The sequence below is a fragment of the Flavobacterium rarum (SeqCode) genome (genome assembly GCF_965234445.1).
GTDB lineage: Bacteria > Bacteroidota > Bacteroidia > Flavobacteriales > Flavobacteriaceae > Flavobacterium > Flavobacterium rarum.
Genome location: NZ_OZ248483.1, coordinates 57,672 through 113,653, shown reverse-complemented (window position 1 = coordinate 113,653; position 55,982 = coordinate 57,672). Strand labels below are relative to the sequence as shown.

Here is a 55,982-nt window from a genome sequence, read left to right as displayed (position 1 = left end):
GACAAAGTCCTAATCTTAATATAAGTCCAATTACTTTGTTAAGGAGATGGTTTACTTTGTCAGTTTGGTTACTTTAAAATTAATTCTATTTTGCTTAAAAAAACATATTACAAATCTAAAGGTTAAGGGTTTCTCACTACGCTTTTTCAAAATATAACTCTCGCAAAGACGCGAAGACGCCAAGAAATCGACTCTTAACTTTGCGCCTTTGCGTCTTGGCGAGAAAAAACAAAGCTTAACTTAATGACATTGGGCTATAGCTATAATTTTAAAATCTTTATGAAAGTGCCTGCTCCAAATCGGCAATGACATCGGCCACGGTTTCTAATCCTACGGATACTCGCACCAAACCATCGGTAATACTTACCGCCAAACGTTCTTCTTGAGACAATTTACTGTGGGTTGTAGAGGCTGGATGCGTTACTATGGTTCTGGTATCTCCTAGGTTTGGGGACAAGGAACACAATTTTATTTTGTCCAAAAAGGCTCTTCCTGCTTCGAGTCCGCCTTTGATTTCGAAGGCCACGATGTTACCTCCTAATTTCATTTGCTTTTTGGCAATTTCGTATTGCGGATGTGATTTCAAAAAAGGATATTTCACTTTATTCACCTGAGGATGGCTTTCCAAAAACGTTGCCACTTTCAAGGCATTTTCACAATGTCTGTCTAAACGAATGGCCAATGTTTCTAAACTTTTTGATAATACCCAAGCATTAAATGGCGATAAGGAAGGACCTGTAAGTCGAGAAAATAAATAGATTTTCTGAATCAATTCGGCATCTCCAACGGTTATTCCGCCCAAAACTCTACCTTGACCATCTATCAATTTTGTAGCTGAATGCACTACCAAATGTGCACCCCATTTTATCGGTTGCTGTAAATAAGGTGTAGCAAAGCAGTTGTCAATTATCAAAATCAAATTATGTTTTTTGGCGATAGCTCCTAACAATTCCAAATCGATAATGTCTACTGCTGGATTGGTTGGAGATTCGGCAAAAAGAATCTTTGTGTTTGGTTTGATGAAACTTTCAATGGTTTCGGGCTTGTCAATATCAAAATACGATGTTTCAATTCCCCATTTCGGAAAATAATTGATAAACAACGAATGTGTCGCTCCAAAAACACTACTTGCCGAAACAATATGGTCTCCTGAGTTCAACAAAGCCGCCAAAGTTGAATACACGGCCGCCATTCCCGAGGCAAAGGCGAATCCCGACTCAGCACCTTCCATTTTACAAATTTTGTCTATAAATTCGTTGGTATTGGGATTGCTATAACGGCTGTAAATATTTCGGTCTTTCTCCTCAGCAAATGAAGCGCGCATATCTTCGGCATCTTCAAATACAAAACTAGATGTTAAGTATAAAGGCACTGAATGTTCCTGAAATTGCGTTCTTTCTAATTGGGTACGTATGGCTTGGGTTTCAAAACCAAATTCTTGTTCGTTCATATTTTAAGGTTAGAATTTAGAAGTTAGAAATTAGAAGTTGTTGGAATTGATCACTTACGCCAATTCAACTCCGTTCAAAACTACTTTATAATGTATGGTTGCAGTTGGTTCCAATGTTTTGGAAACTGAGCAGTATTTATCGAAAGACAATTGAGCCGCTTTGGTTGCTTTGTCTTCTTTAATAATTCCTTCCAATGAAAACACTATATAAATGTCTTTGAATGGTTTTGCTTCTCCAACTTGCACGCGTTCGCCTTCTACCTCAGCTTTGAAAGAAGTAATTTCCTGACGCTGTTTTTTTAGAATCGAAATCATATCAATCGCGCTACAACCTGCAACGCCCATTAATACCAATTCCATTGGGCTTGCGCCCATATCGTTTCCGCCAAATTCCGGACGGCTGTCTACGTTTACAATATGACCTCTTTCGTTTTTTAACTCAAAGTGGAAGTTATCGTTTACTCTGTTAAGTGTTATTTTCATTGTTATTTTTTTAAAAAAAATTGAATTAATTTGTACCAACTCTTTAGAGTACAATTAAGAAAAGTAATATTGAAATTATCCAAAATATAGCATTAAACCAACCATCTACGAATAAACTTCTATCCATTGTCCAAAAAGTATCCGACGTACTTCTTTCGTATTTCAAATAAAATAATTTACTCATTGTATAATACATTGTTTGAGAAATCAGTGGCATAAATAAAGAGTTAATAGCAGTGTTTTTCAAAAAACCATTTATAAAAAAAATTGAAGCGATTAGAAAAAAAACCACATTAACTATCAATAATCTAGAAAACCAAAACTTATCATCGAGTTTACTTTTATCAAATAAAAACACAATTGACACATTCATTCCAATTATAATGAAGATTAAATCCATAAAGTATAATGTTTACTTATTTCCTAATTTCTAAAATCTGAAATCTAAAATCCCTACCCTTTATCCGATAACCTCAAAATATCTCCAAAAACGCCTCTCGCCGTTACTGCCGATCCTGCTCCTGCTCCTTGGATCACGATTGGTCGGTCTCCATAAGATTCTGTATAAATTTCGAAAAACGAATCCGAACCTTTTAATCCGCCCAAAGCAGTTTCTTTTGGTACCGAAACCAGTTTCACTTCCAGATTTCCTTTGTCGTTTTGCAAATCACCAGATAATTCTCCAATGTATCGCAACACATGATTGGGTTCTTGATCTGCTTTAATTTTGGCATAAATAGGATCAAATTCGGTCAATTTATTCAAGAAATCAGAAACATCACCTTCACGTAAATGTTCTGGAATTAAATTCTGAATATTAATCTCTTCAAACTCGTTTTGCAAGTCCAATTCTCTCGCCAAGATCAATAATTTTCTACCAACGTCATTCCCACAAAGGTCTTCTCTTGGATCTGGCTCGGTGTAACCATTATCGATTGCTTCTTTTAATATCTCACTAAACGGAGCGTCTTTCGCAGAAAAATTATTGAATAAATAACTCAAAGTTCCTGAGAAAACTCCTTTAATCTTAGTGATATTTTCACCCGAAAGGTGCAATAATTTTATCGTATCAATCAATGGTAAACCAGCACCAACATTAGTCTCATAAAGGTAGGTTTTTTGATTGTCTTCCAACACTTGTCGCAATTGTTTATAAAATGCATAACTCAAGGTATTTGCTACTTTATTGGACGATATCAAGTCAAAACTATTCTCCGCCAATTTGATGTAATTTTCAACAAAAACAGCAGATGCCGAATTGTCAATCGCAATCAAATTCTCCAAGTGATGCTCGTTTGCAAAAGCAATAACATCATCAATCGTATACGAAGTTCCGTTGGTTTGAATTTCATTTCTCCAATTTGGCGAAACGCCGTCTTTATTCAAAAGCACACTTTTGGAATTGGCAATAGCAAAAACATTCAGTTTAATTCCTTTGCGTTTTTCGATAGCACCAGCCGATTCCAAAATTTGGTTAATCAACGTTCCTCCTACCAATCCGTGACCAAAAATCGCAATATTAATTTTCTTCGAAACTCCAAAAATCTCTCCGTGAATTACATTCAAAGCCTTGTTCAGTTCCGATTTTTTCACTACCAAACTCACGTTTTTACCCGTAACCGTGTTGTTGAAAAGGATCGGAACAATTTTGTTTTTGATTAAAGCGGTATATGGTTTGTGAAACGTACTCAAATCCTGCCCGATTATCGAAATCACCGAAACATTATCGGTAACCGTAATTTTGTTAACGTCTTTGGAGTAAAAATCATTTTCAAATTCTTTTTCCAATTCAATCATCGCGCGAGTTGCTTTATCAGCATCTACTACAAGCCCAATACCTCTTTCTGAAGAACCTTGCGAGATGATACTCACACTAATTTCGTTGTCTCCCATCACTTTAAAAATACGGGCATCAACTCCGGTTTTTCCTAGTAATCCTCTTCCTTCCAGATTTACCAAAGCCACATTTTCCAGAACCGAAAGTGTTTTAATTCCTTCTTTATCAGCTTTGCCAGTAATCAATGTTCCTTGATTTTCGTGATTGAACGTATTCAAGATTCGCAACGGAATATTTTTTTCAATCAACGGAATAATAGTTTTGGCATGCAAAATTGTGGCTCCAAAATTGGCTAGCTCATTGGCTTCGTTAAAAGACAAATGGTCAATTTTTTTGGCATCCAGAACCAAATCAGGATTCGCTGTATAAATTCCGTCAACGTGCGTATAATTTTGAAGCTCCTCTGCATCCAGATAATTCGCCAGCAATGAAGCTGTGTAGTTACTTCCGTTTCTTCCCAAAGTTGTCGCCTCGTTTTTGGTGTTAGAACCAATAAAACCAGTCACCACATTCACCGTTGTGCCGTTGTGCTCTTTAAAATACGCCACCACATTTTTCTTCGAAATCTGTTCAACTGGCTGTGCATCTCCATAATTCGAGTCGGTTTTTATCAACTCTCTAGTGTCGGCAAAGTTGGCGTTGATACCGTTTTGGATTAAAATAGCTGTCAACAATTTGGCCGAAAGCAACTCTCCTTTAGACAGCACTTCATCTTTTATTTTCACGCTATAATCCCCAATTAAGCTCACGCCTTCAAAAAGTTTTTCGAGCTTATTGAACTCTTCAGTCAAGTCCACATCTGCATAAACATCTTGTTGGTAGGTTTTAAAATCTTCAAAAAGTGGCTTGTAATTTCCATTTTTAGCCGCCAAAGCCAATATCTCTTCCAATTCATCTGTAGCGTTTCCACGCGCCGAAACCACTACAGCAATCTGTTCTCCGTTAGTTACTTTTCCAGCAATAATCGCCACCACCTTATTGATTCCGTCTCCATTTGACAAAGACTTTCCTCCAAATTTTAATATTTTCATTATCCTATTTTTTAAAGCCGAAATCTTGTTTCAACCATTTTTCTATTTCTATTTTCCTGCAAGGTTTTTTCTAACCTTGTAGGTATGTTTGTTAGATTCTAATACCTACACCGTCAAAAAAAGACCATGCAGCAAAATCTGTAAACCAATTATTATCAACTATTATACTCTTTTGGGCGTGCCCCCGTTAAGAAAAGGGGCTTACTTGTAGCACCGCTTACAAAGCCCCTTTCCTTAACGGGGTCGGGCTGTTGCTGCTACTTCGGTAGCTTAGCCCATCCCTCACGCGAGCGGTGACCCAGACCTTTTTCGTTTAACCAGAAGCTTTTATTTCCTAAAAAACCTTTTCTCAATCGAACCCTATTCCTGTATGGTCTTTTTCGGACCTTGTAGGTATTCTGGTTTTTATAGTCATACCTACAAGGTTAAAAAAAAACCTTGCAGGACAACCAAAAAATATTTTAACTAAAAAAAAACTTTTCTCAATCGAACTCTATTCCTGCAAGGTCTTTTTCAGACCTTGTAGGTATTCTTGTTTTTATAGTCATACCTACAAGGTTAAAAAAAACCTTGCAGGACAACCAAAAAATAGTCTAATTAAAAACCCCTTTCAGCAAATTATCAAGTTGTTTATATTCAATCAAAAAAGCATCGTGTCCGTGAATGGAATCAATCTCTTGAAACGTTACATTGGCTTTGTGTTTTTTTAATTCCTCATAAGTTTCTTTATTCTCCTTTACCGTAAAAAACAAATCCGAATTGATTCCAATAATATGAATATCCGCTTCTATTTTTGAGGCTACACTAATAAAAGACTCTCTATTTCTTGAAATATCTATCGTTTTCAGCAATTGATTCATCAACTTATATGCCGAAAGCTGAAACCTTTTTTGTAATTTCTTACCATGATGATTCAGCCAACTTTCGATATTAAAAACCGCTAATTCTGTGTTAGTTGTTCTGTCAAATTTTGCTTTAAAAGATTCTGGCGTTCGGTAACACAACATCGCGTGAATGCGAGCGTCTTCAATTGGCTTAACCGAATTATTCAAAATTTGTTCTTGCAAAAAACAATTGGCAATCAACCAATCTGTCGATTTCCAGTCGGTTGCAATCGGAATTAAATGTTTTGTGATTTGTGGTGATAATCCAGCAATTTCCCAAGCAATTCCGCCACCTACAGAACCTCCGATGATGGCAAATAATTGCGTAATTTGAAGTATTTTGAGTCCTTCTATAAAAAGTCTGGCTATATCTCTAGCCGTAAAATCCAAATAGTTTTCGATTACAGTATCGTCAAAACCATTCCCAGGAACATTAAAAGCAAGTATGGTATATTTATTGGTGTCTATCGTTCTGTTCTCGCCAATGAGTACATTCCACCAACCTTTTAAGCCCACCACTTGTGAATTTCCAGTTAATGCATGATTGACCAAAACAATAGGCGCAGTATGCAATACGGGACCAAAAAGCTGATAACTCAAATTAAGCGTAGCATAAAAAGCACCACTTTCGGTAGTGAAATTTTGTATGGTAATTGTGTTTGGTTTATTTTCCAATTTCAAATCTATTTTGATTTTTTGATTTGTACCTGGAAATATTATGAAGAAAGCTAGAAAAAACTAGATGATTTCTTGTGTTATCTGTCCACGTTTGGCGTGGTAGAATGCAGCACCTTCTTCGATAAATCGAAGGGTTGCTAAGGCTTCATTGGGTCTAATCCCTCTGCCTTTCTTTATAACATTTCAATACGTTTCTGAACTTAGCAAAGGTTTTGAAATAAAACAATTACTTAACAGTGCAAATTAACTACAATTTTATGAAACAAGCAAATAATAATTCAATTCATATTCGAAATAATAACTGCTCATCAATTAAAAAATTGCCACGAATTGAACCAATTCTCACGATTTTATTTCCATTAAAAAAAATAGTTCGTGTTTTTATACGCACAATTCATGGCAAATATTTTTTAACAACACATTTTCTGTTGCAGTCTTATTATTAGATAAAAAGAGTTTCGTTTTCTTTAGAGTACATATGAAACAACAAAGAAGTTTTGCCTTTTTTTGATTTCAAATCGAAATTTTTATCTACATGAAATCTCGTATGGTCCAACTCTTTCATTGGGTTAAACGGTTCTACTTTTATTGCTTTTAAAATTGCATTTTTTAGTAATTCTATTCTGCTTGTGATATATGTTATAGTTTTCATCTTTCTTTATTTTACAATTAATTTTTATTTTTATGGCTTGTAGGTTGAATACTGTAGGGCATTTTTCTTATTAACACAATTCGATTAGTTTCCTAAAAAATAAATTGTGTTTACTCTTATTTCAATTCGACAAAAATGGCAGACAAATCGGCTTTTAAATCTTCAATATCTTCCAAACCTACAGAAAGTCGAATCAAATCTTTGGTAACTCCCGTGGCGACCTGCTCTGCATCCGACAATTGCTGATGCGTTGTACTAGCGGGATGGATAATCAAGGATTTGGTGTCTCCAATATTAGCTAAAAGTGAAAATAACTTTGTTTCATCAGCCACTTTCTTCGCCGCTTCAAATCCTCCTTTTAAACCAAATGTCAGCAAACCGTTTTGTCCTTTTGGCAAATATTTCTGGGCTAAATCATAATACTTACTCGATTTCAAACCGGGATAATTGACCCAAGCTACCGCTTCTTGTTTTTCTAACCACTGAGCTATTGCCAATCCGTTTTCGGAGTGCTTCTGGACTCGAACTGGCAAGGTTTCCAATCCCTGTATAATCTGAAAAGCATTAAACGGACTCAAGGCTGCTCCATAATCCCGTAATCCTTCAATTCTTACTTTGGCAATAAACGCTGCATTTCCAAGTGCTTCATGATAAATCAACCCATGATAACTAGGGGAAGGCTCTGTAAACTCAGAAAATCTTCCACTGCTCCAATCAAAAGTTCCAGCATCAATAACAACTCCTCCTAATGAAGTTCCGTTTCCTGAAATGTATTTGGTCAGGGAGTGAATGACAATATTAGCTCCATGTTCAATAGGATTCAATAAATAAGGTGATGGAACTGTGTTATCTACAATAAATGGAACTTTAAAGGCTTTGGCTTCTTCCGAAATGGCTTTAAGGTCAAGAACGTCTAATTTTGGATTTCCTAAGCTTTCTGCAAAAAATATTTTAGTGTTTTCTTTGGCAGCTTTGGTAAAATTAGTAGGATCAGATGGGTCAACAAATGTGGTTGTGATCCCCAATCTTGGCAAAGTTGCACTCAATAAATTATAGGTTCCACCATACAAACTATTAGAAGCTACAATATGATCTCCCGTTTTTAGCAAAACCAACAACGAAGTAGCAAGTGCAGCAGTTCCTGAGGCAGTTACTACTGCACCAATCCCTCCTTCAAGAGTAGCCAAACGTTGCTCTAGAATATCATTTGTTGGATTATTTAATCGGGTATAAATAAATCCAGCTTCTGCAAGTCCAAATAAATTGGCGGCATGTTCCGAATTATTAAACACATAAGATGTCGTTTGATAAATAGGCACCGCTTGTGTTCCAGCGTGTTTTGTAACATCATGTCCTGCGTGCAATGCATTGGTTGCGAATTTATTTGAACTCATAATTTATTTTATTTAATTTTTTATTTAAAAAAACTTTTCTGTTTTTATTTCTATTTTGACTTTTCCATTTTGATAGCCGAAAAACAAAAAACCCTTTTAGATACATATCCAAAAGGGTTTTAAGTTATATGATAAACTTATACTTTTGGAATCAGCAACTACAAATACACATAATGGCATTGACACACATCATCGTCTTCGATTTGTAAATGGCAACCTGAATGTTTGAGTAATTTTGCTTCATGCTTTATTATTAATTGATATCGTATTGTTTAAAAAAAGAACTAAAAAAAAACCCCCCAATTTTTTGGGAGGTTTTTGCTATATTTTTTGAATTTAAAATTAAGCTATACACTCCGTGCAGGATTTTTCCTGAATGGTTTTAGACATATTGCACACATTAAATTTCATCTTTTTTGTTTTTGTTGTAGCAAATTTGCAAACTTTTTTCCATTTTTCCAAATGAAAATCGGTAAAATAACAATAAACTAACATTTCATTCATTCTCTAACATATTATTCTAAAGTTAATTCCTGTTTTCTATCAAAAAAAAAGTTAAGAACAATTTACAATTCAAAATGGTTTCATACATTTGCACCCGAATACAAGAGGAAAAATTTGAACTGATTGCAACCTCTTCATAATGAACTGGATTCATTATGGATACTGAAAATTTTCAGTAGAAAAAATGCTAAAGCAGAAACTCTCCTTTAGCCTTTCTAGCAATTATTTTTTTCTCGATTAATTTTAAAAAATTATAATTATTATGGCATATTTATTTACGTCAGAATCTGTAAGTGAGGGACACCCAGACAAAGTAGCAGATCAAATTTCGGATGCATTAATTGATAACTTTTTGGCATTTGATGCTGACTCAAAAGTAGCTTGTGAAACATTGGTTACAACTGGTCAAGTAATATTGGCGGGAGAGGTAAAATCAAACACTTACTTAGATGTTCAACAAATTGCACGCGAAGTGATTCGCAAAATTGGTTATACAAAAAGTGAATACATGTTTGAAGCCAACTCTTGTGGTATTCTTTCAGCAATTCACGAACAATCTGCAGATATTAACCAAGGAGTTGACAGAGCTAGCAAAGAAGAGCAAGGAGCTGGTGACCAAGGAATGATGTTTGGTTATGCAACAAATGAAACTGAAAATTACATGCCTTTGGCACTTGATTTATCTCATAAATTATTGCAAGAATTAGCGATTTTGAGACGTGAAGACAACGAAATAAAGTATTTACGTCCTGATGCAAAGTCTCAAGTTACTTTAGAATATAGTGATGACAACAAGCCAACACGTATTGATGCTATCGTAATTTCTACGCAACACGACGATTTTGACGAAGAAGCTACTATGCTTGCTAAAATCAAAAAAGACATTGTAGAAATATTAATTCCGAGAATAATTGCAAAAAATCCTGCTCATGCACACTTATTCAATGATAAAATTCAATATCATATTAATCCAACAGGGAAATTCGTAATTGGAGGACCTCACGGAGATACAGGATTGACGGGAAGAAAAATCATTGTAGATACTTACGGTGGAAAAGGAGCTCACGGTGGTGGTGCTTTCTCTGGAAAAGACCCAAGTAAAGTAGACAGAAGTGCAGCTTATGCTACTCGTCATATTGCCAAAAACCTGGTTGCAGCTGGTGTTGCCGATGAGATTTTGGTACAGGTTTCTTATGCAATTGGTGTTGCAAAACCAATGGGTATTTTTATTGATACTTACGGAACATCAAAAGTAAACTTAACAAATGGTGAAATTGCCAAAAAAGTAGAAGCTATTTTTGATATGCGTCCTTACTTCATCGAGCAACGTTTGAAATTAAGAAACCCAATCTATAGCGAAACTGCTGCTTACGGACACATGGGACGTACTCCAGAAACCGTAACCAAAACATTCTCTGCTCCTGGTGGTTTAACAAAAACGGTAACAGTTGATTTGTTTACTTGGGAAAAATTAGATTTCGTTGATCAAGTAAAAACTGCTTTTGGATTGTAAAAAAATCTAAAATTATTTAAATATAGAAACCGTCTTGTTTTATAAACGAGACGGTTTTGCTTTATTACTCAACTCTTCCTTTTAATTCCAGTTTAATAATCCCAGAAGTAGAATTACTAACGACTTCGATTTGTCTCGAAACTATTCCTTTGGTTTCAGGAATAAACTGAACATAAATTGATTTTTTCTGTCCCGGAAAATTTGATTTATCCAAAATAGTACCTTCATAAAAAACATCCTTATCACTCTGTAATTCTGATATTACAAAAGATTTGTCTGAAATGTTTTCTATTGCATAAACCTTTTTTATAGTGCCCCCCAATTTTGCAACGCCAAAATCAATTATTCTATTCTCAATTTTCGTTTTGGCATATTCACTAAAAGTGATCTCTTTTTTAATATTCATTGCTATAAAAACCACAAAAGCTGCCAAGCCTGCTAAAATATAAATAATTTTATTTTTCATTGTCTTTAATTTTAACTTCAACGTTTATTTTTAAATTAATATCTGAAAACTTACCACCAACTGTGGCAGGACATTTACCCCAACCCAATTGTTTGTCAATATTCCTTTCCCATGTTTGTATATCAATACCATTATTTGACCGAGCAAACCCCAAAAAAGGCGCAGGCATTATTTTTTCATCCCTAAAATTTTGTAATTTAGCTTTTGAACTTATATCTCGTGGCCCTATGTCGTATGGAATTCCAAGAGTATTGATTACTTCAACACCAATACAAAGTCCTTTAGTTGGAAAAGGAATACCATGTGAATTGACATCAACCGCTAAAGCATAATTTTTATTTTCTGGCAAAACAATGATTTCTTCTGTATTAATTTTGGCTCCCGGTTTTTTTTGAATTTCATCATACTCGTAAAAATTAATCTTAAAATGATTTAAAAAAAATTCTTTCTTAAATCTCTTTTCTACATTCAATATTACCGTTTTAACATATTGATCTTCAAAAAAAGGTGTCTTTACAAGTGTACAAACCTCATGTCCTGACTGTACTAGCCATGCAACAACAATTCCTTTTTTTAATCCTATTTTTTTAAAAGTATAATTCCCTTTAAAAGAATTAGACACCACTATTTCTTTTAATTCTTCGACTTGAGGCACTAAATACAAATCGACTGTATATATTTTCTTTTCTATAAAATTATTTAAATCAATTAATACACTTTGATAACCTATACAAGAAACTATTAGGAGGTCTTTATTATCTTTAATATTTATTAGATATTTACCCAATTCATCTGTAGATACGGTTTCTTTACTTTCAAGCATAGTAACAGTAACAGATTCAATTAGTTGATTACTATTACTATCTTTTATAACTCCTGAAATAGTTTGAGAATATATATAAGGATTTAGAAAACATAATAAAAGAATAGTGTGGGCTAATTTCATAATTTAAATTTATAAGAAATAGATCGGTTTATGCGACCTATTTCATTTTTATTCCTACTTTTTAAATTATTAACAAGATCTACCGGTAAGATGTGGAATACTTTCATATAATGTAATACCAAATATAGAATACGAAGTTACCGACATAACTTCTCCTGCGTAACAATACTCACTAACCTTTGCTTGAGAAGGTGTAGAAAAAAACATACTTGATCCCAAAACTGCAATAACTCCAAATAATTTAATTTTATTCATTTTAATGTATTTAATTTTTAACACCTACTCTTTCGTTTTTCGGCTAACACGATAAAATTGCAAACGACTGTAAGAATAATTCTACATCGTAAAACTATTAAAAAAAAATGAAATGGCAATGTCTTTTTTAAATAAATAAGTAATTTTTTAATATTTTAGTTTTATTTGTAAATAAAAATTGGTTTTTTAAAAGCGTCTTACCATGCGAATAACAACAATAATCATTGATTTGTTTACTTGGGAAAAATTAGATTTCGTTGATCAAGTAAAAACTGCTTTTGGATTGTAAAAAAATCTAAAATTATTTAAATAAAAAAACCGTCTTGTTTTATAAACGAGACGGTTTTTTTTATCCAAAATACAAGAAAGTTCTTTCTGATAAAATTAAATTATTACGTTTAACAAAAAAATATGCAATAGCTTTGATATTGACCTAAAATTTAATGTAATTTAGAAAAATATTTACTCCATTTATAGTATTAGAATTAAGAAATCGCTTTAGCGACAGCTGTAGCCAACACCCGTGAAGATCTAGCGAAAACATATTCTATTAAAAAACAAATATTTTCTACATATGAAAAAGAATAACACAAGACTCTTAACCATAGTATGCCTTTCAGTTGCCTTATTTTCATTCAATAGTAATTCTAATAAAAAAACAGATCCAGATCGAGATAAACTCCTTTTGGAGTTGTTGACTTTTGTGCTTCAAAAAGGACATTACAATCCAGCTACTATTGATGATGCTTTTTCTAAAGAAGTATACAAAGATTATATAACTGCTTTGGACCCTTCTAAACGTTTTTTCTTGCAGTCGGATATCAATGAGTTTTCAAAATTCGAATTGGAGTTGGATGATCAATTAAATAAAAAGGATTTAACTTTCTTCAATCTTACTTATGATCGATTAATGCTTCGTATGGAAGACAGTAAAAAAATATACAAAATTGTACTTAGCTCCCCTTTTGATTACAAAGTTGATGAAGATTTTAATGTTGATTACGACAAAGCACCTTATTCTAAAAACGCAGCAGAATTAAAAAATAAATGGAGGAAACAAATAAAATTATCAACACTTTCATCTTATTCTGACAAACTTAAAATAGAGGAGGATAAAAAACTAAAAGACCCCAATTATGTTGCAAAAACAGACTTGATCTTAGAAAAAGAAACAAGAGACAGCTCCCTGAAATCTTTGAATGAGTCGTTTGAATTTATGTATGAATTAAAAAGAGACGATTGGTTTACATTATATATTAACTCCATAACGTCTCAATTTGACCCACACACTTCTTATTTTGCACCCGAACAAAAAGAGCGATTTGATGTAAGTATGAGTGGCAAATTTGAAGGTATTGGCGCCCAATTGCAAAAGAAAAACGATTATATAGAAGTTTTAGAACTAATTTCTGGAGGACCTGCTTGGCGAGGAAAACAACTAGAAAAAGGGGATTTATTGTTAAAAGTTGGACAATCTAACGGTGTAGCAGTAGATATTATTGGCATGCGTTTGGCTGATGTTATAAAAAAAATAAAAGGACCAAAAGGTTCTGAAGTTCGTCTGACCGTGAAAAAAGCAGATGGAACAATACAAATCATTCCTATCATTAGAGATATAGTAGAGATTGAAGAAACGTATGTAAAATCCAGTATTGTTGAGAAAAATGGATTAAAATATGGAGTTATTTATTTACCTAAATTTTACAAAGATTTTGAAAATAAAGACGGAAAAGGAAAAGATTCTGGAAAAGACATTGCTATTGAAGTAGAGCGATTGAAAAAAGCAGAAGTAAGCGGTATTGTTTTGGACGTACGTGATGATGGTGGAGGCTCATTGGCTTCGGTAGTTGATATTGCAGGTTTGTTTATAGAAGAAGGTCCTATAGTCCAAGTAAAATCAGGCGACAAAAAAGAAATATTGTATGATACAGATAAAAAAATAGCATGGGATGGCCCTTTGGTTATAATGGTAAATGAATTTTCGGCTTCAGCATCAGAGATTTTAGCTGCTGCAATTCAAGATTACAAAAGAGGGATAATCGTTGGCAGCAAACAAACCTATGGTAAAGGAACGGTTCAAAAAGTACTTGACTTGAATGAATATGTGCATAATAGCACAGCTGGAGATTTGGGCGCATTAAAAATAACAACTCAAAAATTTTATAGAATTAATGGGGGAGCTACACAACTCGAGGGGGTTAGCAGCGATATTGTAATGCCCGATCGATATGAATATCTAAAAATGGGAGAACGTGATGAAGCTCATGCTATGGCCTGGGATAAAATTGACGCAGCTGCATATCCAATATGGAAAGACAATTTAAAATTTGATCAAGCTATATCTAATAGTAAGCAAAGAATTGAGCAAAATAATCTTTTTAAATTAATTGAAGAAAATGCAAAATGGATTGATAGCAGAAGCGAAATGAACACCTACAGTTTGAATATTGATAAATTTAAAATTGCACAAAATGAAATTGAAAACAGCTCTAAAAAATACAAACCTATAGCAGATTACAAGAACAATTTGATATTTATATCTTTACCTTATGAAATGGAAGGTATGGTCCTCGATCCTTCTTTAAAAGAAAAAAGAGAAAGATGGCATGAAAATTTATCAAAAGATATTTATGTAGAAGAAGCTTTAAATGTATTAAATGATCTTCAACCAAAATTAATTGTTAAACGTAACATTCCAGAATTTAAGAAAACTAAACTAGTTAAATCTTAATAATTTTCACTTTATAAAAAACAAAAGGAACACTTCATAAACTGAAAGTGTTCCTTTTTATTTATTCTAATAAATTAAAACAATGAAATTTATACAAAAAATTACTTTATTTACTTTTTCAATTGCCGTGTTTAACTCTTGTAAAGACAAACAATTAAAGGAAATAACTCCTGATAATATTCGGAAAACCGGCATTCCCAATGATTTTATGCATTCAGAAAAGACTAAAATCAGTACCCCTTTTGATTATTTACCTGTTTCAACAACCAATCAAATTGTAAAACACCAATATTACACATTGTCTTATAATGAAATATACGAACAAGCAGAATGGGTAGCATATGAACTTAAGATTCAAAAAAGAAAAAGAAATCATTTTAAAAGACCCTTTTTTATTGAAGATCCAAAAGTAACAACAAAATCGGCTGATTGGAAAAACTACAAAAATTCAGGATATGATAAAGGCCATCTTTGTCCAGCTGGCGATATGACATTTGACAAATCTGCATATGATGACACTTTTTTTACCTCAAATATTTCTCCACAGCTACACGAATTCAATGATGGTGTTTGGAACAGATTGGAAGAAAAAGTGCGGTATTGGTCTGAAAAATACAATGGTGTTTATGTTGTCACTGGTGGAGTATTGACAAATTTTTTACCAACTATAGGAAAAGAAAAAGTAGCCATTCCTGATCGTTTTTATAAAATAATTTTAAACAATACCAAAGGCAAATACAAAGTGATTGCATTCTTAGTACCAAATGCAAAAAGCGACAAACCTTTATACAGTTATACGGTTTCTGTAGATGATATTGAAAAAATTACAGGAATTGATTTCTTTCCCAATTTAGAAGACTCAATTGAAAATAAATTAGAAAAAAATAAGGATTATAAAGATTGGAGTTTTAACTAAAAGGCAAGTTTACCATTCGTTTACTTTATTGGCATCCATTTTTATAAAAATAAACAACAAAATCGTAAATCCCCACAAACCAGACCCCCCGTATGAAAAGAAAGGCAGAGGAACTCCAATGGTTGGAAATATCCCAATTACCATACCAATATTTACAAAAAAGTGTGTAAACAAAATTCCAGCTACACAATATCCGTATACTCTGCTGAATTTTGTTTTTTGTCTTTCAGCAAGATATATTATACGTAGAAATAACCCCGTAAATAATCCAATTACTATTACCGACCCAACAAAGCCCCATTCTTCGCCTACGGTAGTAAAAATATAATCTGTATGCTGTTCTGGTACAAATCCTCCTTTGGTTTGAGTACCCTCAAGAAAACCTTTACCAAACCAACCTCCCGAACCAATGGCAATCTCTGATTGATTGGTATTATACCCAATCCCTTTCATATCGACTTCTTTACCCAATAAAATATTAAATCGATCTCGGTGATGCTGTTTGAAAACATTCGTAAAAACATAATTTACAGAAAGAACAAAACCCGATATAATTGCAAAAAGAATGGAACTCAAAACAATGTTTCGATCTCCTAGTCTGGATTTGTAATGAACAAATACTATTACAAGTAAGGCAATTAAAATTACATATTGAGGTTCCAAAACCAAAGTTAATACAAATAATAAAATAGTAATAAATCCAGTCCAAACATACCAAGAAGGCAACCCTTCACGATACAATACTATTATAAAAATACTGTAAATTAATGCACTCCCCGGATCGGGTTGAGGCAAAATAAGCATAACAGGAAGAAAAACAATTGCCAATGCTTGTATCTGTCTATTGATATCTTTTAAATTAATTTGAGTGTCACTTAGGTATTTTGCCAATGCCAATGCAGTTGCTGCTTTTGCAAATTCTGATGGTTGCAATGTAAAACTACCAATTCCATACCAACATCTTTGACCTGCAATTGTTTTACCAAAAACAAATAAACCCGCTAATGATAATAATGAAATAACAAAAATGATACTGGCATATTTTTCGTAAAATTTACCGTCAATGTATAATAATACAAAAATTAAAGGAACTGTAAGAGCTATAAAAATTGCTTGCTTTTCATAAGTCCCTTCTATAGATGACAATGAAGAAGAATAAATATTCAACCAACCCATAAACACAAGTGCAATATAGATAATGATACATATCCAATCAATATTGTTTGATAAACTTTGATTTTTCATTTGATATGAATGTATTATTTTTTGGTTTTTGTCGTGTCTCTTTTTACAGCAGCTGCTTTAACTTTACTTTGTAAAATAGAATCTTTTATTCTCAATTCTTTTTTAACTTCATCAGAAAGTCCTCCAAGTTTTGCATAACGCCCTTGCAAACTGATATTTAAAACTCTTGTTTCTAAATCAGTTCTAGAAATTTTCTTTTTTAAATATTTTTCGATCATTAAACTGGCAATAGGTCCCGCAATTGTAGCTCCATACCCACCGTTTTCTACTAAAACTGCAATAGCAATTTTTGGGTTGTCTTTTGGAGCAAATGCAACAAAAATGGAGTGATCTTGCATTTTGGTTCTAACCCCATCAATTTTAGCAAAATTTTCTGCTGTTCCTGTCTTTCCACAAATATCTATTCCTTCAACTTTTAAGGCATAGGCTGTACCGTGGTTATAAACATCAAACAATCCTTGAATCATTGGAGGGAAATATTTTTTGTCAATTGTAGTTACATGTTTTGTCGTAAACTTGGTGTCAATTTTTTCACCTTTTATCTTTTTAATAATATGAGGAGTATAATAATATCCTTCATTTGCAACCGTCGACATCATATTCGCCAATTGAATTGGAGTCATTAGAACTTCCCCTTGACCAATTGCGTTTGAAATTATCGTTGTTCCTCTCCAGCCACCATTAGGGTATATTTTTTTGTATGTTTTGGAAGAAGGGATATTTCCTTTTTTACCAGTTGGTAAATCATAACCCATAAACTGACCCAATCCAAAACTCTTAATATGATTACTCCATACATCTACAGAATAAGCAGGTTTTGCATATTTGGCTATAGTTTTTAGATAAACATTTGAGAAATATGCATTACAAGATTTATAAATTCCAACATTTAGACTTCTTGGCCCGAAAATTCCACAATGACACCCTTGAAAACGCCCCCTTGCATAGGAAAATCCGTGACTACAACCAAAAGTAGTTTGTTCGTCTATTACTTCTTCCTGCAAGCCAACCAAACCAGTCATGATTTTAAAAGGAGACCCAGGAGGATATTCGGCCAGTAATCCTCTATCATAAAGAGGTTTTGCAATAGAATCGCGATATAATTTAGTATAATTTTTGGAACGCTGTCTTCCTACTAATATACCAGGATCATAAGATGGAGCGGTAACAAGTGCTAATATCTCCCCTGTTCTAGGTTCAATAGCTACAATTCCACCTCTTTTATTAATCATTAGCTCTTCACCATATTTTTGAATGGCTGCATCAATGGTTAAATTTATATCCTCTCCTTGAACGGCAATGGTATCGTATTTCCCTTCTTTAAAAGAACCTATTTCTCGGTTAAATTTATCTTTTTGAAAATATTTAACGCCTTTTACACCGCGAAGAATATCTTCATAGCTTTGTTCAACTCCTTGTTTACCTATTAAATCACCACTTTTGTAGTATGGATTTTTTGCTATTAATTTTTCATTTACTTGTGTAATAAAACCAAAAATATTGGCACCATAATTAACTTCATAGTCTCGTAATGAACGTTTCTGAAAATAAAAACCTTCAAATTTTCTGATTTTTTCTTGAAAAGCAGCAAATTCATTTTTATTCAATTGAGGCAAAAATACGGAGGGTAATCTTGGACTATAGACTTTGGCTTTTTCAATTTTTTTTATAAAGTCTTCCTTAGTTATATTCAATAATTGACAAAACTCTATAGTATCTGTGTTTTTTAATTCCCTTGGAATTACCATGATATCATAAGAAGGTTGATTGGCAACAAGCAATACACCATTTCTATCATATATATAACCCCGTTCTGGATAATCATATTTAATTTTAATAGCATTATTGTCCGACTTTAATTTGTAAGTGTCATCAATAATTTGCAAAAAGACTATTCGAATGATTAATAAAGAAGCGCCAATTATAATCAAAGCTGGCAACAATACTTTTCTCATCTTTTATTTGGCTTTATAAGATAAATTAGAATAATACAACTAATTATAGTAAATACTGTACTCAAAAGCGTTCTAAGTAATACATCTAAAAAGAAACTTATTTGAAAAGATTCTAATAGAAACAAAATGAAGTTATGAGTAATAACAGAGAGTAAAATAAAAGTAAATCGTTCTGGTGTTAGGACATCATTTAATTTTACGGTTTGATATTCATAACTTAGTCCAAATGAAAATTTAAAAAAGAAAGGTCTAAAATAAGCTAAAAGCACACAAGCTGTTGCATGTACACCTCCAGAATTACAAAACAAATCCATTATTAATCCAAGAAAAAAACTAGCAACAAGTAGACCAGATTTGTTTCCGTTTACCGGATACAAAATAATAAAAAGAATATAAGGAAATGCACTTATATAACCCCAAAAATTCATGTTATTAAAAACTAGAATTTGAACAGCCAATAACAATACAAATCGAAAAATGTTCACTAACAACGTGCTATTCATCTTTTCCTTGTTTTTCTAAATTTAAAATTTCTTCGCTGTTTCCTGATTTTAAAATATAAACATGACCTAAATTGGTCATATCGTTAAATAATTTTACTTTTATACTGTAATAATGAGTTTTGTCACCTGGGATATATATGTTTTCGATTGTACCAATACCAATATTTTCTGGAAATATTACAGATTGCCCACCTGTAACAATAGTATCTCCTTTTCGGATACTTGCTAATCTAGGTACATCAATCAATTGAACAAACCCAGCATTTTTTCCATCCCAATTCAAGGTTCCAAAATGATCCGAATTTTTAATCTTGGCATTGATTTGAGATTTTACATTCAAAATACTAATAACTGTTGAATAATTGGCAGATACATTGTCAGTAATACCCACTATACCCAAACTATTTACAACTCCCATATCCGGTTTAATCCCTGATTTTGCACCTGCATTTAGAGTTAAAAAGTTTTCATACACATTAAATGAGTTATGAATGACCTTGGCAATCACTATATCTTCAGGTAAAACACTTTTTAAGTTTTCTAATTTAGGAATCTTAGCAGTATCTTGGGTTTTGAAAAGCAAACTTTTTAAATTAGCATTTTCCATTGCCAATTCTTCATTTTGTTCTTTCAAATTAAGATATTCTTCCATAGAATTTATTCTTTCATAAACGCCTCCGCTCAAAAAATTGGCAGAACTTATGATTTTACTTCTATGAAAAGAATGGGATTGTATTGTAAGGGATAACGAAATACCCAAAAGCAGCAAAAACAGCAATCTATTACTGTTTTTTATAATAAAAGAAAATATTTGCTGCATTGTATAAAATTAAAATTTTATTAAAATCAAATTTAAAAATTCCAAATCCCAAATAATATACTAGTACAACTTGGAATTTGGTATGTTTTTATTATTTAATAAGGATGTTTTTGAATTTAGTAATATTCTTAAGAGCCATTCCTGTTCCTCTAACTACAGCTCTTAATGGATCTTCGGCAATATAAACTGGTAAATCTGTTTTTTGAGAAATTCTTTTGTCAAGCCCTCTCAACATCGATCCACCACCTGCAAGATAGATACCTGTGTTATAAATATCTGCTGCTAACTCTGGTGGAGTTTGAGATAATGTTTCCATTACTGCATCTTCAATTCTTTGAATCGATTTGTCCAATGCTTTAGCAATTTCTCTGTACGACACTTCAACCTGTTTTGGCTTCCCAGTCAACAAATCTCTTCCTTGAACTGACATGTCTTCTGGAGGAGTTTCCAAATCTTCTATCGCTGCACCTATCTGAATTTTTATTTTCTCTGCTGTACTTTCCCCAACAAAAAGATTGTGTTGTGTACGCATATAATAAACAATATCGTTGGTAAAAACGTCACCTGCAATTTTCACAGATTTATCACAAACGATTCCACCCAATGCAATTACAGCAATTTCGGTTGTTCCACCACCTATATCAACAATCATGTTACCTTTTGGTTGCATAATATCGATACCAATACCAATTGCAGCAGCCATAGGCTCATGAATCAAATACACTTCTTTACCATTTACTCTTTCACACGATTCTTTTACCGCTCTCATCTCCACTTCTGTAATACCAGAAGGGATACAAACAACCATCCTTAAGGCTGGTGTAAACATTCTTTTTTTCAATGCTGGTATGCTTTTGATAAACATACTTATCATTTTTTCTGAGGCATCAAAATCTGCAATTACACCATCTTTTAACGGTCTAATTGTTTTAATGTTTTCATGCGTCTTCCCTTGCATCATATTGGCTTCTTTACCAACTGCAATTATTTTGCCTGATATTCGATCACGCGCAACAATAGACGGACTGTCAATTACGACTTTGTCATTGTGAATGATTAAAGTGTTCGCTGTACCAAGGTCTATCGCGATATCCTCGGTCATGAAATCAAAAAATCCCATATGCCTTTTAAGGGTTAAAAAGTTATAAATAATTTACGCACAAAGTTAAACAAATTAATGTTTAAAATGACGTGTTCCTGTAAATACCATTGCAAGATTATTTTCATTGCAATAATTAATGCTCAATTCGTCTTTGATTGATCCTCCAGGTTGAATTACGGCTGTTATTCCAGCGTTCTTTGCAATTTCAACACAATCTGGGAAAGGGAAAAAAGCATCACTCGCCATAGAAGCTCCTTCTAAGCTAAATCCAAAAACTTTAGCTTTTTCGATGGCTTGTAATAATGCATCTACTCTTGAAGTTTGTCCTGTTCCTGAAGAAATCAATGTTCCATTCTTAGCAAATACAATGGTATTTGATTTGGTGTTTTTACACACTTTAGAAGCAAAAATTAAATCTTCAATTTCTTGCTCTGTAGGTGCTGATGTTGTAACGGTTTTTAAGTCTGCTTTAGTATCAGTGATATTGTTTCTTTCTTGAATCAACAATCCATTCAAACAGGTTCTTACCTGTTTTTGAGGCAATTCGACTTCGTTTTGGATTAATATAATTCTATTTTTCTTTTCTTGTAAAATAGCAATTGCTTCTGCATCATATGACGGAGCAATAACAACTTCACAAAACAACTTGTTAATTTCATTAGCAGTAGCCACATCAATTGTTGTATTAGCAATCAATACACCTCCAAAAGCAGAAGTAGGATCACAAGCTAAAGCTACATTATACGCCTCGCTAATTGTGCTTCTTGTTGCCAATCCACACGCATTATTGTGTTTCAAAATAGCGAATGTTGGCCCGTCAGTTTTAAATTCATTTATTAAATTTACCGCTGCATCAACATCCAATAAATTATTATATGACAATTCTTTACCGTGAACTTTGGTAAACATAGCCTCAAAATCGCCAAAGAAAAATCCTTTTTGATGTGGATTTTCTCCGTAACGCAATACTTGACCGTTTTCTATACTGGATTTATAAATCGTTTCATCCGTATTGAAATAATTAAAAATGGCTCCGTCATAATGAGAAGAAACATGAAAAGCTTTTGTAGCCAATACTTTTCTGTCTGCCAATGTCGTTGCTCCATTTTGAGTAGTAATCATATCCAAAAACAAACCGTATTGGTCCATAGACGAAACAATTACAGTGTCTTTAAAGTTTTTTGCTGCAGCACGAATCAATGAAATACCACCAATATCTATTTTTTCGATAATATCTTCTTCGCTTGCACCAGAAGCAACTGTTTTTTCAAATGGGTATAAATCAACAATTACCAAATCAAGTTGCGGGATATTGTATTCCTGCATTTGTTGCACATCGCTTTCGTTGTCCTGACGGTTTAAAATTCCTCCAAAAACCTTTGGATGTAATGTTTTTACACGCCCTCCTAAAATAGAAGGATAAGAAGTTACATCTTCAACAGGGAAAACGGGAATTCCTAAATTTTTAATGAATTCCTCGGTTCCTCCTGTAGAATAAAAAACCACATTTTGTTCGTGTAATTTTCTTACTATTGGTTCAAGACCTTCTTTTGAAAAGACCGAAATTAAAGCTGATTGGATTGTTTTTGTTGTGTTCATCGAGTAGTTATGATTATAAAATGCAAAAATAGTTTTTTTTGAGAATATAATTCAATAAAAAAATGTAACAATGTCTTAAAATAACATACCAATTGTTAAATGTATTCTTTTTTGGTTTTTGCAATAAAAATCTTGAATTTTACAGTAACAAAAAATTAAAAATATGTTTGTTTATCTACGATTATTAAAAGAGAGTTTTGGTTTTGCCATGAATGCTTTACGCAGTAATAAATTACGAACATTGCTTTCTTTATTGGGGGTTACTATAGGAATTTTTTCAATTATAGCTATACTTGCTGCTGTAGATTCTTTGGATAGAAAAATTACAAAAGATTTAAGTAGTTTGGATAAAAATACGATCTATTTACTAAAATTTTCCTTTGGTCCGTCGGATATTCCACAATGGAAAAGTCAGCAATTTCCAAATGTCAAGTACTCTGAGTATATTTATATGAAAAGCGTAATGACGCATACCGATCAATTAGGCTATCAAATATTTACCAAAAGTGAATCCATAAAATACGAATCCAATATTGCAAGTGATGTAAATATAGTGCCCGTTTCGTATGAATTTATTGATATTCAAGGATTAGAATTTGAAAAAGGTCGTTTTTACAATGAATCAGAAGCAAATTCTGGTGCACCTGTAATAGTCATTGGAAATGATATTTCAAAATTACTTTTTGAAGATTCGGAACCAATTGGAAAAAGCGTGAGATTGTATGGTCAAAGATTCACTGTAATCGGAGTTTTAAAAAAACAAGGTTCCAGCATTTTTGACAGTGATGATGCATCTGCATTTATTCCAGTTAATTTTGTTCGTAGGTTATACGGAGATAACAATCCAAACCTAACAAATGTTATTATTTTCAAACCAGAAAGTGGAGTGGATATGGAGGAATATAAAAGTGAAATATCACAAAAACTCAGGAATTTCAGAGGGTTGAAAGCAGGGGAAATAGATGATTTTTTCGTCAATGTCTTTGGAGGTTTCTTAAATTTCATAGACGAGATTATTGGTAATTTACGAATAGGTGGAATTTTTATAAGCTTCTTTTCCTTTTTGGTAGGAGGATTTGGAGTTGCCAATATTATGTTTGTATCTGTAAAAGAGCGAACCAATCTTATAGGTATTCAAAAATCATTAGGCGCAAAGAATAAATTTATATTGTTCCAATTTTTATTTGAAGCTATTATTCTATGTGTGATTGGCGGAACAATTGGGTTGACATTTGTTTGGTTATTATCAATGCTTTTGACTAATTTATTGGATTTCGAGTTTGTTTTAAGTTTTTGGAATATTATAATTGGAGCAGGATTATCCATTGTAGTTGGTATAATTTCTGGAATACTTCCTGCCATTTCAGCATCAAAATTAGATCCTGTTGAAGCTATAAGAACTGGAATGTAAATAAGAGTTGTTCCAAGTTGAAAAGTCTCTACTCTTTTTCAACTTCTAATGTTTACAGCAAAAAAAAATCCCGATTGCTCGGGATTTTCATTTATCTAAGTGTATTATTTTGAATCAAATCAATATATAAGTTTATCTTATCTTTCAATTCTTTTCTAGCTGTAATAAAGTCTAAGAAACCATGCTCAAGAAGAAACTCTGCAGTTTGAAACCCTTCTGGTAAATCTTTACCAGTTGTATCTCTTACCACACGTGGCCCAGCAAATCCGATTAAGGCGCCTGGCTCAGAAATATTAATATCTCCTAACATAGCATAAGATGCGGTTGTTCCACCAGTTGTTGGGTCTGTACAAAGCGAAATGTAAGGCAATTTTGCTTCAGCTAGTTGTGCTAGTTTTACAGAAGTTTTGGCCAATTGCATCAATGAATATGCAGCTTCCATCATTCTGGCTCCACCAGATTTGGAAATCATTACAAAAGGCAATCTGTTTTTGATAGCATGATCAATTCCTCTTGCAATTTTTTCCCCTACAACTGCCCCCATAGATCCGCCAATAAAAGCAAAATCCATACAGCAAATTACAAGTTCTTTCCCTTTGGATTTACCAACTGCAGTTCTTACCGCGTCTTTAAGTTGTGTTTTGTCCATAACCTCTTTCAATCGGTCTGCATATTTTTTGGTATCAACAAAATGCAAAGGATCTTTAGAAGTCATATTCTTGTCCAATTCAACAAATTCATTATTGTCGAACAAAATATCAAAATAGGCTGCACTTCCAATTCGCACATGGAAACCATCTTCGGGACTTACAAATAGATTACGAGCCAATTCATCAGCATCAATAATTTTTCCGGTAGGAGATTTGTACCAAAGTCCTTTTGGGATATCCATTTTGTCTTCGGTCGCCGTAGTGATTCCTTTTTCTTTTCTTTTAAACCAAGCCATTTATATTATTTTAGATCAAAGATTTTAGATTTTAGATTTCCTCGTGAAACCTAAAATCTAAAATTCAAAATTATAGAGTGTTCACATTGTTTAAGTCCGCAAATGCTTGCTCAAGTCTTGCATTGAAAGTAGATTCACCTTCACGCAACCATTTTCTTGGGTCATAGTATTTTTTGTTTGGAGAATCTGCACCTTCAGGGTTTCCAATTTGAGTTTTAAGATACTCAATATTGTTCACCATAAAATCACGAATTCCTTCAGTAAATGCAAATTGTAAATCAGTATCGATATTCATTTTTACTACACCATAGCTAATTCCTTCTCTGATTTCTTCCAATGTAGAACCTGACCCACCGTGGAAAACAAAATCAACAGGATTTGGTCCAGTTTTGAATTTTTCTTGAACGTAATCTTGAGAATTTTTTAAGATTTTTGGAGTCAATTTTACGTTTCCTGGTTTGTATACACCGTGAACATTTCCAAAAGAAGCTGCAATTGTAAATCTTGGACTTACTTTTGATAATTCTTCGTAAGCATACGATACTTCAGAAGGTTGAGTGTATAATTTAGAGCTATCCACATCAGAGTTGTCTACACCGTCTTCTTCACCACCAGTGATTCCAAGTTCGATTTCTAATGTCATTCCCATTTTGCTCATTCTTTCCAAATAACCTTTGCAGATTTCGATGTTTTCTTCGATTGGCTCTTCAGAAAGGTCAATCATGTGAGAAGAGAATAATGGTTTTCCAGTTGCTGCAAAATGCTCTTCAGAAGCATCAAGTAAACCGTCAATCCAAGGCAATAATTTTTTAGCGCAATGATCAGTATGAAGAATTACTGTTGCTCCATAAGCTTCAGCTAATGTATGAATGTGTTTTGCACCAGCAATACCACCAGCAATAGCGGCTTTTTCTCCAGCATTTGAAAGTCCTTTTCCAGCGTTAAATTGTGCTCCACCATTTGAAAATTGAATGATAACTGGCGCGTTTAATTTTGCAGCCGTTTCAAGAACTCCATTAATAGTATCTGATCCTATAACATTAACAGCAGGAAGTGCAAATCCTTTTTCTTTTGCATAATTGAAAATTTCTTGTACTTGATCGCCTGTAGCTACTCCGGGTTTAATATTGTGTGCCATTTTAATTTCTTTTAATTGTTTTTTTTTAGTTTTTAGATTATAGTTTGCAAAAATAAGAATTAATTAGCACTTAGAAAGGGTAATTGATACCAAAATTAAAAACAGAATTTGCAAAATTATATTGAGTAAACCATCTTTGGTTTATTTCCAAAGCGGGATTGTATGTTTTGAAACCCATATCGACTCTTATGGCAAAAAAACTTAAGTCATATCTTATACCAAATCCAGTTCCTAAAGCCATTTCTTTTAAATCCTCGATACTATTGAATCGAGCGGGTTCATAAGTAACCGCATCCATTACATTCCAAATATTTCCAGCATCTGCAAAAAGAGCTCCATTCCATTTACCTGCAATTAAAAAACGGTATTCGCCACTTATTGCAATTTTCATATTGGCTTCATTAAAATCATTGGAAAAAGAACTGCTTCCTGGACCTAAATTATAAGGCTGCCATGCTCTATTATCATTTGCACCTCCAGCATAATAACTTTTGGTAAAAGGAATAGAATTAGAATTTCCATAAGGTAATGCAATGCCAAAAAAAGTTCGAATTGCAAATACATTTGCTTTATTGACGTTCCAATGTTTAATAAAATCAAACTCTGTTTTAAAATATTCGGAATATTCTAAATTAAATATTTCATAATTCCCTTTAGAATTTTTGGTAATATTTCCAATTTTCGCAACTGCAGACAACAAAGTCCCAGCTGATTCTATTTTGGTTCTAAAAGTATAAAAGGAGTTGTCTTGTAAATCTTTTTTACTTGTTTTGGTATAATTAAAATTGGTTGCCAAAATAAAATCATTATCCGTAAGCCTGATTCTTTGTTGTTCAATATTTAGCACATTTTGATAATCCTGATCAACTGGCGTTAAGGAGGTAAAACCAAAAAGAACATCTTTCGTAAACCCTGTTGTTCCGCTTTCGATTATTAAATTACTGTTTGAATCTATGTAATCAGGGTTGGTATTGTATATTCGAGATAAACCATTTAAAGCATCATAAGAACTTCCATATACATTAAAATAATTTTCTGTATTCAAATTGCGCACAAACTGAAAGTTCAAAAGATCAAATCGAGTAGTCGTATTTTTTTTAGGGGTCCAATTATAAGAGAAAGATCCTGTGAAATTTTCTTTATCCAAACCAATATTAGTCTGTTTTGATAGACCCATACTCATTACTGTAGAAGGGATCATACTCTTGGGAATTATTTTTTCGGTTTTAATCGGGAAAATAATTCGTGGGAAATTCAACTTGGCATCTATACCATATTCCGAAACATTAAAGAAACTATTTTTTGAATTTGCAATGTCATTTGATGCACCAATATTCCCCCTAGCCGAAAGTTCTAAAGTTTCTGCTCCATTAAAAACGTTTCTTATAGTTTCGGTAATACTACCTGTAATTCCAAAATCTTCTATATTGGAATGGGTAAGGTCAAATGTATATCCAAAACTAAATTTCTTTCGAGGTGTTAAATATATTTTAGCAATTAGAGATTCTCTTAATGAGTCATTCTTGTCAATTTCATATTGTATTGTTGGGTAATTAAATATCTTTAAATTATTCAAATACCGAGATGTCAACACAGTCCTAGCATCATTAAAAACACCTCCTTTTGTTAAAAAAACAGCGTCTGTTATGGCATGTGGTGTGTATTTAATTTTTTCATAACCATATAAATTCATATTATTATAAAACACACTATCTTTTATGGGTGAATTGTGGTTTTCTGCTTTATAATCGGTATAAATTTTTACTTCACTGATTTTGTATAGTTTAAAAGGAGCCGTCTTTGTTGAATCATTTTCTAAATAAGAATAATTTCCCACATTTAAAATTGCAGTAGCTTTGTCTTTTTTGTTTATAGTATCAATATCAAATGTTACGTAATTGGATTGAAAACGAAAAGCTCCATTGTTTCTATATAATGTAGTAATCCTGTTTTTTTCGTTTTCAAAATCTTCAGTTTTATATTGTTTCCCTGGAATAATGAGCGATTTTGTAGTTTTATAAAGTGAATCCAGAACAGGAGTTTGAATTGCTATTTTTAATGTATCAACAAAATAAGGGTTCCCAGTGGTCAAATAGTATTTAAATTGAGCTCTTTTAAGCGCCAAAGAGTCTCGCTTATAAGTAGCTTTTACATTGAAGTAGCCGTTATTAAAATAGTAACTCTTAAGTCTTGTTAATGATTTTTTGGCTTTAAGTGTGTCTGCAATTACTGGTGACTCTCCAGTTTGTTTCAAAAAATTATGAATTCCTAGATACCAAAATGATTTTCGAAGCCCCTCCACTTGTTTTGCAGAAAACCACTTAACTTCTCTGTCATATTTCTTTTTATTGTTCAAATACTTTAAATTAAACGCAGAGTCCGGATTGGGATTGGCCAAATTGTAAATGTTTAACATCAATCTATTCCCTAGTATGGAACTGTTGGGCTGTTGGTACAATTGATCGTACATGGTTTGATTCTTGAGCAACTTGCCATTTTCAAAAATTTCATTTTTGACAAGTAGTTGTTTTCTAGCAGGCACTCTCTTTTCTGAATTACACCCATAGAAAAAAGCACTAATTAAGATAAATACTGCTATTTTTGCATAACTGTTTTTTTTTCCTAAAAGATGGACTTTCCTAAATTCAATAGGAAACCTCTTTTTGATTGTAAGGGAAGAAAAAAATCTATTCATGCGGGGATTCTTGTTGTGAAAAATATAAATCAAAAGTACATTTTTTTATGCTTAGTAAAAACCAAATAAAACTTATATCTAGTTTACATCAAAAAAAACATCGATTTGCAAATCAATTGTTTATTGCCGAAGGTGTAAAAGTAATTCAAGAATTAGTAAAATCAAATTTTGAACTGGATCATCTTTATACTACCAAGGACGATTTTAATGAAGTTATAATTCATAAAAAAAGCCTTATTCCTGAAAATGAATTAAACAAAATTAGTGCATTGACTACTGCTAATAGTTGTTTGGCTGTATTCAAAATTCCTTTAGAAAGTAAAATCATAGAATCAGGTTTAGTCTTGGCGCTTGATTCAATTAGAGATCCTGGTAATATGGGAACGATATTGAGGTTGTGCGATTGGTTTGGGATTCAACAATTGATATGTTCCAAAGAAACAGTTGACATTTACAATCCAAAAGTAGTTCAAGCCACGATGGGATCAATTGCACGTGTAAATGTAAATTATACTGATCTGAATGATTTTATAACCAAAACCAGCTTACCCGTTTTTGGAACTTTTATGGATGGAGAAAATATATACCAAACTACTTTACCCGAAGAAGGAATAATTGTCATGGGAAATGAAGCCAATGGTATTTCGGAAAGCATAGAAAAATTGATTACCAAAAAACTCACTATTCCTAGATTTGGCGACATTCAAATGACTGAAAGTCTGAATGTATCAACAGCAACTTCAATTATTTTAAGCGAGTTTAGACGTCAAAACCTTAACTGAAAAATGTGTATTAATGAAAAGTGAAATTAATCAAAAAACCCCTTGATTTCATTGATTCAATATTGCCGGTCCAAGGACTATTAGGGTCTTTGTCTCGAATTAATTCATCAGAAATTCCAAATTGTCCTCTTATCGAAGGTGAAAATATAAAATATTCTGAAAAAATATCAATTCCAAAACCTATTTCATAATTTGTAGTCCAGCTTTTTACTCTAAAACGTTCTTCGAGATTGTCGTCCAAAGATTTTGAATTAGAAGATAAATTTAAATTTGCAGATACACCTCCAAGCAAATAAGGACGTACATTTCCAGTTCTAAGAGAGGAAAACTTCAACAATAATGGAAAATTAATATAAGTACTGCTTATTTCTCTTATAGCATCACTCGAGCTATTAAAACCAATATTTGGCGGATAATGCAATGTTCTATTTGCATAATAAAGTCCAGGCTCAAAACGTAAGTTTATATATTCGTGTAAACGCAAATCAGTTACTAATCCGACATTGAAACCACCAGATTTGTCTGTCTGAATATCAGAAGAGTATCTTGGATCAGTTTCCATTACTTTGTAATTGATTTTAAAATCATAAGAGTTAAATCCTAAAAAAAATCCAAAATACACTCTTTTCTTTTGGTAATTTTCTAGGTTAACAATTGGATTTTTACTAAAAATTCCGTCCGAATTTTGAGCGCTTCCTTTAATGACAATGCATAATAGAATTAATACAATTTTTTTTTTCATACGGAGATAATATTTTTGTTTTATAGGATCCCGATTTCTATCGATAGGAATCGCCATTCTTCATTCCTATTGCTATATTAAAACTTTGCGATTTCATATTTACGCTAAATGCTACAGTACTATTTTTTTGAGGCCGAGTAAATAGTCGCAACTCCAAAGGTTTGAGGTATAGCTTCTACATTTATAAACCCCGTTTTTCTTAGAATATTGTTTAACGCTTCTCCATAAGGAAAAGAAGCCGCAGATTCAGACAAGTACCCATAGGCAACATTATCTTTCGAAAACAACTTTCCAATTAATGGCAAAATATTTTTACTATAAAACTGATATCCTTGCTTGTATGGGGTTTTGTCTGGAACAGACGTTTCTAATATAACAAAAATTCCTCCTGGCTTTAATACCCTCAATATTTCTGAAAGTCCAGTTTCTAAATGTTCAAAGTTTCGAACTCCAAATGCAACAGTAATGGCATCAAAATAATTATCATCAAAAGACATGTTTTCAGAATCACCCAAAACCATTTCAATTGTTTTTGAAAGTTTTTTGTGCTCTATTTTTTGCGTGCCAATTTCAAGCATTCCAGCAGAAATATCGAGACCTATTATTTTTTCAGCTTTGGTTTGTGCCATCAAAATAGCTAGATCCCCTGTTCCAGTAGCAATATCAAGAATGATTTTCGGGTTATTTCTAGCAACCAATTGCAGCACTTTTTTTCTCCATTTAACATCTATTCCAAATGAAATAACTCGGTTTAGATTGTCATAATTTCCAGAAATGTTGTCAAACATTGTTGCAACTTGCTCTTTTTTACTAAGTGTCGAATTTTTGTATGGTGTAATTTGCTTTGGCATTTTTTTTATTTGTACAAATATAACATAAACTTGAGGAACAATAAATACGTTTTTAAAATTCATAAAAAAAATTATATCTTGAATAAAAAAAAAACTAAAAGTCTTTGTTATGCTTTTTTATAAGGAAAAATTAATTTATTAAAAAACAGTTAAATACTACAAATTAACTGGTATGCCCTATGTTTGCTGAAAAATAATTAAATTTTGTAAAATGAAAAATAATTGAAATATCACTGTAAGTGGGTATTGTGGAAACTAATTTTAATACTGATGTTTGTACTTTAAGTTTTAAATATTTAATGAATGACTAGAAGGGAATCAATGACCCAAATCAAATGGATGTTTTTTGCGTTATTTATCTCATTTGTTCTTGTACTCTTTTTTGAAGGTACTACCAGTAATGGTAGTATTAGGTTAAAAACGCAAAATACGTTCTTAGGATTAAATTTGTTTTTGGAAATTTTAATTTTCTTTGCTTTTAGTACCTTTGTGGTATTTGGTACTAAAGGCTTTTTTGAGTTGTACTCTCAAAAATTATCAAATACTATCATCTTCATTTCTGGTGTAGTATTGATATTTGTGATTTGTATATTATGTTATCAAATTTTAGCACAGGAATAGGTCACTCTTCTAATCATCATTAAAAAAAAACATCCTTCGAAAAAGGATGTTTTTTTTTGTTTTATTTTTTTACAAAAGTTTGGTACGTAAAATCAAAAAGATGTTTATCATCTTTGGCATTGAACACCGACTCTATTTCTATCCATTCCGTTGTATTAATTTCCGGAAAAAAGGCGTCCGCTTCAAAACTGTGATGCACTCTTGTAAGTTCTAATTTATCGGTAAAAGAAAGTCCTAAGCTGTAAATCTCACCTCCTCCTATTATAAAAGAAGATTCGTTTTCTGGGCAAATAGCGATTGCTTCCACCATACTTTTAACAACAATACATCCTTCAGGATTGTAATTTTTTTGACGGGTAATTACAATATGAGTTCTATTTGGTAATGGTTTTGGAAAACTCTCAAATGTTTTTCTTCCCATTATAATATGATGTCCAGTAGTTAAGGCTTTGAATCGTTTAAAATCACTTGGAAGATGCCAAACAAGTTCATTGTTTTTTCCAAGGGCATTGTTTTCTGCAACTGCAGCAATCATAATTATCATGTTTCTGTGATTTTATTTTTTACTGTTTTCTTCAATTTTTGTCTCTAATTGGACTATCTTTTTTTGTTGTAAAGCAACAAGACGGTCAATCTGATCTCTTTCCCAATATTTATTCATAAAACGATCTGTTATGAATACTTTTATGAAATGTAATACAAAAAGAAACAACCATAACGTTATAATCCAAATACACCAATTGGTATCAATACCAATATCAAAAAAGCGATGCGCTGTAAATAAGAACAAACTGACCAACATAAAGAAAACAAAATGATAATACAGTCTTTTTTTTTGTTTTATTCGGTTTCTAGCATATTCGTATTGCTCGTGTAACTCTTTTTCCATCGTTGATTTTTTGCTTATAAAGATAAAATTATTTTTTTAATGATGCTCTCGAGATTATTGATTATTTATAATGAAAACGATTTCTTGAATTGAATTAAGAAAATAAATGATTCAATTTTTATATAATAACAAAAAAAGGGTTCTTTTTTTGTTATTATAGTAAAAATCCTTAGTTCTGAAAAAAATTAAAATTAATTCATTTACTTTGTTATAACTTTAAAAATGAAATAGTTATGTCAATCAAAAAACAATTTATAAAAACCAAGCCTGTTTGTAAAGTAACATTTAGTGTTGAAGCAAAAGAGGCTAATCAAGCATCCGTTATTGGAGATTTTAATAATTGGAGTATTGAAGAAGGAGCATTAAGCAAATTAAAAAATGGTACTTTCAAAGCCACTTTCGAGTTAAACAAAGACTCAACTTATGAATTTAAGTATGTTGTAGACGGGGAGTTTATAAATGAGCCCGAAGCAGATTCCTTCAAATGGAATGATTTTGCAGGTGCAGAAAATAGTGTTCTAGCCGTATAGTCGCAAAAAATAAAATCCGCTTTAGCGGATTTTATTTTTTTTAAACTGCTACGTTTCCTTTAATAAGGGCATGTGGTTCGTATCCTTCTAAAGTAAAATCTTCGAAATCAAATTCGAAGATGTTTTTTATAGCTGGATTCAAAATCATTTTTGGCAATGGTTTTGGCTCTCGAGTCAGTTGTAATTCGAGTTGCTCAAAATGATTGTTATAAATATGAGCGTCTCCAAAAGTGTGAATAAATTCACCAACTTCAAGATCGCAAACTTGAGCTATCATCATTGTAAGTAAGGCGTATGATGCTATATTAAAAGGAACCCCCAAGAAAATATCAGCACTTCTCTGGTATAATTGGCAGGAAAGTTTTCCTTTAGTTTCTCCTTTCGATTCATCTGGAGAAGCAACATAAAACTGAAAAAAAGCATGACAAGGAGGCAAAGCCGCTTTATTGTTGGCTACATTTTCTTCAAATGATTTTGTTGTGTCTGGAAGTACAGATGGATTCCAAGCAGAAACAAGCATTCTTCTGCTATTTGGATTTGATTTAAGTTCTGATATTAGCTCCGTTATTTGATCTATTTCTTCGCTATTCCAATTGCGCCATTGATGCCCATAAACAGGCCCAAGGTCACCTTTACTATCTGCCCAAGCATCCCAAATTTTAACGCCGTTTTCCTGCAGGTATTTAATATTAGTATCTCCCTTTAAAAACCAAAGCAACTCGTATATAATGGATTTTAGATGTAATTTTTTGGTGGTAACCATTGGAAAACCTTCACTTAGATCAAAACGCATTTGATAACCAAATACACTTTTGGTACCCGTTCCAGTACGATCTCCTTTTTGACAACCGTTTTCCATAACGTGTTGCACTAAATCTAGGTATTGTTTCATGTCTTTGAGAGGAAAAAAGCTATCTGCTCGTTTATGATTATTATTTATCTGATTTAATTTCAAAAAATAAAGACCGAAAATTAAATTAAAGTTCTCTTTTTGAAATTTCGTCTCGAATTTTTGCTGCTTTTTCGTAATCCTCGTGCTCTACAGCTTGATCCAAAAACTCGTTTAACTCCTGTAGACTGTGTTTGGAATACAAATCTCCCGATTCATTGGTTTCATCTGAATGCCCAAAAGTTTCTGGATTAGAAAGTATATCGTCTATTTCGCTAGAAGCATCTGATTCAAGAGGATTCGCTTTCAAATAAATACCCGCTTTGTCTAGTATGTTTTTATAGGTAAAAATAGGCGCACTAAATCGTATAGCCAAAGCAATAGCATCTGATGTTCTAGCATCAATTATCTCTTCGATTTTGTCTCTTTCGCAAATAATGCTAGAATAAAAAACGCCATCTACTAACTTATGAATTATTACTTGTTTTACAACAATATCAAATCGCTCAGCAAAATTTTTGAATAAATCATGTGTTAATGGACGAGGTGGTTTAATTTCTTTCTCTAAAGCAATAGCTATAGACTGAGCTTCAAATGCTCCAATAACGATAGGCAACTTCCTGTCACCATCAACCTCGTTTAGAATCAACGCATAAGCGCCATTCTGAGTTTGACTGTATGAAATTCCTTTAATAGATAATTTAACTAAGCTCATGTTGGTATAATAGAAAGCACAATGTACTTTATTAATTGGTATTTTTCTTTGTTCAAATAAAGTGCAATTTTAGTCAAAATTTATGGAACAAAAAAGCTACCAAAAGCAAAGATACAATTATCTTGTTTTTAGGTAGCTTAATTTATAAGAGAAAATAAATTTTAAGATTGTTGCTCTTTGAAAGTTTTAAATTTCTGGATCAATTGGGGTACAATTTCGAAAGCATCTCCTACTATTCCATAATCAGCAACTTTAAAGAAAGGCGCTTCAGGATCACTATTAATTACCACTTTTACTTTGGAAGAGTTAATACCAGCAATGTGTTGAATTGCACCAGAAATTCCGATTGCAAAATACAAATTGGTTGCAACTGGCTTCCCAGTTTGCCCAACGTGCTCTCCATGAGGTCTCCATCCTAAGTCTGAAACTGGTTTTGAACAAGCAGTTGCAGCTCCAAGAACTCCTGCCAATTCTTCTATCATTCCCCAGTTTTCTGGTCCTTTAAGTCCACGTCCTGCAGAAACTACAATATCAGCGTCTGCTATAGATACTTTTCCAGAAACTTTTTCAACAGAAACCACCTTAACTCCAAAATCAGCATCACCGATGGTTGGATTAAAATCTTCTTCTGTTAATGTAGAAGCACTCTCAAATATACCATATGAGTTTTTGGCAAGTGCCAATACTTTTATATCGGTATTGATTTCTGTAATATTGAAAGCTTTGTTTGAAAAAGCAGTTCTTTTTACTTGAAAAGGCGAAGTACTTAAAGGTAATCCTGTTACATTTGATGCAAAACCTGCCTCTAATGCTACAGCAACTAATGATGATAAGTAAATACTATCTGTTGTAGAAGAAAGTAAAACCAATTTTGCCCCTTCTTTTTGAGCCGCTTGCTTGATAACATCTGCATAAGCTTTGGCAGTAAATCCAGCTAATTTATCGTTATTTACTTTTAAAACTTTGTCTACTCCGTATTTTGACAATTCCGAAACATCCCCAGCATTTACTGCCACTGCTGTAACGGTTGTTCCTAATGACTCAGCTACTTTTTTGGCATAAGAAGCTAATTCTAATGCTACTTTTTTAAATTTTCCTTCTGCAGATTCTGCATATATTAATATTGACATATTTTTTTTGTTTAAAAGTTTAAAGTTTAAGGTTTAAAGTTTTGCAACTGAAAACTGCGACTGAAACTGATTACTAGATTACTTTCGCTTCGTTGTGTAATAAATTAATTAATTCATCCAAATTATCTGGAGAGATCAATTTTACCGCCGATTTTGGAGCTGGTTTTTCAAATTTCACTGCTTTGGTATTTACAGCAGCATCAACTGGCTCAAGTATTGTTAATACTTTTGTTCTTGCTGTCATAATTCCTCTCATGTTTGGGATACGTAGATCTTTTTCTTCTACCAATCCTTTTTGACCTCCAATGATTACTGGCAAAGTAGTGCTTACGGTTTCTTTACCACCATCGATTTCACGAACTGCAGTAACGTTTGCTCCATCAACTGTAATATTGGTACAAGAGTTTAAAAAATTATACCCTAAAATACCAGCTATCATTCCAGGAACCATACCACCATTATAATCCAAAGATTCTTTACCTGCGATTACAACATCATAACCTCCATTTTTAATTACTTCGGCCAATTGTTTAGCAACAAAAAAACCATCTGTAGGATTTGCATTGACACGAATCGCTTCATTGGCACCAATTGCCAAAGCTTTTCTCAATGTTGGCTCTGTATCTGGACCACCAACATTCACCACAGTTACTGTAGCTCCTTGTTGTTCTTGAAACCAAATAGCACGGGTTAGACCAAATTCGTCATTTGGATTAATTACATATTGAACTCCATTGGTATCAAACTCAGCGTCTCCGTTTGTGAAGTTGATCTTTGAAGTAGTATCAGGAACGTGGCTGATGCAAACTAATATTTTCATAATATATATTTTATAATTCGTAATTTCTTCGACAAATTTAAAATAATAAATTGAATAATATACTATGCATGCATAATATTTTTTAGAACTATTTCGATTTCGCCACCATATCTATGATTAGATTTATTTTAATCAGAATTATTATAAATAAAAAAGTAGATCTTTTGATTTGAGTACATTCCTTTTGGTTTGATTTTGATTTACAAGTAGTTGTAAATTTATAAATTATTCTTTTTTAGACTAAAACCTAGCCCGGATAGTAGCGGAATCCTTCTTGAGGTCTTGTCTCGTAACTAAAAACGAGACGAGAGATCAAGAAGATATAGCGAATAGCCGGACACGAGTGAAACGACTGGCGAAGCAAATAGCTCCAAAAAAAAACAATACCATAAAACCTTGTTATTTTAAAGTGTTTTATGCTTTTAAGTAATTTAAAATAATTATTTTTGCTTTTCTAAAATTACACACAGACTATATAATATGAGAACGATACAATTTAGAGAGGCCATTTGCGAAGCGATGAGTGAAGAAATGCGTCGCGATGAGTCCATATACTTAATGGGTGAAGAGGTAGCAGAGTACAACGGTGCCTACAAAGCGTCGAAAGGAATGCTGGCCGAATTTGGTGAAAAAAGAGTAATTGACACACCAATCGCTGAACTTGGCTTTACTGGAATAGCAGTAGGATCGGCCATGAATGGGTGTCGCCCGATAGTAGAATACATGACGTTCAACTTTTGTTTGGTTGGAATTGATCAAATTATAAATAATGCTGCCAAAATGCGTCAGATGACAGGCGGACAATTTAATGTACCTATTGTTTTTCGTGGACCGACTGCTTCAGCAGGTCAATTGGGAGCAACACACTCTCAAGCTATCGAGAACTGGTTTGCTAATACTCCAGGACTTAAAGTTATTGTTCCATCCAATGTTTATGATGCAAAAGGTTTATTGAAATCGGCTATCCGTGACAATGATCCTGTAATCTTCATGGAATCAGAGCAAATGTATGGTGACAAAGGAGAAGTGCCAGATGGTGAATACACTATTCCAATTGGAGTTGCAGATATCAAACGTGAAGGAACCGATGTAACTATCGTTTCTTTCGGAAAAATTATCAAAGAAGCGTATATTGCAGCTGATGAATTGGCCAAAGAAGGTATTTCTTGTGAAATAATCGATTTAAGAACGGTTCGTCCAATGGATAATGAAGCTATACTAACTTCAGTTAGAAAAACAAACCGATTGGTAATTCTTGAAGAAGCTTGGCCTTTTGCAAGTGTATCTTCGGAGATCGCTTATTTGGTTCAAGAACAAGCTTTTGATTTTCTAGATGCACCAATCCAACGAATCACTACGGCTGATACTCCAGCACCCTATTCTCCAGTATTATTAAAAGAATGGTTGCCAAATGCTACTGATGTTGTGAAAGCAGTAAAAAAAGTAATGTATAAAAAATAGATTTTTAGACTATTAGACTTAATAGATTGTTAGATTTTTAAATAGGTAAGATTTTATCTAAAATGTCTAACAATCTAAGAAGTCTAAACTTATAACTTCATCAGACATATATATTTGATGAAGTTTTTTTTTTGATAATTATGAAAAAACTTCTATTCTTCGGTTTGTTTTTATTCTTTGCTACAGTAAATTCCATTTATGCTCAAACCAAAGTGAGTGGAATTGTTATTGACAAATCCAAACAACCTGTTCCATTTGCCAATGTAATTTTCAAAAACACTAGTATTGGAACAGTAACCAATGAAGATGGGCGGTTCTATATAGAGTCTCCAAACACCTACAAAACAATTGTGATTAGCTCAATTGGTTTTTCAGAAAAAGAAATTACGCTTACCAAATCTATTAATTATAATTTCACTATTGAATTAAGCGAGCAAGAAAGCTTGAAAGAAGTAGTTATTTTTACTGGAAAAACATCCAAAAAAAACAATCCTGCTCTGGATATTCTAAGAAAAATTTGGGAGAAAAAACGCAAAAATGGACTATACCAATTTGCTCAATACCAAATGGAAAAATATGAAAAAGTAGAATTTGACATTAATTCTATTGACAGTGCCTACAAAAAACAAAAGATTTTCAAAGGCATGGAATTTATTTTCGACCATGTTGATACTTCCACTGTAACAGGAAAAACCTATTTGCCTATTTTTGTAAACGAAGCATTGATAGATGTGTATGGCGACAATAAAATTCCCAAAGTAAAAGAGATAACAAAGGCAAACAAAACTTCGGGATTTGAAGGAAATCAACAAATTCTTTCATTTATAAAAGATTTGTATTCTGATTATAACATCTACAACAACTACATCTCTTTATTCGACAAAAGTTTCACTAGCCCATTATCCAAAACAGGAATTGATGTTTACAATTATGTTTTAAAAGACAGTGCTTTCATTGATAAAAAATGGTGTTATAACATTGTTTTTTATCCAAGACGAAAAAATGAACTCACTTTCAAAGGAGATTTTTGGGTAAATGACACCACATTTGCTATCAAAAAAATCAATATGGCCGTTACCAAAAGTGCCAATATCAATTGGGTAAAAGACATTTATGTAGAACAAGAGTTTGAAGTTTTAAACGACTCTATCTTTCTTTTGACCAAGGATTATTTGATGTCTGATTTTGCTGTAAACAAAAAAGAAAAATCAAAAGGAGTTTACGGTAAACGAACTACATATTTCCAAAATCACAAATTCAATATCGAGAAACCGGCAAATTTTTACAAAGAAGAAGTCAACTTTGTAGACAACGAAGTCTATAAAAAGAGTGATGAATATTGGGAAGAAAACCGTTTTGAAAAACTAAGTAAAGACGAACAAGGGGTATATAAAATGCTAGACACCTTGCAAAATGTAAAGGCCTTCAAAAGAATCACTAACTTAGTACAGGTTCTTGCAAGCGGTTACATTAATTATGATTTCTTAGATATTGGACCAATTTTTTCCACTGTTGGTTACAATGAAGTAGAAGGTTTTAGGGTGCAATTAGGAGGCCGTACCTATTTTGGTCCAAATGATCCTTGGCGTGTACAAGCTTTTACGGCCTATGGTTTTCAAGACAAAAAATTCAAATATGGTTTTGCCGGAAAATGGATGATTGAAAAGAAAAACCGAATCATTGTTTCCGGAGGCAACAGACGTGATGTCGAACAATTGGGCGCCAGTTTGACTACTACCAATGATATTTTAGCAAGAAGCTATGGCTCTTCGGCTTTTTTTACCACAGGTTCCAATGGCAAACTTACCAATATCGGCTTAACAAATGCATACATTGCAATAGAACCTATTAAAAACCTAACGCTACAAACTGGAGTTAGTTATAAAACTTTAGAATCGGCCTCTCCTGTCTTTAGTTTGGACTATTATACAGCCTTACCGACAACGGCAAATCCTGCAGGAATTGTAAAAAGTACTACAACACAATCTGAGTTTAACATCCAAGCCGAATATACTCCAAACAGAAGAACTATTGCTTACGGTGTTGAAAGAAGTATTGCTAATAGCCCCTACTCTACCTTTTTTGCCAATTACAGTCAAGGATACAAAGGTATAGTTCATAGTGATTTTAATTACAAAAAAATCCAAATCTATTATAAACAACCCATAATCATTGGCCCTCTTGGTCGTACCAATTTGATTTTGGAACTCGGAAAAACCTTTGGAACCGTGCCTTTAGGCTTGTTGAGTATTGTACCCGGAAATCAAACTTTTTTTACCATTGAGAACGCATTTAGTAATTTAAACTATTACGAATTTGTAACCGATAAATATGCCACCTTTCAATGGAATCATGATTTCAATGGCAGATTGTTTGCCAGAGTCCCTTTTATGCGAAAACTCAATTGGAGAGAATTTGTAGGAGTAAAAGCCGCTTATGGAACCGTTTCCGATGCCAATAGAGCTATAAATGCTTCGGGACTTGAATATGTAGCTCCAGAAAATGTCTATTGGGAATACAACGCTGGAGTTGGAAATATCTTCAAAGTATTTCGTTTGGATTTTTCCTGGAGAGGAAGCTATCTCGACACACCAAACACCAATAGATTTGCGGTAAAAGGATCGTTTGGGTTCTTTTTTTAGGAGCTTTATCCAGCTATCATTCCAATCTTTTTTTAGGCTAAAAAAAATAGCCTAAAAAAAGGATTTTCCCTTCTATCTGGGCTAGGGCATTCGGGATTTTCAGAAAATTTGTCTTTATAAAAAATCACTATTTGTCTTCGAATATTTTTTTTACCCAAAATTTCAGCTCTGGAAAAATTGAACTTTGGAGCTTACTGTCAATAATCAAAGGTTTCAGACCAATGTATTTTTCATTTTGTAACACATAAATAGAAATTGTTTTTTCAGAAGGATTTACAATCCAATATTCTCTCACTCCATTTTCTTCGTACAAATCGTATTTAATATCCATTTCTTTCTTGGAATTTCCAGGAGACAGGATTTCAATAATCAAATCTGGAGCACCAAGACAACCTTTAACATCCAATTTTAATGGATCACAAACCACACATAAATCAGGTTGTACTACAGAGAGTATTTTGTTTTCATCTGTACTCTCTTTGTGATTTAACAAACGTACATCAAATGGTGCATAATAAAACTTACAAGGTTGATTTTTTAACAGCTTGGCAAGAACCAAAGTAATTGACATTGAAATATCTTGATGGAACCTGCTCGGAGCAGGACTCATCTTGAATATTTTACCTTTTATCAATTCAACTCTTTCAGAAAAATGCCAAAGCAAGTAATCTGCATAGCTATAAGTGCCTTTTAAATCAAGCTGTTTTATATTAGTTATAATGTTGCCCATTGTTATTTGAAATAATTTACTATTCACAAATTTACATATTTTATCTCAACCTATTTTGTTTAAAATTAGAATTTGGACAAGGTTAATTTTAATGCTTATTTTTGCTTTTAGAAAAATACAGCGACAAAAAATGCAACAAGCCATCGACCATCTTTTTCAAAAAGATTCCATATTTAAACACATTATAGATACTTACGGATTGCCTACAATCCCAAAAAGACCTCAAGGATTTGAGACTTTGGTACTATTGATTTTGGAACAACAAGTTTCTATAGATTCGGCGAAAGCCACATTTATAAAGATTAAAGCACATACAGCCTGTACTCCCAAAGCGATGTCTGTTTTACCCGACGAAGAGTTTAGAGCTTTAGGCGTTAGCCGACAAAAAACGAATTACATAAAAATACTAGCGCATGCAGTTCTGAATAAAGAACTTGATATTGACAGTTTAGCCACAAAAACAGCACAACAAGTTCGAGAAGAACTAATCAAATTAAAAGGAATTGGCAATTGGACTATCGATATTTATTTGATGTTTTGTTTACAAGAACCCGATTTAATTCCTTTAGGAGACATTGCAGTCGTAAACACAATTAAGGAATTGCTTGATATTCATGACAAACAAGAAATGGAAATACATACAGAACAATGGAGCCCTTATCGGTCCTACGCCACTTTTTTGCTTTGGCATTATTACCTTAGAAAAAGAAAAAGAACAATTACATACTAAAGAGCAAATTTCACGAAAACGTTATAGTTATATATTGCCTTTTTTTATTGCAGAAAAGCATTCTTTGATTACTTTTGCAGTCGTTAATAAATTAAGAAAAGATAAAAGAATAATGACTGCAGACAAATTAAAAACTTTTGATGTATTAATCGAAATACCAAGAGGAAGTAGAAATAAATACGAGTACGATTTTGAAATAAAAAGAATGCGTTTTGATAGAATGTTATTCTCTTCTATGATGTACCCAGCTGATTACGGTTTCATTCCAGAAACTTTGGCTTTGGATGGAGACCCATTAGACGTTTTGGTTTTAGTAACCGAACCTACTTTTCCTGGTTGCGTAATGGAAGTAAAGCCTATTGGAGTTTTCCACATGGCAGATGACAAAGGACCAGATGAGAAAGTAATCTGTGTACCGGTATCGGATCCAATCTGGAATTCACTTGAAAACTTATCTGACATCAACCCTCACTTATTGAAAGAAATTGAACATTTTTTCCAAGTATACAAAGATTTGGAGAACAAAGTTGTAGATGTTGAAGGTTGGGGAGATGTAAACGAAGCATTTGCAATCATCAAAGAATGTACGCAACGTTTTGATGATATTCCAAATAAACCAGAAGGATTATTTAGTATTAAATAATTTTTACCCATAATATTTATAAAAAAAGCAATGCTCTTCAATGAGTGTTGCTTTTTTTGTTTAAATTGCTATCGATTACAATTTTTATATTAACAAACCAAAAAGAATATTTATGAATACAATTATGATTTATGTGCCAATTTTTATGGCAATTATAGGGCTTATTTTTATGGCTATCAAAAGATCTTGGGTGTTAAAACAAGATCCAGGAGATGGCAAAATGAAAGAAATATCAGATCACATATATGAAGGGGCTTTGGCATTCTTAAACGCAGAATACCGTCTATTGGCTATTTTCGTTTTAATAGCAAGTGTTGTATTAGCAGGAATGTCTTTTGTATTTCAAACAACAAATATATTAATCGTTGTCGCTTTTGTTTTTGGCGCCTTTTTCTCAGCTTTTGCAGGAAATATGGGAATGAAAATTGCGACAAAAACCAATGTGAGAACTACGCAAGCGGCTCGTACAAGTTTACCACAAGCCTTGAAAGTTTCATTTGGCGGAGGAACCGTAATGGGTTTGGGTGTTGCAGGATTAGCAGTTCTTGGTTTAACAGGTTTCTTCATTGTCTTTTTTCATTATTTCATGGGTGGCGTTTGGACTTCTACAGAAGACATGACCAAAGTTCTTGAAACATTGGCTGGTTTTTCACTTGGAGCAGAATCAATTGCTTTGTTTGCACGTGTTGGCGGAGGGATTTATACAAAAGCAGCCGATGTAGGTGCCGATTTAGTTGGTAAAGTAGAAGCTGGAATTCCAGAAGATGACCCAAGAAATCCTGCTACAATTGCAGACAATGTTGGAGACAACGTTGGTGATGTTGCCGGAATGGGTGCCGATTTATTTGGTTCGTATGTAGCAACCGTATTGGCAGCAATGGTTCTGGGGAACTATGTAATTAAAGATATGGGTGGAAACATTCAAGACATTTTTGGTGGCATTGGTCCAATCTTGTTACCAATGGCAATTGCAGGTTTCGGAATTTTGTTTTCTATCATTGGTACTATGGTTGTAAAAATATCGGATGATAATGCCAAAGAAGCTCAAGTTCAAAAAGCTTTAAACATAGGAAACTGGATTTCTATTGCACTTACAGCAATTGCTTGTTTTGTTTTGGTTAAATATATGCTTCCAGAAACTATGAAAATGAGTTTCTTTGGAGAAGGAATAAAAGATATTTCATCCATGAGAGTTTTTTATGCTACAATTGTTGGATTAGTTGTTGGAGGAACAATCTCTTCCATTACTGAATATTACACTGGATTAGGAACTAAACCAGTTATGGCAATTGTTCAAAAATCATCTACAGGTGCAGGTACAAACGTAATTGCTGGATTGGCAACAGGAATGATTTCTACGTTTCCAACTGTACTTATATTTGCAGCAGCCATTTGGTCTTCTTATGCTTTGGCAGGATTCTACGGAGTAGCTTTGGCGGCTTCAGCAATGATGGCTACAACAGCAATGCAATTGGCTATTGATGCTTTTGGACCAATATCAGACAATGCTGGTGGTATTGCAGAAATGAGCGAATTACCAAAAGAAGTTCGTACTAGAACCGATATTTTGGATTCAGTAGGAAACACCACTGCGGCAACTGGAAAAGGATTTGCAATTGCTTCGGCTGCATTAACTTCTTTGGCTTTGTTTGCTGCTTATGTAACTTTCACAGGAATTGACGGAATTAATATTTTTAAAGCACCAGTATTGGCTATGCTTTTTGTTGGCGGAATGATTCCTGTTGTATTCTCTGCTTTGGCGATGAATTCAGTTGGAAAAGCAGCGATGGACATGGTGTACGAAGTACGTCGACAGTTCAAAGAAATTCCTGGAATTATGGAAGGAACTGGAAAACCAGAATATGCAAAATGTGTAGACATTTCGACCAAAGCCGCTTTGCGCGAAATGATGTTGCCTGGCGTTTTAACAATTGGTTTCCCAATTGCAATTGTTCTTTTAGGAAAATTAGTTTACGGAGATAACAATCAATTAATTGCCGAGATGTTGGGAGGTTATATGGCTGGAGTAACCGTTTCTGGAGTACTTTGGGCTGTTTTTCAAAACAATGCCGGTGGAGCTTGGGACAACGCCAAAAAATCTTTTGAAGCTGGAGTTCTAATTAATGGAGAAATGACATACAAAGGATCTGATTCACACAAAGCAGCTGTAACTGGAGATACTGTTGGAGATCCATTCAAAGATACTTCTGGACCTTCAATGAACATCTTAATCAAGTTGACTTGTTTGATAGGTTTGGTTATGGCACCAATTTTAGGTAGTGGCCATTCTGACGCTGCTGTATCGGCTTGTTGTTCGGATAAGAATACAACCGAGATGATTTGTACTTCTAGTAAATGTGATCCTGCAAAATTGGCGAACATGACCAAAGATGAATGCGCTGCAATGTGCAAAGAAAACGGTTGCTCTGAAGAATGTACTACAAAATGTTTATCCATGTATGATGCGAATGGAAAATTTGTGGGAGAAAAAACAAAAACGATCAAGTTGACTACAATGAAAGATGTTCGTGTAGAAATGACCAATGAAAACGGGAAAAGCAAAGCGACAGTAACAACTACAGCTAACGGGACTACAACTACTCAAAATTTTGAAGGAACCGAAGACGAAGTAAAAGCACAGATTGATGCTTTGAAATAAAAATCATTATTGAAGTTACGATTTTAATACTGAAAGCACCTCATAACAAAATTTGTCATGAGGTGCTTTTTTATTTAAAAAAGATTGAAAACCTAGTGCTCTAAAGCATATTCTTTAATCAAAGTAGAAGCTGGAATATGAAGATTTTCTGTAAGCAAACGAATTTGTTTAATAGTCAAAGCTCTTTTGCGTTTGAAAATTTCACTTACACTGGAACGACTATTCAAAATAACGCCTAAATCGGCATCAGAAATTCCTTTTTGTTCCATCATAAATTTAATAGCTTCAATTGGATCGGATTCAGGAATGGGGTAATGGATTTGTTCGTACTTTTCAATAAGTGTAACTAATATATCCAATTCATCTCCTTCTTGAGTGTTGGGTTTAGCATCAAATAGAAGATTAACTCTTTTCAGAGCTAAATCATAATCTTTTTCTGTTTTTATAGGGTTTATTTCCATTTTTTATAAGTTTTTAATATCTTTCAAATTATCATATTCGGAGTTATTTCCTACTAATAAAATAGAGACAATTTGTGTTATATTACTAATTTTCACGATTAGCCGATAATGATTGCCACAAATATTAAAAACCACTTTATTATTGCCAACAAAATCAGCTGAACCAAAAATAGATTTTATAGCATTAGAATTGACAAATATGTTTTTATCAAAAACCTCATGCCAAGCTAATAATTGCTGTTTTGAACTGGGATTTTGTTCCCAGAAATTCTGCAAGGTTCTTTTAGCAATTATTCTCATACGTGAATTTGTAGGGTCAAAGACAGCTTAAAATTCCCTAATTGTGAAAAATGAATTTATTTTTTAATCTTTACTAGGTAAGTATAAAGAACTATTTTCAACATTCTTAGTTTAAGAACTGCAGATGTGCGGTTTATTTAGAAGCTTTTAAATCTTTGATTAATTCAGATACTTCTGTATTCAATGCAAAAGCAATTTTTAGCATATTGCCCACCTTCAATTCTTGTTTTCCTTTAATATTTTTTTTTTAGATTTTCTACATCCATATCAGCATCTTGGGCAACTTCCCTAGTTTTCAACCCCTTTTCTTTGATGATTTCCTCAATACTATTTCCGAAAAAAAATAAAAAAAAGTCATCAAAACTTAATTTGATGACTTAATTATAATTTTACTAATTCAAAAATATTTATTCCATAGGCACTATTGTTTGATAAACTTCATCACTTTTACTTTATTTTCTTCATTGTATATTCTAACGAAATACATTCCACTCTCTAAATCACTAACATTATATTGATGATCTTTGGCTTGACTTTTATCGAAAGTTTTTACCAATTGTCCTGAAATAGCATAGATCTGAACTTTAGTAGTATTAGTATTTAGTACAAAATAATTAGATGCTGGATTTGGGTAAATATAAATGTCATTTAATACATCAAAATCAGTTGTAGCCAAAGTAGAAGTTTTGTTTCCGTAGATTCTAAACTCACCTGGTTGCAAAGAGATTGTTGCATTCATGTCGGTTACCGTATAGGGTGTATTATCCATTAGATTATACCATGATCCTGTATATTGAAAACCTGTCGAAACATTTTTCGCAGTAACATCAAAATTGGCAATTATAAGTACGTCTTTAAGGTCTGTACTAGCCAAAGCGCTGTTAGTAATTTTAATATTCGGAGTTAAACTTGAAGTGTTTGATACAGTTGCCATCCCTGAAAACACCGCTTCAGAAGTTTTCAAACCTATCATTCTTGCCCAATCATAATAGATTTTGTTCCTGTTATTATCCGCAAGCCAGTTGTTTGTCCATTGTGGCTGTGGTTTGGTATCCAATTTACAATCCCCTGCAATAGTTGACGAATTATCATTTACAGTTCCGTTATTACAAGTGAAAATAGATTTTTCCCATCCTAATTCTCCAAAGTGCCAGATCATTTTTGGTCCTGGAATTAATAATGATACGGCTCCAATTGCTGACATTCTAGACAAAGCAACATTTAAAGTTTTTACATTATGAGCTGTATTTGTTGAATTACCAAATTGTCCATTTTTGTACATCAAACGTTCTTCATCATGACTTTCGGCATACCCCATTAATCGATTGGCTGTAAACCCACGGCTCTGACTTGTCATTCCAGAAATATTTGCAGTATAACCCATTGATAACTCATTATAATTTGAGTTCATATTTCCCCACATCATCACTCCTTTACTTATTGGGTCATTAATTCTATAATTTGCCCATTGTTGTTCTTCAGTATTTCCTCCTAAATGTTCAAAAATTGTGTAATGAGTTGCATCCAAAGACCAAGAATAATCGGCATAAGCTTTAAGAACATCTACACGGTCTTGTTGGTAATTGCCCGTACATGCATCTTGACCACCAGCAACATTTGACGGACAATTTTGAGTAAATCCTTTGGTTAAATCCCAACGGAAACCGTCAATTTTGTATTCTTCTATCCATTGTTTAACCACGCGTTTTACATAATTTTGAGTTCTTGGTTGTTGATGATTAAAATCTTCTCCCACACTATAACTGTGCATAGCAGCAGTGTTATAATAAGGATTTTCTGTGGTTGGCGATCCCCATCCATCTCCTTCTGGATCATTCATCCACATACGAATCATTGGATTTCTACCAAAAGAATGATTTAAGGCAACATCAAGTATAACGGCTATTCCGTTTTGGTGACAAAGATCAATCAATTCTTTTAATTTGGTTGAAGGACCATAGAATTTATCCAAAGCCATGTGAAAAGAGGTATTATACCCCCAACTTTCGTTCCCTTCAAATTCCATAATTGGCATTAACTGAATGGCATTGATTTTTAAATTTTTGAAATAATCGATACGATTAATTAGGTCTTGGTAATTTCTATTCGCATCAAAATCTCTTACCAATACTTCGTAAACTACCAATTTATCTTTTTCTGGTTTTACAAAATTGGTTGTTGCCGCACTCCATACATAAGGCGTTTGTCCGGTTTGTAAAACGGTTACTTCTCTTTCTTGCCCTGCTGGATAAACAGGCATATTTGGGTAGGTTGCAACTGGAATTCCTGGGTCATCAAAAGGAGACAATACCAAAGTAGAATAAGGATCAGCTGTTTTTACCAATGCTGGAGAATTGGCTATAGGAGTTGTTTCTCCCACCCAATATTGATAAGTATTATTTACTCCCGAAACTAATCCAGTCAATTCCAACCAAAATTTGGTTGAGCCTAAAGTTGCGTCTTTTTTCATTGCATACAAGTTGTCCGGTTGCCAGTTATTAAAACTTCCGGCTACATATACAAAATCTTTCAAAGGTGCATCAAGAACTAAAGTAGCTTTGGTGGCATCATTAGGATTATAATTGATTCCATCGACCAAACCTACAGGAATAGTTTCAGAAACAGTATTTGGATTTATGACTACAGTGAATTTTTTGGTAACTGTTGTAGCACTTTGAGTTACTTCCAATTCATAGTTTTGGTTTGAAGTAATGTTGGTGTGATTGAATGCATAACTAGAAGTGCTTGCATTTGTATTAATGCTTACGCCGTTTGATTTTAAAATATAATTTGCTACACCATTGGTATTCGTAGCAGCTATCGAAAGACTTCCGCCTGTTGCTAGAATAGTAGTGCTATTTTGTGCAGGTGAAGTTAAGGTAACTTGAAAGGAGCCTACTTCGGCAAGAATATCTTGTGATTTTTTATCGCCAGTTCCATCTTTAGCTTTTATTAGAAAGCCAATTTTCCCAATATTTGTTGTATTGTAATAGGTAGTTGGAACAAAGGTCTTAGTGTAAGTATCACTCCCTACATTATATGTAAATTTACTGGCTTCATCTGAAGCAGTCCAAGAACCATTTAGTGGAGTTCCTTTTTGAGTTGTATCATTTAAGTCAAAAGCCCATGCCCATAAATAGAGTGCATTGCCTGTTACTCCCCAAGTAGATTCATTGATACTACTTCCATTAATGGTAATTGTAATAGAAGTTGTTTCTTCAAAAGTGGCTGGATTTATGGAATAAGTTGCTGTTTGCTGTTGGGCAATACTGCTCAATGACAAGAAAAGAAACAATAAAAGTATAAGTTTTTTCATAATCAAATCGATTTCGTTATATATTTAATAAATATAACTTTATTATAACACTTAAAATAACAGTTAGTTACGAACACATCTACGATAACGTTGTAGTGTTAAAAACTTTATTTTTTCGCGTTATTTTTCTGAATAGTTGAAAATTTTTAAAATAAAAAAGGGCTATCCGCAATGGATAGCCCTTTTTGAAATAAAACTAAAAATTAGTTTTTAGTAATAGTGTATTTGTAAACTCTTGGAACACTTAAGTCTAAAGTGATCGTGTAATTTCCGGCAGCAACAGCGATATTGTCACCGTCATATTGTAAATTAACACCATTCGCAGCAGTTTTTAGTTTTCCTAAGTTAAAAGTCCAAGCATTGTTAGCTCTAAATTTAAATTCTGCACCAGTTAAGTCAGCAGTTACAGACCATAATTTTTTAGTTTTATCATAAGTCATTGCTGTACTGTTGTCCCATCCTCCTGGAGTAGCGCTTCCAATGATTCCCCATGCAGTTGCAGTAGCAGAATACGTTAGTTTTGCAGGATCTGTATCTGCTTTAAACAAGTAGTAACCAGCTGCAGGCATGTCAATATCTCCACCTTTTGGATCTAGAGTTCCAGCAGTTGCACCCATTCCGTAATCAACAGGACCCCAATTAGGCTGTGCAGTCATTTTGTATTTTCCAGGAGCAGCAAAATATACATATCCTTCGAAATCAGTTTTTCCGTAACCAGATGATTCTAGTTGTGGTCCAGTAGATGGAGTCCAGTCAGATCCATATCCAGAAGCTGCTTGATAACCTCCTGGAAGCCATAATTTAGGACTTTCTGTAGTGTAAGGAGTTACAACAATAACAGTAACAGTAGAAACGATAGAAGTAGAAGTACCTGTTGTAGCTACAATTCTAATTTCAAAATTCGCAGCTTTAAAAGGTATTGCTTTCAATTTTAAAGCAGCGCCATTCATTACTTCAACAGTCACAGCTACTTGATTTGCAGAAACTACAGATCCTAAAGTTTCTGCTTTAGAGAAATCTCCTCCTTTTACATCCATTTGAACAGCGTAAGTCACTTCAACATCTCCACCAAAAGTAGCCGAATCCCAAGTGAAACGCTCTGCAGTAGCAGTGGCATTGGCAGGAGACAATACATAAATGGCACCTGCTGTAGGAGCAGTTAATACTGGAGCATCACCTGGAGTAATTACAGGTCTATTTTCAACATCGTCTTGAGTACAAGAGAACGCTACTATAGCGAATAAAGCAATTAATATTTTAGTTATATTTTTCATATTTCGTTAATTTAAGTTTAGATTATTAGTAACCAGGGTTTTGTATTAAATTTTGATTTGCTACGATAGCATCCGCAGGAATTGGGAAAATGTCTCTGAAACTTTGAGTTGGTGATCCCGTTTTAACTCCACCTTTCCAAGGCCAGATGTAAGCTCCGCCTGTGAATTTTCCAAAACGAACTAAATCTGTTCTTCTTTGCCCTTCAAAGTGAAACTCTCTTGCTCTTTCGTCTAGAATAAAATCAAGTGTCAAATCCGTTTGATTTATTGACGTTGTATTGGCTCTTGTTCTTACAGCATTGACATAAGTAGTTGCAGTACCTAAAGATCCAACTCCTCTTACTGCACATTCTGCATACATAAGGTAAGCATCTGCCAAACGGAAGATAGGAAAATCAATATCTACAAAGTTACCTGTTGCATCTGAACCTTGAGCTCCGTTTACTTTCACATTTCTGAATTTTTGAACTGCATAACCATCTGTAAAAGAACCTATGTTATTAATGTCTTTAGATTGTCCGTCAGTCCAGAATTTACCTCTAGTATCTGTGTTTCCAGCAGGGAACTTGTCAACAAATGCTGATGTAGTTCTAATACCACCCCAACCACCGTTGATTCCAAATGCTTTAGGATCCATAGATCCTCCAACTGGAGCGTGAGTTAAGAAAGTAGTTCCTCCGTACGTTTGAGTTCTTAAACCATCAAAAGCAATAGCGAAAATAAATTCGTTTTGTGCTCCATTGGTGTCATTATCGGCAAAAAACAATTGGTTGTAATTTGTGTGGATAGAATAAGGAGAAGCAATTACTTTATTAATTAAAGGTAAAGCCTCAGTATATTTATCAGTCCCAATATATACTTTAGCATTCATATACAATTTAGCTTGTAACATCCATGCTGCAGCTTGATCAACACGAAATTTTTCATTCGTTTTAGGCGCTTTTAAATCAGCAGTAATTGCAGTCAGCTCAGAATCAACAAAAGCGTACAATTCTGCTCTTGAAGAATAAGCAGGGTAGTAGAAATCAGATGGTGACTCTTCAGTTACTAGAGAACCTCCACCAAAACAATCTACTAAATGCCAGTAAGACAAAGCTCTTAAGAAACGTACTTCAGCTCTAAATTCTTTAACAATAGCTTTAGTAGCTGCATCAACTCCTCTTCCGTCTAATTTTGCATCAGTAGTTTGCTTTAAAAACTCATTACAGTTTACAATTTGAAAAGAGATTCTGTAGAATGTAGATTTGATAAATGAATCTCTATCCGTCCATGTTTGAGAATGGAAATCTTTGATAGATCCATCATTCCAACCGATAACAGCTTCATCAGTAGTTAATTCCTGCATTAACCACAATCCTCTTATGTATTGACTGGCTCCTTCATCACCGGAAACGTCTGGCTTTCCTGTAGGCCCTTCTTGCCCAGTAGTAGCAAATCCCGCATACAACTTAGCTAAACTTTCTTTATAAGAAGCTGGATTACTATAGAATTCTTCTCCAGGCACAGCCGTTGTACCTTCTGGCTCTTGAACTAAATCTCCAGTACATGATGACAAGAATCCCATCATCATTAACAAAGAAATACCCAATAATTTTATTTGTATCTTTTTCATTTTTCTTATTGTTATATTAGAAATTAACATTTAAACCTAACGTGAACGTAATTGGTCTTGGGTAAAAATTGTTATCAATACCGTTTGCAATCTCTGGATCTAATCCTTTGTAATCTGTAATTACCAATACGTTTTGTGCTGCAGCAGTCAATTGAACTAAAGGAGCATTTTCTTTTTGATTAAAAGTATACCCTAAGCTTATATTATCTAATCTTACAAAAGAAGCGTCCTGCACGTAGTAATCAGAATGTAATTGTTTGTCGTTAGACGTTGTAAAACCTGTATACAATAAATCTCGCGTACCGTTGCTTAAATAATTACCATTAGTTGTAATAACATTAGCTTCTGTACCATTGTTAGAATCTACATTATTATACATGTAATTACCATAACTTCCTCTAACGTTCATAGCAAATAACCAATTCTTGTAGGATACACTAGTATTGGCACCATAAAACACATCTGATGATGGTTTGTGAAAACGGTATAAATCTTTATCATTTACTACTCCATCTTTATTTCTGTCGATGAATACACCATCAAGTGGTTTTCCATCTGCGCCATATGCTTGTTCAAATACTAAGAACGAATTTGGAGCATATCCTACTTGTAAGTTTTGGATAGTATTACCTGTACCTCCTTGAATACCGCCTGTGTTTAAACCTGGAGTATTTGCTTGAGTTGTTGTTAATTTAGTAACCTCACTTTGTTGGAAAGTTACGTTTCCTCCAATGTTCCATTCCCAATTGTCATCTTTTACAGGAATAAAGTTAGCTGAAACCTCAATACCTTCTGCAGTTACAGATCCAATGTTGTAATTGTCTCTATCAGAAAATCCAAAAAAGGCTGGGTTAAACGTATTCAATAACAAATCGCTTGTTTCTTTTCTATAAACATCAGCAGTTCCTGTGATTCTATTTTTCAAGAATCCAAAATCAAGACCAATATTAGTTGATTCTGTTTGTTCCCACTTCAAGTTATTGTTGTAAGGTTGTGGTCTGTACGTATTGTAATAACTCCCTCCAAATGGATATTGAGCGGTACTGTTAGACACTAAATACAATGGAATCGATGGATAGATAGTACCAATGTCTTGCTGACCTGTTACCCCCCAGCTTAATCTAAGTTTAAGAGAAGACACACTTTCTACATTTTTTAAGAATCCTTCTTCATTGATTTTCCAAGCTAAAGCTACTGCAGGGAAACCTGACCAACGATTGTCTGTTGTAAAACGAGATGTACCATCATATCTATAAGAAGCCGTTAATAAATATTTGTCTGCAAAGGAGAATTGACCTCTAGCAAAGAAAGATTGTAAATTTAAATTGGTAGCTGCTACAGGAGTATCTACTGTTTGATTACTTTCAAAAGTATATCTCGATTGAGTACCATTATTATAGAAATTTTGGTAGTTGTAACCTGCAGTTACATCATAAACCAAACTTGCAGCATCAACAGTTCCTTTATAATTCAAGTACAAATCCATTAACTTATTGAAATTTGTACTTGTATTCCTGTAAGTATTATTAAATCCTGAACCTACTAAGCCATTTTTAAAACCAGCTGCGGTATCTCCATAAGACACTCCACTATTTTGATCGTAACCAAAGTTAGCCGTTGCTTTTAATTCTGGCAAAAAGTGTAATTTATAGTCAAATTGGATGTTACCAATACTTCTAAATGAATTACCCAAATTGTTGGTTTGGTTGATTTGTGACAAAGGGTTTGTGCTTGAATTAGGAGTGATTTTAGTTGGACTATCGTACCATTGGAAGTAGGTTCCGTCAGCATTTTTAACGCTTTGTGTAGGGTCATAACTAACAGCAGAACCAACAGCACCACGATTACTATAGTTGTTAACCATAGAAGAAGTATTGTTATTTAACTCTACTCTTAAATGTTTGTCAAAGAAATTTCCAACCAAAGCGGCTTGAAAAGTTGTTCTTTGAAGATTATCGCGAAGTAAAACCCCTTGTAAATTTGCATAACCAACAGAAGCTCTATAAGTAAGATTATCAAAACCACCACTAAGTGCAATATTGTTATCTGTACCAAAAGCGGTTCTGTAAATTTCTTTTTGCCAATCAGTTGAAGCAGCGCCTAAGAGAGCTATTTTGCTTGCGTCTCCATTTGCATTTACAAAAGATCTGTATTCATCTGTTCCCAAAACGTCTACTTGATTAGTTACTTCAGAAACTTGGAAATTCCCATTGTAAGAAACTTTAAGATCACCAGCTTTTCCTTTTTTGGTTGTAATGATTACAACTCCGTTTGAGGCACGAGAACCGTATATAGCTGTTGCAGAAGCGTCTTTCAAAACCGTAATAGACTCAATATTGTTTTGATTGATCGTAGCCAATGGATTTCTACCTCCATTAATTCCTCCAGCTTGAACAGCAACACCATCAATTACATACAATGGATCGTTGTTTGCAGACAAAGAAGCTCCTTGACGAATTCTAATAGTAGCGCCCTCTCCCGGAGAACCACCGCCATTAATTACCTGCATACCAGCGACTCTACCAGTAACCATTGCATCAGCAGAAACTACCGGTCCTTTGTTGAAGTCTTTAGTACTTAAAGCAGTAACGCCTCCTGTAGCATCTTTTTTCTTAACAGAACCGTATCCTACTTGTACTACTACTTCTTTCAATTGATTGGAATCTTCTTGAAGTTTAATAGTTAATGAGGTTTGAGATCCAACAGTAATTGTTCTAGTTGAATATCCCATATAAGATATGCTTAACACATCTGTAGGTTTGACATTGGTCAATTGAAATTTACCATCAAAACCTGTTGAAGCACCAGAGGCACTTCCTTCTATTTTTACATTTACTCCTGGAATTGGCAGTCCTGTTGCATTATCAACCACCATACCTTCTACTTTGTTCTGTGCTATTGCAAAAAACGGAAGCAGGAGTAATAAAAATAACAACTTTCTATAAATTGTTTTCATACTTTTTGTTTAAATTAATTGTTTTTTGGGTTAAGTTTTGTTTAAGTTATTTTTTACTTCGAATTTCAAAATTAA

At 33.4% G+C, this 55,982-nt stretch carries 44 protein-coding genes and 1 riboswitch; of the genes, 11 read left to right on the top strand and 33 right to left on the bottom strand.

The window, feature by feature from the left end; translation table 11 throughout:
* Positions 1–277: 277 nt before the first annotated feature.
* From AC8GF4_RS06235 to AC8GF4_RS06205, 7 genes are all read right to left on the bottom strand, one after another.
* On the bottom strand, positions 278–1,450 hold the full coding sequence (locus AC8GF4_RS06235; RefSeq protein ID WP_506593388.1) for a trans-sulfuration enzyme family protein: 1,173 nt from the start codon (positions 1,448–1,450) through the stop codon (positions 278–280).
* Between the two features lie 54 nt (positions 1,451–1,504).
* On the bottom strand, positions 1,505–1,933 hold the full coding sequence (locus AC8GF4_RS06230; RefSeq protein ID WP_506593387.1) for an OsmC family protein: 429 nt from the start codon (positions 1,931–1,933) through the stop codon (positions 1,505–1,507).
* Between the two features lie 43 nt (positions 1,934–1,976).
* A complete protein-coding gene (locus AC8GF4_RS06225; RefSeq protein ID WP_506593386.1) occupies positions 1,977–2,333 on the bottom strand; it encodes a hypothetical protein in 357 nt (118 codons plus the stop codon).
* 53 nt (positions 2,334–2,386) lie between these two features.
* On the bottom strand, positions 2,387–4,801 hold the full coding sequence (gene thrA / locus AC8GF4_RS06220) for a bifunctional aspartate kinase/homoserine dehydrogenase I (RefSeq protein WP_506593385.1): 2,415 nt from the start codon (positions 4,799–4,801) through the stop codon (positions 2,387–2,389).
* 593 nt (positions 4,802–5,394) lie between these two features.
* The gene (locus tag AC8GF4_RS06215) at positions 5,395–6,360 is read right to left on the bottom strand and encodes an alpha/beta fold hydrolase (protein ID WP_506593384.1); all 966 of its coding nucleotides are present in this window, start codon (positions 6,358–6,360) and stop codon (positions 5,395–5,397) included.
* A gap of 77 nt (positions 6,361–6,437) precedes the next feature.
* Positions 6,438–6,545: riboswitch (SAM riboswitch) on the bottom strand.
* 260 nt (positions 6,546–6,805) lie between these two features.
* Positions 6,806–7,015, bottom strand: coding sequence for a hypothetical protein (locus tag AC8GF4_RS06210; RefSeq protein ID WP_506593383.1), 210 nt, complete (start codon positions 7,013–7,015; stop codon positions 6,806–6,808).
* A gap of 116 nt (positions 7,016–7,131) precedes the next feature.
* Complete coding sequence (locus AC8GF4_RS06205; protein ID WP_506593382.1) at positions 7,132–8,409, bottom strand: O-acetylhomoserine aminocarboxypropyltransferase/cysteine synthase family protein; 1,278 nt, start codon at positions 8,407–8,409, stop codon at positions 7,132–7,134.
* A gap of 766 nt (positions 8,410–9,175) precedes the next feature.
* On the opposite strand from AC8GF4_RS06205, the gene metK reads away from it, so the two are divergent.
* Complete coding sequence (gene metK, locus AC8GF4_RS06200) at positions 9,176–10,426, top strand: methionine adenosyltransferase (protein ID WP_116764085.1); 1,251 nt, start codon at positions 9,176–9,178, stop codon at positions 10,424–10,426.
* Positions 10,427–10,490: 64 nt separating this feature from the next.
* Here metK and AC8GF4_RS06195 read toward each other — a convergent pair whose 3' ends face one another.
* Both AC8GF4_RS06195 and AC8GF4_RS06190 read right to left on the bottom strand, forming a co-directional pair.
* The gene (locus AC8GF4_RS06195) at positions 10,491–10,892 is read right to left on the bottom strand and encodes a DUF1573 domain-containing protein (RefSeq protein WP_506593381.1); all 402 of its coding nucleotides are present in this window, start codon (positions 10,890–10,892) and stop codon (positions 10,491–10,493) included.
* Positions 10,882–11,838, bottom strand: a complete 957-nt coding sequence (locus AC8GF4_RS06190; RefSeq protein ID WP_506593380.1) for a carboxypeptidase-like regulatory domain-containing protein — start codon at positions 11,836–11,838, stop codon at positions 10,882–10,884. The genes AC8GF4_RS06195 and AC8GF4_RS06190 overlap by 11 nt, the downstream gene beginning before the upstream one ends.
* Positions 11,839–12,667: 829 nt before the next feature.
* Between AC8GF4_RS06190 and AC8GF4_RS06185 the strand changes: the two genes are divergently transcribed.
* Positions 12,668–14,824, top strand: a complete 2,157-nt coding sequence (locus AC8GF4_RS06185) for a carboxy terminal-processing peptidase (RefSeq protein ID WP_506593379.1) — start codon at positions 12,668–12,670, stop codon at positions 14,822–14,824.
* 82 nt (positions 14,825–14,906) lie between these two features.
* Complete coding sequence (locus AC8GF4_RS06180) at positions 14,907–15,740, top strand: DNA/RNA non-specific endonuclease (protein ID WP_506593377.1); 834 nt, start codon at positions 14,907–14,909, stop codon at positions 15,738–15,740.
* 9 nt (positions 15,741–15,749) lie between these two features.
* Here the strand turns inward: AC8GF4_RS06180 and rodA are convergent, their stop codons facing one another.
* From rodA to purH, 6 genes are all read right to left on the bottom strand, one after another.
* Positions 15,750–16,985, bottom strand: coding sequence for a rod shape-determining protein RodA (gene rodA / locus AC8GF4_RS06175; protein WP_506593376.1), 1,236 nt, complete (start codon positions 16,983–16,985; stop codon positions 15,750–15,752).
* 14 nt (positions 16,986–16,999) lie between these two features.
* On the bottom strand, positions 17,000–18,940 hold the full coding sequence (gene mrdA, locus AC8GF4_RS06170; RefSeq protein ID WP_506593375.1) for a penicillin-binding protein 2: 1,941 nt from the start codon (positions 18,938–18,940) through the stop codon (positions 17,000–17,002).
* Positions 18,937–19,443, bottom strand: a complete 507-nt coding sequence (locus AC8GF4_RS06165) for a rod shape-determining protein MreD (protein ID WP_506593374.1) — start codon at positions 19,441–19,443, stop codon at positions 18,937–18,939. Before AC8GF4_RS06165 ends, mrdA begins: the two co-directional genes overlap by 4 nt.
* Positions 19,436–20,263 carry a rod shape-determining protein MreC gene (gene mreC, locus AC8GF4_RS06160; protein ID WP_506593373.1) on the bottom strand — a complete coding sequence of 276 codons (828 nt, stop codon included), beginning with the start codon at positions 20,261–20,263 and terminating at the stop codon, positions 19,436–19,438. Before mreC ends, AC8GF4_RS06165 begins: the two co-directional genes overlap by 8 nt.
* A gap of 91 nt (positions 20,264–20,354) precedes the next feature.
* Entirely contained in the window at positions 20,355–21,383 is a 1,029-nt protein-coding gene (locus AC8GF4_RS06155) for a rod shape-determining protein (protein WP_100433056.1), read from the bottom strand.
* 54 nt (positions 21,384–21,437) lie between these two features.
* Complete coding sequence (gene purH / locus AC8GF4_RS06150; RefSeq protein WP_506593372.1) at positions 21,438–22,964, bottom strand: bifunctional phosphoribosylaminoimidazolecarboxamide formyltransferase/IMP cyclohydrolase; 1,527 nt, start codon at positions 22,962–22,964, stop codon at positions 21,438–21,440.
* A gap of 163 nt (positions 22,965–23,127) precedes the next feature.
* On the opposite strand from purH, the gene AC8GF4_RS06145 reads away from it, so the two are divergent.
* Positions 23,128–24,375: an ABC transporter permease gene (locus tag AC8GF4_RS06145; RefSeq protein ID WP_506593371.1), complete on the top strand. Its 1,248-nt coding sequence runs from the start codon at positions 23,128–23,130 to the stop codon at positions 24,373–24,375.
* A gap of 91 nt (positions 24,376–24,466) precedes the next feature.
* Here the strand turns inward: AC8GF4_RS06145 and accD are convergent, their stop codons facing one another.
* From accD to tamL, 3 genes are all read right to left on the bottom strand, one after another.
* Positions 24,467–25,321 carry an acetyl-CoA carboxylase, carboxyltransferase subunit beta gene (gene accD / locus AC8GF4_RS06140; RefSeq protein WP_506593370.1) on the bottom strand — a complete coding sequence of 285 codons (855 nt, stop codon included), beginning with the start codon at positions 25,319–25,321 and terminating at the stop codon, positions 24,467–24,469.
* A 70-nt stretch (positions 25,322–25,391) separates the two neighbouring features.
* Positions 25,392–26,459: a class II fructose-bisphosphate aldolase gene (gene fbaA / locus AC8GF4_RS06135; protein WP_506593369.1), complete on the bottom strand. Its 1,068-nt coding sequence runs from the start codon at positions 26,457–26,459 to the stop codon at positions 25,392–25,394.
* A 70-nt stretch (positions 26,460–26,529) separates the two neighbouring features.
* The gene (gene tamL / locus AC8GF4_RS06130) at positions 26,530–29,154 is read right to left on the bottom strand and encodes a translocation and assembly module lipoprotein TamL (protein WP_506593368.1); all 2,625 of its coding nucleotides are present in this window, start codon (positions 29,152–29,154) and stop codon (positions 26,530–26,532) included.
* Between the two features lie 47 nt (positions 29,155–29,201).
* Between tamL and AC8GF4_RS06125 the strand changes: the two genes are divergently transcribed.
* Positions 29,202–29,936, top strand: a complete 735-nt coding sequence (locus tag AC8GF4_RS06125; protein ID WP_506593367.1) for a TrmH family RNA methyltransferase — start codon at positions 29,202–29,204, stop codon at positions 29,934–29,936.
* Between the two features lie 10 nt (positions 29,937–29,946).
* Here the strand turns inward: AC8GF4_RS06125 and porT are convergent, their stop codons facing one another.
* From porT to AC8GF4_RS06105, 4 genes are all read right to left on the bottom strand, one after another.
* Positions 29,947–30,678, bottom strand: a complete 732-nt coding sequence (porT, locus tag AC8GF4_RS06120; RefSeq protein ID WP_506593366.1) for a type IX secretion/gliding motility protein PorT/SprT — start codon at positions 30,676–30,678, stop codon at positions 29,947–29,949.
* A gap of 119 nt (positions 30,679–30,797) precedes the next feature.
* Positions 30,798–31,529 (bottom strand): bifunctional demethylmenaquinone methyltransferase/2-methoxy-6-polyprenyl-1,4-benzoquinol methylase UbiE, encoded by a 732-nt coding sequence (gene ubiE / locus AC8GF4_RS06115; RefSeq protein WP_506593365.1) that lies wholly within the window; start codon positions 31,527–31,529, stop codon positions 30,798–30,800.
* 682 nt (positions 31,530–32,211) lie between these two features.
* Entirely contained in the window at positions 32,212–32,694 is a 483-nt protein-coding gene (locus AC8GF4_RS06110) for a dihydrofolate reductase (protein WP_506593364.1), read from the bottom strand.
* Between the two features lie 12 nt (positions 32,695–32,706).
* Positions 32,707–33,039 carry a 2TM domain-containing protein gene (locus AC8GF4_RS06105; protein WP_506593363.1) on the bottom strand — a complete coding sequence of 111 codons (333 nt, stop codon included), beginning with the start codon at positions 33,037–33,039 and terminating at the stop codon, positions 32,707–32,709.
* Positions 33,040–33,272: 233 nt separating this feature from the next.
* On the opposite strand from AC8GF4_RS06105, the gene AC8GF4_RS06100 reads away from it, so the two are divergent.
* Positions 33,273–33,569, top strand: coding sequence for an isoamylase early set domain-containing protein (locus tag AC8GF4_RS06100; protein WP_506593362.1), 297 nt, complete (start codon positions 33,273–33,275; stop codon positions 33,567–33,569).
* A 40-nt stretch (positions 33,570–33,609) separates the two neighbouring features.
* Here AC8GF4_RS06100 and AC8GF4_RS06095 read toward each other — a convergent pair whose 3' ends face one another.
* The 4 genes from AC8GF4_RS06095 to AC8GF4_RS06080 form a co-directional block, all read right to left on the bottom strand.
* Positions 33,610–34,461 carry a thymidylate synthase gene (locus tag AC8GF4_RS06095; RefSeq protein WP_506593361.1) on the bottom strand — a complete coding sequence of 284 codons (852 nt, stop codon included), beginning with the start codon at positions 34,459–34,461 and terminating at the stop codon, positions 33,610–33,612.
* 85 nt (positions 34,462–34,546) lie between these two features.
* Positions 34,547–35,173: a bifunctional nuclease family protein gene (locus AC8GF4_RS06090; protein WP_506593360.1), complete on the bottom strand. Its 627-nt coding sequence runs from the start codon at positions 35,171–35,173 to the stop codon at positions 34,547–34,549.
* Between the two features lie 161 nt (positions 35,174–35,334).
* Positions 35,335–36,303, bottom strand: a complete 969-nt coding sequence (locus tag AC8GF4_RS06085) for an electron transfer flavoprotein subunit alpha/FixB family protein (protein WP_506593359.1) — start codon at positions 36,301–36,303, stop codon at positions 35,335–35,337.
* Between the two features lie 73 nt (positions 36,304–36,376).
* Entirely contained in the window at positions 36,377–37,123 is a 747-nt protein-coding gene (locus AC8GF4_RS06080; RefSeq protein ID WP_506593358.1) for an electron transfer flavoprotein subunit beta/FixA family protein, read from the bottom strand.
* Positions 37,124–37,603: 480 nt separating this feature from the next.
* Here AC8GF4_RS06080 and AC8GF4_RS06075 point away from each other — a divergent pair, with 480 nt between their 5' ends.
* A complete protein-coding gene (locus AC8GF4_RS06075) occupies positions 37,604–38,584 on the top strand; it encodes a pyruvate dehydrogenase complex E1 component subunit beta (protein ID WP_506593357.1) in 981 nt (326 codons plus the stop codon).
* Positions 38,585–38,724: 140 nt separating this feature from the next.
* Entirely contained in the window at positions 38,725–41,226 is a 2,502-nt protein-coding gene (locus tag AC8GF4_RS06070; protein WP_506593356.1) for a DUF5686 and carboxypeptidase-like regulatory domain-containing protein, read from the top strand.
* A 127-nt stretch (positions 41,227–41,353) separates the two neighbouring features.
* On the opposite strand, the gene AC8GF4_RS06065 is transcribed toward AC8GF4_RS06070, so the two are convergent.
* On the bottom strand, positions 41,354–41,956 hold the full coding sequence (locus AC8GF4_RS06065) for a Uma2 family endonuclease (RefSeq protein WP_506593355.1): 603 nt from the start codon (positions 41,954–41,956) through the stop codon (positions 41,354–41,356).
* Positions 41,957–42,086: 130 nt separating this feature from the next.
* On the opposite strand from AC8GF4_RS06065, the gene AC8GF4_RS06060 reads away from it, so the two are divergent.
* The 3 genes from AC8GF4_RS06060 to AC8GF4_RS06050 all read left to right on the top strand — a co-directional run bounded on the left by AC8GF4_RS06060 (position 42,087) and on the right by AC8GF4_RS06050 (position 45,988).
* Positions 42,087–42,686, top strand: a complete 600-nt coding sequence (locus tag AC8GF4_RS06060) for a DNA-3-methyladenine glycosylase family protein (protein WP_506593354.1) — start codon at positions 42,087–42,089, stop codon at positions 42,684–42,686.
* Between the two features lie 112 nt (positions 42,687–42,798).
* A complete protein-coding gene (locus tag AC8GF4_RS06055; protein ID WP_506593352.1) occupies positions 42,799–43,329 on the top strand; it encodes an inorganic diphosphatase in 531 nt (176 codons plus the stop codon).
* A gap of 112 nt (positions 43,330–43,441) precedes the next feature.
* Positions 43,442–45,988 carry a sodium-translocating pyrophosphatase gene (locus tag AC8GF4_RS06050; protein WP_506593351.1) on the top strand — a complete coding sequence of 849 codons (2,547 nt, stop codon included), beginning with the start codon at positions 43,442–43,444 and terminating at the stop codon, positions 45,986–45,988.
* Between the two features lie 92 nt (positions 45,989–46,080).
* On the opposite strand, the gene AC8GF4_RS06045 is transcribed toward AC8GF4_RS06050, so the two are convergent.
* The 6 genes from AC8GF4_RS06045 to AC8GF4_RS06020 all read right to left on the bottom strand — a co-directional run bounded on the left by AC8GF4_RS06045 (position 46,081) and on the right by AC8GF4_RS06020 (position 55,907).
* Entirely contained in the window at positions 46,081–46,449 is a 369-nt protein-coding gene (locus tag AC8GF4_RS06045) for a helix-turn-helix domain-containing protein (RefSeq protein WP_506593350.1), read from the bottom strand.
* Positions 46,450–46,452: 3 nt separating this feature from the next.
* On the bottom strand, positions 46,453–46,749 hold the full coding sequence (locus tag AC8GF4_RS06040; RefSeq protein ID WP_506593349.1) for a type II toxin-antitoxin system HigB family toxin: 297 nt from the start codon (positions 46,747–46,749) through the stop codon (positions 46,453–46,455).
* 421 nt (positions 46,750–47,170) lie between these two features.
* Complete coding sequence (locus AC8GF4_RS06035) at positions 47,171–50,065, bottom strand: alpha-amylase family glycosyl hydrolase (protein ID WP_506593348.1); 2,895 nt, start codon at positions 50,063–50,065, stop codon at positions 47,171–47,173.
* Positions 50,066–50,268: 203 nt separating this feature from the next.
* Positions 50,269–51,339: a SusE domain-containing protein gene (locus AC8GF4_RS06030; protein ID WP_506593347.1), complete on the bottom strand. Its 1,071-nt coding sequence runs from the start codon at positions 51,337–51,339 to the stop codon at positions 50,269–50,271.
* Positions 51,340–51,364: 25 nt separating this feature from the next.
* Complete coding sequence (locus AC8GF4_RS06025; RefSeq protein ID WP_506593346.1) at positions 51,365–52,951, bottom strand: RagB/SusD family nutrient uptake outer membrane protein; 1,587 nt, start codon at positions 52,949–52,951, stop codon at positions 51,365–51,367.
* A 16-nt stretch (positions 52,952–52,967) separates the two neighbouring features.
* Positions 52,968–55,907 (bottom strand): SusC/RagA family TonB-linked outer membrane protein, encoded by a 2,940-nt coding sequence (locus tag AC8GF4_RS06020; protein ID WP_506593345.1) that lies wholly within the window; start codon positions 55,905–55,907, stop codon positions 52,968–52,970.
* Positions 55,908–55,982: the final 75 nt, after the last annotated feature.

What these genes read in the sequence shown, in the direction of transcription:
- AC8GF4_RS06185 (WP_506593379.1), top strand. Translation starts at nt 12,668, where the DNA reads ATGAAAAAGAATAACACAAGACTCTTAACCATAGTATGCCTTTCAGTT.
- AC8GF4_RS06235 (WP_506593388.1), bottom strand. Translation starts at nt 1,450, where the DNA reads ATGAACGAACAAGAATTTGGTTTTGAAACCCAAGCCATACGTACCCAA.
- rodA (WP_506593376.1), bottom strand. Translation starts at nt 16,985, where the DNA reads ATGAAAAATCAAAGTTTATCAAACAATATTGATTGGATATGTATCATT.
- AC8GF4_RS06095 (WP_506593361.1), bottom strand. Translation starts at nt 34,461, where the DNA reads ATGAAACAATACCTAGATTTAGTGCAACACGTTATGGAAAACGGTTGT.
- AC8GF4_RS06100 (WP_506593362.1), top strand. Translation starts at nt 33,273, where the DNA reads ATGTCAATCAAAAAACAATTTATAAAAACCAAGCCTGTTTGTAAAGTA.
- AC8GF4_RS06145 (WP_506593371.1), top strand. Translation starts at nt 23,128, where the DNA reads ATGTTTGTTTATCTACGATTATTAAAAGAGAGTTTTGGTTTTGCCATG.
- AC8GF4_RS06110 (WP_506593364.1), bottom strand. Translation starts at nt 32,694, where the DNA reads ATGATAATTATGATTGCTGCAGTTGCAGAAAACAATGCCCTTGGAAAA.
- AC8GF4_RS06210 (WP_506593383.1), bottom strand. Translation starts at nt 7,015, where the DNA reads ATGAAAACTATAACATATATCACAAGCAGAATAGAATTACTAAAAAAT.
- AC8GF4_RS06055 (WP_506593352.1), top strand. Translation starts at nt 42,799, where the DNA reads ATGACTGCAGACAAATTAAAAACTTTTGATGTATTAATCGAAATACCA.
- AC8GF4_RS06195 (WP_506593381.1), bottom strand. Translation starts at nt 10,892, where the DNA reads ATGAAAAATAAAATTATTTATATTTTAGCAGGCTTGGCAGCTTTTGTG.
- metK (WP_116764085.1), top strand. Translation starts at nt 9,176, where the DNA reads ATGGCATATTTATTTACGTCAGAATCTGTAAGTGAGGGACACCCAGAC.
- AC8GF4_RS06070 (WP_506593356.1), top strand. Translation starts at nt 38,725, where the DNA reads ATGAAAAAACTTCTATTCTTCGGTTTGTTTTTATTCTTTGCTACAGTA.
- AC8GF4_RS06190 (WP_506593380.1), bottom strand. Translation starts at nt 11,838, where the DNA reads ATGAAATTAGCCCACACTATTCTTTTATTATGTTTTCTAAATCCTTAT.
- AC8GF4_RS06230 (WP_506593387.1), bottom strand. Translation starts at nt 1,933, where the DNA reads ATGAAAATAACACTTAACAGAGTAAACGATAACTTCCACTTTGAGTTA.
- AC8GF4_RS06060 (WP_506593354.1), top strand. Translation starts at nt 42,087, where the DNA reads ATGCAACAAGCCATCGACCATCTTTTTCAAAAAGATTCCATATTTAAA.
- AC8GF4_RS06105 (WP_506593363.1), bottom strand. Translation starts at nt 33,039, where the DNA reads ATGGAAAAAGAGTTACACGAGCAATACGAATATGCTAGAAACCGAATA.
- AC8GF4_RS06155 (WP_100433056.1), bottom strand. Translation starts at nt 21,383, where the DNA reads ATGGGATTTTTTGATTTCATGACCGAGGATATCGCGATAGACCTTGGT.
- AC8GF4_RS06065 (WP_506593355.1), bottom strand. Translation starts at nt 41,956, where the DNA reads ATGGGCAACATTATAACTAATATAAAACAGCTTGATTTAAAAGGCACT.
- thrA (WP_506593385.1), bottom strand. Translation starts at nt 4,801, where the DNA reads ATGAAAATATTAAAATTTGGAGGAAAGTCTTTGTCAAATGGAGACGGA.
- AC8GF4_RS06045 (WP_506593350.1), bottom strand. Translation starts at nt 46,449, where the DNA reads ATGGAAATAAACCCTATAAAAACAGAAAAAGATTATGATTTAGCTCTG.
- mrdA (WP_506593375.1), bottom strand. Translation starts at nt 18,940, where the DNA reads ATGAGAAAAGTATTGTTGCCAGCTTTGATTATAATTGGCGCTTCTTTA.
- mreC (WP_506593373.1), bottom strand. Translation starts at nt 20,263, where the DNA reads ATGCAGCAAATATTTTCTTTTATTATAAAAAACAGTAATAGATTGCTG.
- AC8GF4_RS06075 (WP_506593357.1), top strand. Translation starts at nt 37,604, where the DNA reads ATGAGAACGATACAATTTAGAGAGGCCATTTGCGAAGCGATGAGTGAA.
- AC8GF4_RS06080 (WP_506593358.1), bottom strand. Translation starts at nt 37,123, where the DNA reads ATGAAAATATTAGTTTGCATCAGCCACGTTCCTGATACTACTTCAAAG.
- AC8GF4_RS06090 (WP_506593360.1), bottom strand. Translation starts at nt 35,173, where the DNA reads ATGAGCTTAGTTAAATTATCTATTAAAGGAATTTCATACAGTCAAACT.
- AC8GF4_RS06225 (WP_506593386.1), bottom strand. Translation starts at nt 2,333, where the DNA reads ATGGATTTAATCTTCATTATAATTGGAATGAATGTGTCAATTGTGTTT.
- AC8GF4_RS06040 (WP_506593349.1), bottom strand. Translation starts at nt 46,749, where the DNA reads ATGAGAATAATTGCTAAAAGAACCTTGCAGAATTTCTGGGAACAAAAT.
- tamL (WP_506593368.1), bottom strand. Translation starts at nt 29,154, where the DNA reads ATGAATAGATTTTTTTCTTCCCTTACAATCAAAAAGAGGTTTCCTATT.
- accD (WP_506593370.1), bottom strand. Translation starts at nt 25,321, where the DNA reads ATGGCTTGGTTTAAAAGAAAAGAAAAAGGAATCACTACGGCGACCGAA.
- AC8GF4_RS06050 (WP_506593351.1), top strand. Translation starts at nt 43,442, where the DNA reads ATGAATACAATTATGATTTATGTGCCAATTTTTATGGCAATTATAGGG.
- AC8GF4_RS06085 (WP_506593359.1), bottom strand. Translation starts at nt 36,303, where the DNA reads ATGTCAATATTAATATATGCAGAATCTGCAGAAGGAAAATTTAAAAAA.
- AC8GF4_RS06205 (WP_506593382.1), bottom strand. Translation starts at nt 8,409, where the DNA reads ATGAGTTCAAATAAATTCGCAACCAATGCATTGCACGCAGGACATGAT.
- AC8GF4_RS06030 (WP_506593347.1), bottom strand. Translation starts at nt 51,339, where the DNA reads ATGAAAAATATAACTAAAATATTAATTGCTTTATTCGCTATAGTAGCG.
- AC8GF4_RS06165 (WP_506593374.1), bottom strand. Translation starts at nt 19,443, where the DNA reads ATGAATAGCACGTTGTTAGTGAACATTTTTCGATTTGTATTGTTATTG.
- fbaA (WP_506593369.1), bottom strand. Translation starts at nt 26,459, where the DNA reads ATGGCACACAATATTAAACCCGGAGTAGCTACAGGCGATCAAGTACAA.
- purH (WP_506593372.1), bottom strand. Translation starts at nt 22,964, where the DNA reads ATGAACACAACAAAAACAATCCAATCAGCTTTAATTTCGGTCTTTTCA.
- AC8GF4_RS06125 (WP_506593367.1), top strand. Translation starts at nt 29,202, where the DNA reads ATGCTTAGTAAAAACCAAATAAAACTTATATCTAGTTTACATCAAAAA.
- AC8GF4_RS06020 (WP_506593345.1), bottom strand. Translation starts at nt 55,907, where the DNA reads ATGAAAACAATTTATAGAAAGTTGTTATTTTTATTACTCCTGCTTCCG.
- AC8GF4_RS06025 (WP_506593346.1), bottom strand. Translation starts at nt 52,951, where the DNA reads ATGAAAAAGATACAAATAAAATTATTGGGTATTTCTTTGTTAATGATG.
- porT (WP_506593366.1), bottom strand. Translation starts at nt 30,678, where the DNA reads ATGAAAAAAAAAATTGTATTAATTCTATTATGCATTGTCATTAAAGGA.
- AC8GF4_RS06180 (WP_506593377.1), top strand. Translation starts at nt 14,907, where the DNA reads ATGAAATTTATACAAAAAATTACTTTATTTACTTTTTCAATTGCCGTG.
- ubiE (WP_506593365.1), bottom strand. Translation starts at nt 31,529, where the DNA reads ATGCCAAAGCAAATTACACCATACAAAAATTCGACACTTAGTAAAAAA.
- AC8GF4_RS06035 (WP_506593348.1), bottom strand. Translation starts at nt 50,065, where the DNA reads ATGAAAAAACTTATACTTTTATTGTTTCTTTTCTTGTCATTGAGCAGT.